At 72.2% G+C, this 55981-nt stretch carries 52 protein-coding genes; 22 read left to right on the top strand and 30 right to left on the bottom strand.

What is annotated here, in order from left to right; translation table 11 throughout:
* Positions 1 to 69: 69 nt before the first annotated feature.
* Positions 70 to 390, bottom strand: coding sequence for a hypothetical protein (locus HJC40_RS27635; RefSeq protein ID WP_250005286.1), 321 nt, complete (start codon positions 388 to 390; stop codon positions 70 to 72).
* Positions 391 to 709: 319 nt separating this feature from the next.
* On the opposite strand from HJC40_RS27635, the gene HJC40_RS27630 reads away from it, so the two are divergent.
* Positions 710 to 2380 (top strand): acyltransferase family protein, encoded by a 1671-nt coding sequence (locus HJC40_RS27630; protein ID WP_250005284.1) that lies wholly within the window; start codon positions 710 to 712, stop codon positions 2378 to 2380.
* Between the two features lie 382 nt (positions 2381 to 2762).
* On the opposite strand, the gene HJC40_RS27625 is transcribed toward HJC40_RS27630, so the two are convergent.
* Positions 2763 to 3773, bottom strand: coding sequence for a hypothetical protein (locus HJC40_RS27625; RefSeq protein WP_250005282.1), 1011 nt, complete (start codon positions 3771 to 3773; stop codon positions 2763 to 2765).
* Positions 3774 to 3887: 114 nt separating this feature from the next.
* On the opposite strand from HJC40_RS27625, the gene HJC40_RS27620 reads away from it, so the two are divergent.
* Positions 3888 to 4892: a LacI family DNA-binding transcriptional regulator gene (locus tag HJC40_RS27620; RefSeq protein WP_250005280.1), complete on the top strand. Its 1005-nt coding sequence runs from the start codon at positions 3888 to 3890 to the stop codon at positions 4890 to 4892.
* A gap of 21 nt (positions 4893 to 4913) precedes the next feature.
* Here the strand turns inward: HJC40_RS27620 and HJC40_RS27615 are convergent, their stop codons facing one another.
* The 6 genes from HJC40_RS27615 to HJC40_RS27590 form a co-directional block, all read right to left on the bottom strand.
* Positions 4914 to 6206, bottom strand: coding sequence for a lactate racemase domain-containing protein (locus HJC40_RS27615; RefSeq protein ID WP_250005278.1), 1293 nt, complete (start codon positions 6204 to 6206; stop codon positions 4914 to 4916).
* The gene (locus tag HJC40_RS27610) at positions 6203 to 7072 is read right to left on the bottom strand and encodes a sugar phosphate isomerase/epimerase (protein ID WP_250005276.1); all 870 of its coding nucleotides are present in this window, start codon (positions 7070 to 7072) and stop codon (positions 6203 to 6205) included. The genes HJC40_RS27615 and HJC40_RS27610 overlap by 4 nt, the downstream gene beginning before the upstream one ends.
* A complete protein-coding gene (locus tag HJC40_RS27605; protein ID WP_250005275.1) occupies positions 7069 to 8124 on the bottom strand; it encodes a Gfo/Idh/MocA family protein in 1056 nt (351 codons plus the stop codon). Before HJC40_RS27605 ends, HJC40_RS27610 begins: the two co-directional genes overlap by 4 nt.
* A complete protein-coding gene (locus HJC40_RS27600; RefSeq protein ID WP_250005274.1) occupies positions 8121 to 8948 on the bottom strand; it encodes a sugar phosphate isomerase/epimerase in 828 nt (275 codons plus the stop codon). The genes HJC40_RS27605 and HJC40_RS27600 overlap by 4 nt, the downstream gene beginning before the upstream one ends.
* 12 nt (positions 8949 to 8960) lie before the next feature.
* On the bottom strand, positions 8961 to 9908 hold the full coding sequence (locus HJC40_RS27595) for a Gfo/Idh/MocA family protein (RefSeq protein WP_250005272.1): 948 nt from the start codon (positions 9906 to 9908) through the stop codon (positions 8961 to 8963).
* Between the two features lie 298 nt (positions 9909 to 10206).
* Entirely contained in the window at positions 10207 to 10968 is a 762-nt protein-coding gene (locus tag HJC40_RS27590; protein WP_250005270.1) for a carbohydrate ABC transporter permease, read from the bottom strand.
* On the opposite strand from HJC40_RS27590, the gene HJC40_RS27585 reads away from it, so the two are divergent.
* Positions 10952 to 11314 carry a hypothetical protein gene (locus HJC40_RS27585; protein ID WP_250005269.1) on the top strand — a complete coding sequence of 121 codons (363 nt, stop codon included), beginning with the start codon at positions 10952 to 10954 and terminating at the stop codon, positions 11312 to 11314. The two genes, HJC40_RS27590 and HJC40_RS27585, sit on opposite strands and share 17 nt — an antisense overlap.
* A gap of 81 nt (positions 11315 to 11395) precedes the next feature.
* Here HJC40_RS27585 and HJC40_RS27580 read toward each other — a convergent pair whose 3' ends face one another.
* Together HJC40_RS27580 and HJC40_RS27575 are read right to left on the bottom strand one after the other, a co-directional pair.
* Positions 11396 to 12337 carry a carbohydrate ABC transporter permease gene (locus HJC40_RS27580; protein WP_250005268.1) on the bottom strand — a complete coding sequence of 314 codons (942 nt, stop codon included), beginning with the start codon at positions 12335 to 12337 and terminating at the stop codon, positions 11396 to 11398.
* The gene (locus HJC40_RS27575) at positions 12338 to 13669 is read right to left on the bottom strand and encodes an extracellular solute-binding protein (RefSeq protein WP_250005266.1); all 1332 of its coding nucleotides are present in this window, start codon (positions 13667 to 13669) and stop codon (positions 12338 to 12340) included.
* Positions 13670 to 13832: 163 nt separating this feature from the next.
* Between HJC40_RS27575 and uxaC the strand changes: the two genes are divergently transcribed.
* Together uxaC and HJC40_RS27565 are read left to right on the top strand one after the other, a co-directional pair.
* Entirely contained in the window at positions 13833 to 15230 is a 1398-nt protein-coding gene (uxaC, locus tag HJC40_RS27570; protein WP_250005264.1) for a glucuronate isomerase, read from the top strand.
* The gene (locus HJC40_RS27565; protein ID WP_250005261.1) at positions 15227 to 16456 is read left to right on the top strand and encodes a mannitol dehydrogenase family protein; all 1230 of its coding nucleotides are present in this window, start codon (positions 15227 to 15229) and stop codon (positions 16454 to 16456) included. Before uxaC ends, HJC40_RS27565 begins: the two co-directional genes overlap by 4 nt.
* Before the next feature lie 257 nt (positions 16457 to 16713).
* On the opposite strand, the gene HJC40_RS27560 is transcribed toward HJC40_RS27565, so the two are convergent.
* The 5 genes from HJC40_RS27560 to HJC40_RS27540 all read right to left on the bottom strand — a co-directional run bounded on the left by HJC40_RS27560 (position 16714) and on the right by HJC40_RS27540 (position 22159).
* Entirely contained in the window at positions 16714 to 18219 is a 1506-nt protein-coding gene (locus tag HJC40_RS27560) for a LarC family nickel insertion protein (protein WP_250005258.1), read from the bottom strand.
* Entirely contained in the window at positions 18216 to 18950 is a 735-nt protein-coding gene (gene larB / locus HJC40_RS27555; protein WP_250005255.1) for a nickel pincer cofactor biosynthesis protein LarB, read from the bottom strand. Before larB ends, HJC40_RS27560 begins: the two co-directional genes overlap by 4 nt.
* A 15-nt stretch (positions 18951 to 18965) precedes the next feature.
* Positions 18966 to 19865 carry an asparagine synthase-related protein gene (locus HJC40_RS27550; RefSeq protein ID WP_250005252.1) on the bottom strand — a complete coding sequence of 300 codons (900 nt, stop codon included), beginning with the start codon at positions 19863 to 19865 and terminating at the stop codon, positions 18966 to 18968.
* 138 nt (positions 19866 to 20003) lie between these two features.
* Positions 20004 to 21653, bottom strand: a complete 1650-nt coding sequence (locus HJC40_RS27545) for a fatty acyl-AMP ligase (RefSeq protein ID WP_250005249.1) — start codon at positions 21651 to 21653, stop codon at positions 20004 to 20006.
* A 134-nt stretch (positions 21654 to 21787) separates the two neighbouring features.
* Entirely contained in the window at positions 21788 to 22159 is a 372-nt protein-coding gene (locus HJC40_RS27540; RefSeq protein ID WP_250005246.1) for a hypothetical protein, read from the bottom strand.
* A gap of 226 nt (positions 22160 to 22385) precedes the next feature.
* Between HJC40_RS27540 and HJC40_RS27535 the strand changes: the two genes are divergently transcribed.
* Together HJC40_RS27535 and HJC40_RS27530 are read left to right on the top strand one after the other, a co-directional pair.
* Positions 22386 to 22724 carry a helix-turn-helix transcriptional regulator gene (locus tag HJC40_RS27535; protein ID WP_250005243.1) on the top strand — a complete coding sequence of 113 codons (339 nt, stop codon included), beginning with the start codon at positions 22386 to 22388 and terminating at the stop codon, positions 22722 to 22724.
* Between the two features lie 61 nt (positions 22725 to 22785).
* Complete coding sequence (locus tag HJC40_RS27530) at positions 22786 to 23589, top strand: SDR family oxidoreductase (RefSeq protein ID WP_250005240.1); 804 nt, start codon at positions 22786 to 22788, stop codon at positions 23587 to 23589.
* A gap of 92 nt (positions 23590 to 23681) precedes the next feature.
* Here HJC40_RS27530 and HJC40_RS27525 read toward each other — a convergent pair whose 3' ends face one another.
* The 5 genes from HJC40_RS27525 to HJC40_RS27505 form a co-directional block, all read right to left on the bottom strand.
* On the bottom strand, positions 23682 to 24407 hold the full coding sequence (locus HJC40_RS27525) for a copper homeostasis protein CutC (protein WP_250005236.1): 726 nt from the start codon (positions 24405 to 24407) through the stop codon (positions 23682 to 23684).
* Between the two features lie 114 nt (positions 24408 to 24521).
* Positions 24522 to 26732 carry an FtsX-like permease family protein gene (locus HJC40_RS27520; protein WP_250005234.1) on the bottom strand — a complete coding sequence of 737 codons (2211 nt, stop codon included), beginning with the start codon at positions 26730 to 26732 and terminating at the stop codon, positions 24522 to 24524.
* Positions 26729 to 27409 carry an ABC transporter ATP-binding protein gene (locus HJC40_RS27515; RefSeq protein WP_250005231.1) on the bottom strand — a complete coding sequence of 227 codons (681 nt, stop codon included), beginning with the start codon at positions 27407 to 27409 and terminating at the stop codon, positions 26729 to 26731. Before HJC40_RS27515 ends, HJC40_RS27520 begins: the two co-directional genes overlap by 4 nt.
* Positions 27406 to 27930, bottom strand: a complete 525-nt coding sequence (locus HJC40_RS27510; protein WP_250005228.1) for a PadR family transcriptional regulator — start codon at positions 27928 to 27930, stop codon at positions 27406 to 27408. Before HJC40_RS27510 ends, HJC40_RS27515 begins: the two co-directional genes overlap by 4 nt.
* Before the next feature lie 49 nt (positions 27931 to 27979).
* Positions 27980 to 28621 carry a TOPRIM nucleotidyl transferase/hydrolase domain-containing protein gene (locus tag HJC40_RS27505; RefSeq protein ID WP_250005225.1) on the bottom strand — a complete coding sequence of 214 codons (642 nt, stop codon included), beginning with the start codon at positions 28619 to 28621 and terminating at the stop codon, positions 27980 to 27982.
* A gap of 199 nt (positions 28622 to 28820) precedes the next feature.
* Here HJC40_RS27505 and HJC40_RS27500 point away from each other — a divergent pair, with 199 nt between their 5' ends.
* Complete coding sequence (locus HJC40_RS27500) at positions 28821 to 30191, top strand: HNH endonuclease signature motif containing protein (RefSeq protein WP_250005222.1); 1371 nt, start codon at positions 28821 to 28823, stop codon at positions 30189 to 30191.
* A gap of 64 nt (positions 30192 to 30255) precedes the next feature.
* Here the strand turns inward: HJC40_RS27500 and HJC40_RS27495 are convergent, their stop codons facing one another.
* From HJC40_RS27495 to HJC40_RS27475, 5 genes are all read right to left on the bottom strand, one after another.
* Positions 30256 to 30570, bottom strand: a complete 315-nt coding sequence (locus tag HJC40_RS27495; RefSeq protein ID WP_250005219.1) for a hypothetical protein — start codon at positions 30568 to 30570, stop codon at positions 30256 to 30258.
* A gap of 1464 nt (positions 30571 to 32034) precedes the next feature.
* Positions 32035 to 32631, bottom strand: a complete 597-nt coding sequence (locus tag HJC40_RS27490; RefSeq protein ID WP_308200955.1) for an ATP-binding cassette domain-containing protein — start codon at positions 32629 to 32631, stop codon at positions 32035 to 32037.
* A 200-nt stretch (positions 32632 to 32831) separates the two neighbouring features.
* Positions 32832 to 33473 carry an ATP-binding cassette domain-containing protein gene (locus tag HJC40_RS27485; RefSeq protein WP_250005213.1) on the bottom strand — a complete coding sequence of 214 codons (642 nt, stop codon included), beginning with the start codon at positions 33471 to 33473 and terminating at the stop codon, positions 32832 to 32834.
* A 68-nt stretch (positions 33474 to 33541) separates the two neighbouring features.
* Positions 33542 to 34975: a PepSY domain-containing protein gene (locus tag HJC40_RS27480; protein ID WP_250005211.1), complete on the bottom strand. Its 1434-nt coding sequence runs from the start codon at positions 34973 to 34975 to the stop codon at positions 33542 to 33544.
* Between the two features lie 177 nt (positions 34976 to 35152).
* Positions 35153 to 35506 (bottom strand): hypothetical protein, encoded by a 354-nt coding sequence (locus tag HJC40_RS27475; protein WP_250005208.1) that lies wholly within the window; start codon positions 35504 to 35506, stop codon positions 35153 to 35155.
* 381 nt (positions 35507 to 35887) lie between these two features.
* Between HJC40_RS27475 and HJC40_RS27470 the strand changes: the two genes are divergently transcribed.
* The 3 genes from HJC40_RS27470 (at position 35888) to HJC40_RS27460 (ending at position 38972) form a co-directional block, all read left to right on the top strand.
* Positions 35888 to 36682: a (2Fe-2S)-binding protein gene (locus HJC40_RS27470; protein WP_250005206.1), complete on the top strand. Its 795-nt coding sequence runs from the start codon at positions 35888 to 35890 to the stop codon at positions 36680 to 36682.
* Positions 36683 to 37332: 650 nt separating this feature from the next.
* A complete protein-coding gene (locus tag HJC40_RS27465) occupies positions 37333 to 37965 on the top strand; it encodes an MBL fold metallo-hydrolase (protein ID WP_250005202.1) in 633 nt (210 codons plus the stop codon).
* Between the two features lie 266 nt (positions 37966 to 38231).
* Entirely contained in the window at positions 38232 to 38972 is a 741-nt protein-coding gene (locus tag HJC40_RS27460) for an SDR family oxidoreductase (RefSeq protein WP_250005199.1), read from the top strand.
* 213 nt (positions 38973 to 39185) lie between these two features.
* Here HJC40_RS27460 and HJC40_RS27455 read toward each other — a convergent pair whose 3' ends face one another.
* The gene (locus tag HJC40_RS27455) at positions 39186 to 40055 is read right to left on the bottom strand and encodes an RNA polymerase sigma-70 factor (protein ID WP_250005196.1); all 870 of its coding nucleotides are present in this window, start codon (positions 40053 to 40055) and stop codon (positions 39186 to 39188) included.
* 145 nt (positions 40056 to 40200) lie between these two features.
* On the opposite strand from HJC40_RS27455, the gene HJC40_RS27450 reads away from it, so the two are divergent.
* Positions 40201 to 40914: an alpha/beta fold hydrolase gene (locus HJC40_RS27450; protein WP_250005194.1), complete on the top strand. Its 714-nt coding sequence runs from the start codon at positions 40201 to 40203 to the stop codon at positions 40912 to 40914.
* Between the two features lie 20 nt (positions 40915 to 40934).
* Here HJC40_RS27450 and HJC40_RS27445 read toward each other — a convergent pair whose 3' ends face one another.
* Positions 40935 to 41738, bottom strand: coding sequence for an SDR family NAD(P)-dependent oxidoreductase (locus HJC40_RS27445; protein WP_250005192.1), 804 nt, complete (start codon positions 41736 to 41738; stop codon positions 40935 to 40937).
* Between the two features lie 50 nt (positions 41739 to 41788).
* Here HJC40_RS27445 and HJC40_RS27440 point away from each other — a divergent pair, with 50 nt between their 5' ends.
* Both HJC40_RS27440 and HJC40_RS27435 read left to right on the top strand, forming a co-directional pair.
* Positions 41789 to 42640, top strand: coding sequence for a shikimate dehydrogenase (locus tag HJC40_RS27440; RefSeq protein ID WP_250005189.1), 852 nt, complete (start codon positions 41789 to 41791; stop codon positions 42638 to 42640).
* Complete coding sequence (locus HJC40_RS27435; protein WP_250005187.1) at positions 42609 to 44009, top strand: Nramp family divalent metal transporter; 1401 nt, start codon at positions 42609 to 42611, stop codon at positions 44007 to 44009. The genes HJC40_RS27440 and HJC40_RS27435 overlap by 32 nt, the downstream gene beginning before the upstream one ends.
* Here the strand turns inward: HJC40_RS27435 and HJC40_RS27430 are convergent.
* Positions 43987 to 46275 carry a bifunctional diguanylate cyclase/phosphodiesterase gene (locus HJC40_RS27430; protein WP_250005184.1) on the bottom strand — a complete coding sequence of 763 codons (2289 nt, stop codon included), beginning with the start codon at positions 46273 to 46275 and terminating at the stop codon, positions 43987 to 43989. The genes HJC40_RS27435 and HJC40_RS27430 overlap by 23 nt on opposite strands.
* Before the next feature lie 197 nt (positions 46276 to 46472).
* Between HJC40_RS27430 and HJC40_RS27425 the strand changes: the two genes are divergently transcribed.
* The 3 genes from HJC40_RS27425 to HJC40_RS46270 all read left to right on the top strand — a co-directional run bounded on the left by HJC40_RS27425 (position 46473) and on the right by HJC40_RS46270 (position 49941).
* Positions 46473 to 47123, top strand: coding sequence for a TetR/AcrR family transcriptional regulator (locus tag HJC40_RS27425; RefSeq protein ID WP_250005181.1), 651 nt, complete (start codon positions 46473 to 46475; stop codon positions 47121 to 47123).
* A gap of 127 nt (positions 47124 to 47250) precedes the next feature.
* Positions 47251 to 47799, top strand: coding sequence for a snapalysin family zinc-dependent metalloprotease (locus HJC40_RS27420; RefSeq protein ID WP_250005178.1), 549 nt, complete (start codon positions 47251 to 47253; stop codon positions 47797 to 47799).
* Positions 47800 to 47874: 75 nt separating this feature from the next.
* Positions 47875 to 49941 (top strand): ATP-binding protein, encoded by a 2067-nt coding sequence (locus HJC40_RS46270; RefSeq protein WP_250005175.1) that lies wholly within the window; start codon positions 47875 to 47877, stop codon positions 49939 to 49941.
* Positions 49942 to 49961: 20 nt separating this feature from the next.
* Here HJC40_RS46270 and HJC40_RS27410 read toward each other — a convergent pair whose 3' ends face one another.
* A complete protein-coding gene (locus tag HJC40_RS27410; protein ID WP_250005172.1) occupies positions 49962 to 50894 on the bottom strand; it encodes a YafY family protein in 933 nt (310 codons plus the stop codon).
* A 62-nt stretch (positions 50895 to 50956) separates the two neighbouring features.
* Here HJC40_RS27410 and HJC40_RS27405 point away from each other — a divergent pair, with 62 nt between their 5' ends.
* The 5 genes from HJC40_RS27405 (at position 50957) to HJC40_RS27385 (ending at position 54608) form a co-directional block, all read left to right on the top strand.
* Positions 50957 to 51385, top strand: a complete 429-nt coding sequence (locus HJC40_RS27405) for a VOC family protein (protein ID WP_250005169.1) — start codon at positions 50957 to 50959, stop codon at positions 51383 to 51385.
* A gap of 441 nt (positions 51386 to 51826) precedes the next feature.
* On the top strand, positions 51827 to 52597 hold the full coding sequence (locus HJC40_RS27400; RefSeq protein WP_250005166.1) for a mechanosensitive ion channel family protein: 771 nt from the start codon (positions 51827 to 51829) through the stop codon (positions 52595 to 52597).
* Positions 52598 to 52628: 31 nt separating this feature from the next.
* Positions 52629 to 53009: a YccF domain-containing protein gene (locus tag HJC40_RS27395; protein WP_250005162.1), complete on the top strand. Its 381-nt coding sequence runs from the start codon at positions 52629 to 52631 to the stop codon at positions 53007 to 53009.
* A 28-nt stretch (positions 53010 to 53037) separates the two neighbouring features.
* Positions 53038 to 53577 carry a dihydrofolate reductase family protein gene (locus HJC40_RS27390; protein WP_250005160.1) on the top strand — a complete coding sequence of 180 codons (540 nt, stop codon included), beginning with the start codon at positions 53038 to 53040 and terminating at the stop codon, positions 53575 to 53577.
* A 365-nt stretch (positions 53578 to 53942) separates the two neighbouring features.
* Complete coding sequence (locus HJC40_RS27385) at positions 53943 to 54608, top strand: Bax inhibitor-1 family protein (protein WP_250005157.1); 666 nt, start codon at positions 53943 to 53945, stop codon at positions 54606 to 54608.
* Between the two features lie 469 nt (positions 54609 to 55077).
* Here the strand turns inward: HJC40_RS27385 and HJC40_RS27380 are convergent, their stop codons facing one another.
* Entirely contained in the window at positions 55078 to 55500 is a 423-nt protein-coding gene (locus HJC40_RS27380; protein WP_250005154.1) for a hypothetical protein, read from the bottom strand.
* Positions 55501 to 55981: the final 481 nt, after the last annotated feature.

Genomic DNA, 55981 nt, shown 5'->3' with positions numbered 1-55981 from the left:
GATCGGGTGAGACGGGCGCCATCATCCCCGTCGACGGCGGCATCGCCACCACCGCTTAGGGCGTGCCCGCTATGCCACCAGGGCCCAGCCGCGGCGGTGGCCCGGCCGGGCCGCATACAGCTCCTCGACCAGGCGGCGGGCCCAGCGCATGCGAGGGGCGGCGAGCTCGGGATGGTCGCCGTACTCCCCGGCGACGTCGGCCGCGCAACCGCGGACGCCCTGATGGTCACGCACCGCTATGCGGATGGCGTCGTCGACCACGTCGAACGAGGGTCGGCTGCCCGTGGCGATCGGGCTCGTGAACAGGGCTTCGGCGCGAGCGGCGGTCAGAAAGGACTTCATCGTGATCTCCTCCTCGACAGTGGGACCGATGGGACTGCCGTAACTCATCGTTGAACCTAGCCCGGGGGTACGACACTTTTTAGCTCGCAGCCGCGTACGACCTGAGCCCGGTCCGCCGGCGCCGGTGTCCAGCCCGGGCGGCCGTTGTGGTCACTGTCACAGTGCGTGATGGCGCTCTGCGGGTCGGCCGACGCCGGGTGGGGCAGCCGAGCTGGGTCGACAGCGGTGAAAACAGGCTACCGGTCGGCCATCCGAACCTGACCGGACGGACGGCTGCCCGGCCGCATCCGGTGGTTTCCGAGCAGGTCGCCGCCATGATCGAGTACGAGAGCTGTGTGATCACGACCCCGTGGCGGAGGCTCACCCCATGACTGCAAGTACCGCTACGGCCGTGCCCGCGACCGAGGCGCCACCGGCGCCCAGGCCGCCTCGCAACCGGTACATCGACACTCTCCGTGCACTCGCCATCGTGCGGGTCGTGGTCTATCACGCGTTCGGCTGGGCCTGGCTGACCTACGTGCTGCCGGCCATGGGCGTCATGTTCGCCATCGCCGGCTCGCTGATGGCCGCGTCGCTGTCCAAGGCCGGCGCGCGCAAGGCCGTCTGGTCGCGCATCCGCCGCCTGCTGCCCGCGCTGTGGACCTTCGCCGCGGTGGCCCTGCCGATCATGTTCTGGCACGGCTGGTCGACCACCGACCCCGACCACCCGCTGCACAAGCTCAACCTGATCTTCTGGCTGTTCCCGCTCGAGGACCCTCCGGGCAGCTCGTGGGGTGAGCCGTTCTGGGAGGTGCTCTGGTACCTCCGCGCGTACCTGATCTTCGTCCTGGTGTCGCCGCTCCTGTACTTCGCCTACAAGAAGCTCGGCTGGGCCATGGTGGTGCTGCCGCTGGCCGCGCTCGCGGCGCTGACCTTGACCGGGTTCCGCCTGCCCGACCCGATCGACGGCATCATGTGGGACTTCGTCACGTACGCGGCCTGCTGGATCGCCGGTTTCGCCCACCGCGACGGCCGCCTGCACCGGCTGCCGGCCGCCGCCTGGGTCGCGGTGGTGACCGCGGTCGGCGGCGTGGGCCTCTACTGGCTGTTCACCCACCGCTCCGACTGGGGCTTCGACCTGAACGAGGTGCCGATCGCCCGCACGCTGTGGTCGCTGGCGTTCGTCCTGATCGTGCTGCGCTTCCGCCCCACCCTGGCCGTCCTCGACCGGGCCAGCTGGAAGTGGGTGTCCGAGTCGGTCCGCGTGATCAACGCCCGGGCCATCACGATCTACCTGTGGCACTTCCCGCTCATCTCGGTGGGCGTGCTGGTGCTCGAGCACTACGAGGTGCCGTGGGCGACCTTCCAGTACGTGGTCTGGATGCTCGTGCTCGAGGCGGTCCTGGTGCTGGGCGCGGTGCTGCTCTTCGGCTGGGTCGAGGACGTCTCGGCCAAGCGCAAGGCCTCGTTCTGGCCCGCCGCCACGCCGGCCCTGGCCGGCGCCGGCGCCCCGGTCGCGGTGCTCGGCCCGGTCGCGGCCTCCCCGGGTACGCCGGTCAGCCCGGCCGCCGGCGCCTCGGCGCAGCCTGACTCCGCCGGCGTCGACCTTCCCGCGGCCGCATCGGCGCCGACGGAGCAGTTGCGGTCGGCCGGGCCCGCCTCGGGAATCGCGCCGGTGGCCGGCGCCGCTTCCGGCGTCGCCGCGGTTGGCGGCACCTACGGGGGCGCGGCGCCGGTGAGCGGCAGCGCGCCCGTCCACGTCGGCCCGCCGTCCCCGGCGGCCCGGGATTTCGCGCCGCCCGCGGGTAGTGCGGCGCCTGCCGCTCGGGGTAGCGCGGTTCCTTCCGCTCGGGGTAGCGCGGTGCCTCCCGCGCCGGGTAGCGCGGTGCCTCCCGCGCCGGGTAGCGCGGTGCCTCCCGCGCCGGGTAGCGCGGTGCCTCCCGCGCCGGGTAGCGCGGTGCCTCCCGCGCCGGGTAGCGCGGTGCCCCCCACGCCGGGCAGCGCGGTGCGCGGCGTCGCCCGCGTCCAAGGTCTTTCACCGGAGAATCCGCCCGTCTGAGACGGGTCGCGGCTGCCACCGGGCGACAGTCGTGGCAGCCGCCGACATCGTGGTCATGACCGGAATGTTGGCGGCTGCCAGCCGCTTCGCCGCGGCGTGGCTACTCCGACGCCTGCGGCCGGTGCTTGTGCCTGCGGGTGAAAACGTCTCGTCGCCAGCATGCTCAACCTAGCCTCCTAGGATGTTTTAGGCGGTGTGACGGGCGCAGCGGTGCGGCCGAGGCACAGCGATGCGGTCCGGCGGGGCACAGCGGGGCGCAGCGGTGTGGTTGGGCGCAGCGGTGCGGTGCGGCCAGGCGCAGCGGTGTGGCGGCGCCGTGGATGAGCGCCGGCAGCAAGCAGAAGCGATCGGCCAACAAGCAGCGGGACATCCAGCGCGGTCGTCATCCCCGCCGGCGGCGCCCGCGGACCAGGATCGCCGCGAGCGCCACCCCGATCACCACGACTGCCCCGGCGACAACGGCCAGGTAATTGAAGGACGACCTCCCCGCGACGGGCGATCCAGCCACCGCAGCCGACGGCGAACCCGCGGCCGGCGCGCTCGGCGGATCGACCGTCGGCGCAGACGGCGACCCGGCGGCCGGCGCCGAGCTCCCCGGTGCGGCGGCGGCCGGACGGTCGGGCAGGGGATAGCGGAGGATCACCGGCCGGGTCCCCGCCGGCTCGTCCGAGGTCTCCGACACGGTCAGCAGCGAGCGCCCGTCCGCGCTGTAGGTGACCGACTCGCCCTGCGGTTCGTCGGGCAGGGCGATCTGCCGCGGCCGGCCGCTCAGGGCTCCGGCCACGTCGCCGTCGGTCACGTCGTACTCGAAGGCGTCGGCGTAGGTGCGCAGCACCACGTGGCGGCCGTCGGGTGAGGTGGCCCCGCCGGTGACGACCGCCCGCCCGAGGAACGAGAACGGGTTGCTCGTGCTGGTCAGCGGCACCGTGACCTCGCCGGCCCGGCGCAGCGCGGCGGTCGACCCCGGTCGCAGCGGGCCGGGCACGACGTAGATCCCGGCCGTTCCGCCGCTCTTGGTGACGACGACGGGGTTGCCGGTCGGCGGCACCAACACGGCCTCGGCGTCGTGGGCGCCGTCGGGGTAGGCCAGGCGGTGCAGGACCGGGCGGGCGGCTCCCGGTGTCAGCTTCCACAGCGCGACCGTCGTACGGATGCCGCTGTTGTCGCCGATGTCGGCCACCCACAGGGTGCCGTCGGCCGCGCGGCCCAGATCTTCGGTGTCGCGGGGCCTTGAGGGGTAGCGCACTGTGCGCGTGACCCGGCACGAACCGTCCAGGAAGAAGATCCGGCGGCGGTCGGCGACGTCCGACCCGTCGTTCACGGCGACGTAGCCGCCGGCGGTGGCCACCAGGCCGGAGAGCTCGTCGAGTCGCTCGTCGCGGATGGCGCACACCCGGGCCGGTGCGGCCGAGGCGGAGGCGGCGGCCGGGGGCGCGAGGAGCAGCGCGGAGGTGGCCGCGACGGCGAGGGCTGTTGTGCGAACGATGACCGACTTAACATCCTGGTCATGAGTCGCCCGACGATCTACGACGTGGCGCGCGAGGCGGGGGTGGCGGCCTCGACCGTGTCGCGGGCCTACGCGCGTCCGGGGCGGGTCAACGCGGACACCGCTAAGCGCATCTTCGAGGCGGCGGAGAAGCTCGGCTACCGGTCGGCGATCGCCCTTCAGCCCCGGGGCGGCGCCGTGCAGCACGCGATCGCGCTGGTCGTCGCCGATGTCACTAACCCGTTCTACGGCGACATCATCAAGGGCGCGTACGAGGCCGCGCGGGAGGCGGGTTACCAGCTGATCTTGTCGCACACCAACGAGTCTCCCAAGGTCGAGCGACACACCATCGAGCAGGAGCTGGCTCAGGTGGACGGCGTGGTGATCGCGAGCTCGCGGATGACCGACTCGGCGCTGCGCATGGTGGCCAAGCAGAAGGCCGTCGTGCTGCTCAACCGGATCATCCCGGAGGCCAGCTGCGTGCTCAACGACGCCGAGCGGGGCATCCGCCGGGCCGTCGAGCACCTGGCGTCGCTCGGGCACGACCGGATCACGTACGTGGCCGGGCCGGAGACGAGCTGGTCGGACGGCGTACGGTGGCGGGCGTTGCGGCAGTCGACGGCCGATCTCGGCCTGGAGGCCCGGCGGCTGGGACCGTACGAGCCGACGGTGCTGGCCGGGTTGAGCGCCGCCCACCGCGTGGTCGAGAGCGACTCGACGGCCGTGCAGGCCTACAACGACCAGCTCGCGATCGGCATCGTCAAGGGCCTGAGCCGGCTCGGGGTGGCCGTTCCGGAGCAGGTCAGCGTCGTCGGCTTCGACAACATCATCTTCGACGAGCTGGTCGAGCCGCAGCTCACGACCATCGCGTCGCCGCTCTACCGGATGGGCTTCACCGGCATGCAGAACTGCATCGCCGTGGCCCAGGGAGCCAAGCCCAGCGGCCGTCCGCTCGTCCTTCCCGTACGCCTGGTGGTGCGCGACTCGACCGCCCGGGTCCGCCCGCCCGGCGCCCGGCCGCGCTGAAAGGCGCCAGGGTAAGGCCGCTCAGCGCAGCCGGAACAGCACCTCGCCGGCCCGGGGCACGACCATGGTCCCGGGGTCGGTCGTGAACGCGGCGAGGTCGATGGTCGCCGGGTCGCGGTAGCCGAGATTCACTGCGCGGCACACCTCCTCGGGGATGCCGGTGGCCAGGGTGACCTGCACCCGCAGCCGTTCCACACCGGTCTCGGCGTCGTAGGTGCCCGCTCCGCGCAGGTGGGTCGAGTGGGCCAGCACGCCCCAGTGGATGTGCCGGAAATGGTCCCACTGCTTCACGAAGTAGTCACGGCAGTGGTAGCCGATCTCGTGGATCTGCGGGTGGCTCGTCGCGATCTCGGTGATGTGCGGCGCGTACAGGATCACCTCGCCGCCGTCCGCGACCACCGGTTCGACCTTGTAGAAGCCCTTGGCCCCGGTCCAGATCTCGTCGTACATCGCCGGGACGATCGACAAGACCCGCCGCACGGGCCGGTCCAGATACGTCACGTGGGTCGCGGCGCTGATCTCGGCGGCGCTGGCCCACGACGCCACGCAGTCGCCGAACGAGATCGAGTGCAGCGCGCTGCTGCGGTCGCCCTCGGCCAGCCCGGGTACGTCGGGGTCGTCCGGCGTCTCGGCGGTGACGACACAGAAGGCGTACGTCTCGGCCGGGATCAGCGCCGCGCCGTCGTTGATCAGGGCGCGGACCGGGGTGAGCCCGGTCGTCCCGATGATTTCGGCCGACGTGATCAGCGCGCCCAGCCAGTGCGACACGTCGATGATCTGCTGGCCGGCGACGCCCGGGAAGAAGTACTTGTTGCCGCCGGACATGCCGACCACCTCGTGCGGCAGCACCGGGCCGACGACGATCGCGATGTCGTGCTCGACGACGGCCCGGTTGAGCAGGACCGGCACGTCGCCGCTCATCCGCCCGCCCGACAGCTCCTCGATCCGCGCGCTGGGGATCGTACCGAGGTCCGCGAAGGTGGCCGGGTCCCACCACTCGTGGTTGATCACCTCGGTGCCCGGGTGGACGCCGACGTGCGTGGCCAGCGCCTCGGCCGTCATCGCGCCGTGCGTCCCCAGGGCGACGAGCACGGTCAACCGGGACACCCGGCCGTGCAGCGCCTTGTGCACGGCCCCCACCAGCAGCGGCAACGGGCAGGTCCGGGTGGCGTCGGGCACGAGCACGCAGACGCTGCGCCCGTCGACGTCGAGCCCGGCCAGTCGCGCGCCGACGAACTCGCGTACCTCGGCCTCGGTGAGCACCTGGTCGGCGCCGCCCACCCGGGCGGCCCGCCCGATCACAGCGGAAGTCATTCCCTGATCCTGCCCGCCAGGGCCTTGCGCGCCCACTCGAACGACAGACGGTGCGACTCCAGCTTCGATTCCACCGACGGCTCGTCGACCTCGATCATGAAGTCGCCGTCGTAGGTGGCCGGGATGGCGTCGAGCACGGCGTCGAAGTCGACCACCCCGAGCCCGGGTTCGGCCCAGAGCCGCTTCGAGGCCGTCTTCTCCCGGTACGAGCCGCTGCCCGCGCCGTCGGCCAGGTGATCAGGGAAGACGTCCTTGATGTGGATGCCGCCGAGCCGGTCGGCGTAGCGGCGGATGAACGGCGCCGGGTCGATGCCGGCCCAGCGCAGATGACCGGTGTCCGGGCCGAAGCCGATCACGTCCGGCCCGAGGTCGTCGAGCAGCCGGGTGATCTCGTCCTCGGTCTCGAAGACCCCGCCGACGTGCGAGTGGTGCAGCGGCCGCAGTCCCTCTTCGGCCAGTGCCCGGCACACCGCGCCGCACAGGTCCACGGCCCGGCTCAGCCGCCCCTCGTCGAAGCCGGCGCCGACCGCCGGTCGCTCGATCCGGGCCGGTACGGCCATCGACGAGACCATCGTGCGGTCCAGGCCGAGCGCGACCTGCGTGGCCGCGAACCGCCGGGCCTTCTCAACCTCGCCCGCCTCGGTGACAGTGTCGTCGAAGGGGGAGTTGAACAGGCTCAGCGACGGCGCCAGCCCGTACCCGCCGATCCAGGCCCGGTACTGCTCGGCGGTCATGTCGTCGGGCACGTCGGCCTTGACCGCGGTGAAGCCGATGGCGTGGAAGTCCGCGAACGCCTCGTCGAACACCTCCCGGGTCTTGCCGGCCGTGGCCCAGTACGGGATGGGGTTGGCCGCGATCCGGTTCATCCGAGCCTCACCGGCTTCCCGGTGCGGGCCGACTCGTACGCCCCGGTGATGACCGCGATCGACTGCCGGTTGGTCTCGAGGTCGACCCGCAGCTCGGCCCGGCCGGCCAGGGCGTCCAGGAAGTTGAGGTACTGACTGCGGTGCGCGTCGGACAGCTGCCCCGGGTTGCTGCCGGCCGTGTCGCCGCTGCCGCCGCCCGAGGTGACCCGGGTGGTGCCCATCAGCCGCTCCTCGATGTCCTGGCCGACCGGCGTGGCGTGGAAGAACGCGAGCTGGTCGTTGTCGATGACCGCCGAGCCGCGGTCCCCGTGCACCTGCAGACGGGCACTGAGCCCCGGGTACGCCGAGGTGGTCGCGTGCAGCACGCCGAGCGCTCCCGACGCGAACCGCACCACGCCGGTCGCCACGTCCTCCACCTCGATCCGCTCGTGCGCCAGGGTGCCCGTGTACGCGAAGACCTCCACCGGGCGGCCGAGAGCGGCCACGAGCAGGTCGACGGTGTGCACCCCCTGGTTCATGAGCGCGCCCCCGCCGTCGAGCTCCCAGGTGCCCCGCCAGTCGCCCGAGTCGTAGTAGCTCTGCCCGCGCCACCAGTCGATGGCCGCGATGCCCGAGCTGACCCGCCCGAACTCGCCCGCCGCGATGGCCGCGAGGGTCTTCTCGGTGGACGGGTCGAAGCGGTGCTGGGAGATGACCGTGACCAGCGTGCCGGCCTTGTCCCGAGCCCGGATGATCTCGTCGGTCCTGGCCACCGTGACCTCGGCCGGCTTTTCGATGATCACGTGCTTGCCGGCGTCCAGGGCCTCGATCGCGACGGTGCCGTGCAGCCCGGTCGGCGTGCACACCACCACCACGTCGATCTCCTCGGCCGCGAGGGCCTCGGTCAGCGACGCGTACGGGCGGCCGCCCCGCTCGGCGGTCAGGGCGGCGGCGCGGTCGGGGACGACGTCGGCCACCGCGACCAGTTCCAGCCGGTCGGTGAGCTGGCTCGTGACCAGCCCGTGCTGACGCCCGATCACCCCGGCGCCGACGATGGCGAACTTCGGATTCATGCGTACTCGATCCCCTCGGTCGTGAGCAGGCCGGTGAAGGCCCGCCAGGCGGTGCGGAAAAGGTCGGGCCCGGAGAACCCGCCGGTGGCGTGCCCGGCGGCCAGGTGCGGCTCCAGCGAGAAGAACCCGTCGAAGCCGTCGTGGCGCAGCGCCCGGATCGTCTCGGCCACCTCGCCGTCACCCTGCCCGGCCGGCACGACGGTGCCGTCGGCCCGATGCGCGTCCTTGATCTGCACATAGGCCACGTGCGGGCGAAGCTGCGCGTACCCGTCGGTGTAGGGACGCACCCCCACCTGCACGAAGTTGGCCGGGTCCCAGGCCAGCCGCAGGTAGGGCGAGCCCACCGAGCGGATCAGGTCGAGGCAGCGGCTCGGCACGTCGCCGTAGATCTCCTTCTCGTTCTCGTGCAGCAGGATCAGGTCGGCGTCCTCGGCGACGCGGGTGAGGGCGCGCATCCGCTCTATCACTTCGCCCCGGTGCGCGGCCGGGTCGTCGCCGGCCGGGAGGAAGAACGAGAAGATCCGGATGTACGGGGCGTCGAGCAGGCGCGCGACCTCGGCCGCGTGCTTCATGCGGTCCAGGTGCGGCGCGAAGTCGTCGGTGATGGCGATCTTCCCGATCGGCGACCCGATCGAGGACACCTTGAGGTCGTACGCGGCCAGGGTCTTCTTCACCGTGCCGAGCTGGTCGGGGGACAGGTCCAGGACGTTGACGTCCCAGGCGCTGCGCACCTCCACGTGCGTCATGCCCAGGCCGGTGACGACCTCGCACTGCTCGGTGAAGTCGGGGGAGATCTCGTCGGAGAAACCGGAGAGAGTCCACATCGGCGGTGCCCTTCAGCTGGTGGTTCGATAGATCTCGGCGATCAGTCGCTGCGACGCCAGGGCCTCCCGCGGCCCGATCCAGAACGGTTCCGGGTCGGTCAGCGAGCGGTAGAAGTCGGCGATCAGCAGTTCGTGCGAGGCGCCCCAGTAGGAACGCCCGGTGCCGCCCGGGGCGAGCTCGGCCACGGTCTCCACCCGACCGTCGGCGTACGCCACGGTCAGGTCGCCGCGCAGCAGCAGCGTGCCGTGCTCGGCGACGACCTCGAGGGCGACCGGCGAGTCGGTGGCGTTGGTGACGGTCGCGAAGAAGACGCTGCGCGCCCCGCCGTCGTGGTCGAGCACCACGTGGGCGGTGTCCTCGACGTCGCCCGGCAGCCCGCCGTAGCGGCCGGCGTGCCCGCGCAGCGCGGTGACGTCGCCGACCAGCCACTGCAAGAGGTCGAGGGTGTGGATGGCCTGGTTGATCAGAACGCCACCGCCGGCACGCGCCCGAACCGAACGCCACGGGCGCGCGTCGTAGTAGGCGGCGTCGCGGTGCCACAACACGGTCGCCGACGCGCCGACGACCCGGCCCAGCTCGCCGCCGTCCAGGAGCTTCCGGGCCGCCTGCGACGTCAGGTTGTAGCGGTTCTGCAGACAGACGCCCAGCTTCACCTGTGGATGGTCGCCGGCCGCGGCGACCAAGAGCTCGGCCTGGTCGATGGTGTGCGCGACCGGCTTCTCGAGCAGCACATGAATGCCACGCTCCAACGCGTCCGCGGCTATGTGTACATGTTGATCGTGTGGAGTACATATATGGACGACGTCAGGTCGAGTCTCGTCAAGAAACGCACGATGGTCCCGCGACGAGTCACACACCCCGACGAGCTCGGCTCCCAGCTTCTCGATCGCCGCCAGGTGCACGACCGACACAGTCCCCGGCCCGATGAGAGCCACCCGCGGCGCCCTCACTGCGGGCATCCCGTCAGTCCGTGCGCGACCCGCCTGACGGGCTGAGCATGCCCGCTGGACCGAGCGTGTGCGGTGGGCTGAGTGTGCCCGCTGAGCTGAGCATGTGCGGTGGGCTGAGTGTGCCAGCTGGGCTGGGGATGCCGAGGGCGAGCGTGCTGAGGGTGCTCATCGTGCCGGGGCGTCCGGGGGTGTCCGGCGCGCCGGGCGTGGCGACCGTTCCCGGCGAGCCCCGCCTGCTCAAGGTGGCCGGCACGCCGGCTTGGCTTTTCGCGGCGCGCCGTGATGAGAGGAGCGCCGCCGGTCACGCTCACTTGACGCCGCCCGCGGTCAGGCCGCCCACGAGGTAGCGCTGGAAGGCCAGGTAGAGCAGCACCACGGGAGCCGCGCAGATCAGGGCGGCCGCCATCATCTGTGAGTAGACCGGCAGCGCGCCGCCCTCCTGCTGCGACCCGAAGATCTGCAGGGCGACCGCGGCGGTGTGCGTTTCCGGCCGGGTGAGCACCGACGCGAACAACACGTCGTTCCAGCCGAGCAGGAAGGCGAAGATCCCGGACACGACGATCGCCGGCAGGCTCAGCGGGAAGATGATTTTCCACAGGATGACCACGGTGGACGCGCCCTCGGTCCGGGCCGCCTCCTCCAGCTCCCGGGGCAGCCCGCGCAGATAGGTCACCATCACCCAGGTCGAGAACGGCAGGGCGAAGGTCAGGTACGCGACGAACAGCCCCCACCGCGTGCCGATCACGGTCAGGCCGAGATAGTTGCCGGCCGACGAGAACAGCACGAACACCGGCAGCAGCATCAACGTGCCCGGGATGCTCTGCAGTCCGACCAGGCCGCGCAGGATCGTCAGCCGGCCCAGGAACGAATAGCGCACCAGCACGTAGGCAGTGGTCGTCCCCAGCAGCGACGACGCCACGGCGGTGAACGCGCACACGATGAGGCTGTTCACGATGCCTGTGGACAAGTCCGCGGTGGTCCAGATGCGGGTGTAGCTGTCGAGACTGAACGAGCTGGGCCAATACTCGCCCGACGCCACGCCCACATCGCTGTTGAGCGACGCCAGCACGATGTACAGGACAGGAATCAACACCATCAACACGAGCAATGCCGTCAACACGACAAGCAACCATCGCGGCAACAGCCGGTTGGCCTCGGCCGAAGCGGAAACGCTCATCGCGCACCCCCCGACCGGCTCATGCGCGCCCATCCGCTCACCGACACAGATCGGCTCGCCCGTGCGCATCCGCTCACTGACGCGGATCGGCTCGCCCGTGCGCATCCGCTCACTGACGCGGATCGGCTCGCCCGTGCGCATCCGCTCACTGACGCGGATCGGCTCGCCCGTGCGCATCCGCTCACTGACGCGGATCGGCTCGCCCGCCCACATCCGCTCACCGGTGTGTATCGGCTAATCCGTGCACGTCCACTCACCGACGCGGATCGGCTCGCCCGCGCGCATCCGTTCCGTGCGGCGTGGTTCGATATGCGGTCGTTCATCGCCGGCCTCCTTCGTCGTGGACGTCCAGGCGTACGGCCCGCAGGTAGACGAACAACGGAATCGCGATCAGCACCAGCGACAGCACCGCCATGGCCGCGCTCAAGCCGAAGCGCAAGCTCTGGAAGCTGGTCACGTACACGAGCATCGGCATCACGTTCACGTCCTCCGGAGCGGGCGCCCCGAACAGCACGAACGGCAACGTGAAGTTGTTGATGTGGTTGAGCGTGGCCAGCAGACAGGCCAGCAGCACCGGCCCGCGCAGGTAGGGCAGGATCACCCGGCGCAGCTTGGGCCACCACGGCGCCCCGTCCACAGCCGACGCCTCGTGCACTTCGTTGTCCACAGACTGCAGCGCGGCCAGCGCCATCAGGTAGATGAACGGCCAGGCGGCCCAGATCTCGACCAGGATCAGCGCCCAGTACGAGCGGGGCCCGGTCAGCCACAGCCCGCCCTCGATGCCGACCCTGGACAGCCACGCGTTGACGACCCCGTCCGGCTGCAGCATCGTGCGCCACACCGTGGCGACCACGAACGACGGCAACACGTACGGGATGAGGAACACCGCCCGCACCAGCGCGCGACCCTTGTACTTGTTCTGGGTGACCAGCGCGGCCGCGATGCCGATGGGCACGGTCGCGATCGTGGACAGCACCGCGAACGAGACGCTGATCCAGATCGAGTTGAGCAGGCCCGAGCTGAACGACTCGACGAAGTTGTCCAGCCCGATGAACGGCGCCTCGACCCAGCGCCGCAGGCTGTACTGGTCCAGGTCGATCAGCGAGATCCACAGCGCGACGGCCAGGGGGATCAGCACGATCAGGACCAGCAGGAGCCCGCCCGGCGTGAGCAGCCACAGCGGACGCTGCCGCTCGGTCACGCCGCGGCGCCGCGGTTCCTTGGGGGCCGCCGTCTCGGGCGGCCGGACTAGGGTCGTCATCTACTTGGCCCGGTCCAGCGCCGTCTGCGCGGACTTCTGCGCGTCGGCGATCCGGGCGTCGATCTGCTGCGTGCTGATCGAACCCTTGCCCAGGTCGGGCAGCGACTGCACGGCCACGTTGGTCAGCGCGAGCTGGATGTCGCCCCAGGCGCCGGTGAACGGGGTCGCGACCGACTTCTTGGCCGCCTCGGTCACCGGGGCCAGCTGCTGGTCGGACGCCAGCGTCTGCAGCGCGGCCGCGTTGGCCGGCAGGTTGCCGAACTTCTTGTAGTAGTCGAGCTGCGTGTCCTGGTCGGTGACCAGCTTGACGTACTCGAAGGCCAGGTCCTTGTTCTTCGAGTAGTCCGCGATCAGCAGGTTGTCACCGGAGAGGATGCTGGCCGCCTCGACCCCGTTCGTGGGCCGGCTCGTCGCGCCCGGCGGCACGGTCGGCAGTACGGCGAACTTCCACTTGCCCTTCACCGCGCCCTGCTCCAGCGAGTTGATAGCGGTCGGCGTGGTCAGCATGAAGTAGCCGGTCTTGCCCTTGGCGAACGCGGCCACGGCCTGCGGGTTGGTCCAGCCGACGGCGGCCGGGTCGACCACCTTGTCGCGGGTGAGCCAGCCGAAGTACGTGTCGTAGGCCTTCTGTACGGTCGGGTCCTGCAGCCTCGCGGTCTTGCCGTCCACCAGCGGGTTGCCGGCCTGCACGGACATGCCCCAGACGAACTTCCACGGGTCGAAGTTGTCCTTGTAAGCGATCGCCAGTCCGTACTGGTCGCCCTTGGTCATCTGTTTGGCCTGCTGGGCCAGCTCGTCCCAGGTCGTCGCCGGCTTGTCGATGCCGGCCGCCTGGAGCATCTCGGTGTTGTAGGCCATGACGAACGGCCGGCTGACCCACGGGATGCCGACCTGGTTCTGCTCGTCCGGCCCCGAGATGCCCAGCGTGGCCGGGGTGAACTTCTCCTTGCCGCCGACCTTCTTCCACTCCTCGTCGCCCAGCTTCACGAACGCGCCGGTGGAGTAGGCGGTGGGGGTGAACGTGGTGCCGACCGCGTAGACGTCGGGCCCGGAGCCCGACACCACCGACGTCTGGATCTTCGTCAGCTCGTCGTTGGCGCTGGCGAACGTCTCGAACTTGACCTCGGCGCCGGTCTGGGCCTTGAACTTCGTGCTGATGTCCTTCTGCCAGGCCGCGAACTCGTCGGGGTACTGGGTGTTGGCCGCGATCAGCACGTTGAGGGTCTTGCCGTCGCCGCCCTCGCCGCCACCTTCGTCGCCGCCGCCACAGGCGGCCAGTGCGAGCGCCAGAACCGCCGTGCCGGCCAGCGCCGTGAGCTTGTTTGCCATCATGGAAAGGGGTCTCCTCTGAGCTACTAGCCGGAGGGAGTGATGGGGGTCACTGTGAGACGCCCGTTAACCTGCGCGCAACAAGTTGCCAGTTGTTGCCCGCACGCTGAGGCAACAACTGGCAACTGATTGCCATCACTGCGCTCAGCCGATGAGGCTCGGGCGCATGGCTGCCCTCACAGTGCACCCCGACCGGCTGTTGCCCGCCGATCCCGGCGTACGGTCGATCGCCCGCCGCCTCTACCAGGAGGTCCGCGATCTGCCGATCATCAGTCCGCACGGGCACGTGGATCCGCGGCTCATCCTGGACGACACCCCGTTCGTCGACCCGACCTCGCTGTTCATCCAGCCCGATCACTACGTGACGCGGCTGCTGCACGCCGGCGGGATCCCGCTGACCGACCTCGGGGTGGGCGAGGGGCCGCTGCCCGAGACCCGCGCGCGCGAGGCCTGGCGGCTGTTCTGCGCGAACTGGCCGCTGCTGCGCGGGACGCCCGTACGGTATTGGTTCGAGTCGTCGCTGACCGAGGTCTTCGGGGTCACCGAGCGGCCGTCGGCGACCACCGCGGACGCCCTCTACGACCAGATCGCCGAGCAGCTGGTCCGGGACAGCCACCGGCCCCGCGCGCTGCTGTCCCGCTTCGACATCGCGTTCCTGGCCACCACCGACGATCCGGCCGACGACCTGGCCGCGCACCGGGCGCTGCGCGACGACGAGTCGATCCCGACCCGGATCGCGCCGACCTTCCGCCCCGACCGCTACCTCGAGGTCGGCCGCCCCGGCTGGCCCGCGATCGTCAAGGAGCTGGGCGGCGACGTGGGCGACTACGCGGGCTACCTCGCGGCCCTGGAGGAGCGGCGGCGCTACTTCATCTCGCTCGGCGCGGTATCGGCCGATCACGGTCACTTCGACGCCGGCACCGAACCGCTGGAGACCCGGGAGGCCGAGCGCATCTACAGCTCCGCGCTGGCCGGCACGGTCACCCCGCGCGAGGCGGTCGCCTTCCGCCGGCACATGACCTTCGAGATGGCCCGCATGTCGTGCGACGACGGCCTCGTGATGACCCTGCACCCGGGCATCTGGCGCAACCACCACCCGGCCACCCTGGCCGCGCACGGCCCCGACACCGGGCACGACATCCCGGTCGCCCTGGAGCTGACCGCCGCGCTGCGCCCGCTGCTCGAACGGTTCGGCACCCACCCGAACCTGCACCTGGTGCTGTTCACCGTGGATCCCGACGTCTACAGCCGGGAGATCGCCCCGCTGGCCGGCTTCTACCCCGCCGTGTACGCCGGGGCGCCCTGGTGGTTCCTCGACAACCCCAGCGAGATCCGGCACTACCAGCACGCCGTGACCGAGATCGCCGGGTTCAGCCGGATGTCCGGCTTCATCGACGACACCCGCGCGTTCTGCTCGATCCCGGCTCGCCACGACATGTCCCGCCGCCTGGACGCCGGCTTCCTGGCCACCCTCGTCGCCGAGCACCGCCTCGACGAGGACGAGGCCCTGGACACGCTGACCGCCCTGGTGGCCACCCAGCCCCGAGAGGTGTTCAAGCTATGAGGCCGGTCCGCGTCGTCCACCTCGGGCTGGGCGGCTTCTTCCGCGCCCATCAGGCCTGGTACACCGGCTTCGACGAGGAGTGGGGGATCGCCGCGTTCACCGGGCGGTCGGCCGCGCTGGCCGAGGATCTGACCCGCCAGCAGGGCCGATACACCCTCGTCGTACGGGGTCCGTCCACCGACGACCTGCAGGTGCAGACGTCCGTGGTGGCCGCCCACCCGGGCAGCGACGCCACCACCTGGCGGGCCCTGGTCGCCGACCCGGCGGTCGCCGTTCTGACGATCACCATGACCGAGGCCGCCTACGCGAGCGGGGGCGTGGTCGCCGACCGCCTCGTCACCGGCCTGTCCGCGCGGCGCCTGGCCGGCTCCGGGCCGATCGCCGTCGTCTCCTGCGACAACCTGCCCGGCAACGGCGAGGTCACCGCCCACGCCGTGCACGAGCTGGCCGCCCGCCTCGATCCCGCTCTCGACGAGTGGATCACCGCGAACGTCTCGTTCGTGACCACGATGGTCGACCGCATCACCCCCCGGACCACCCCGGCCGACATCCGCGACGTGGCCGAGGCCGGCGGCTGGCCCGACGCCGCGCCGGTGATCACCGAGCCCTACACCGAGTGGATCCTCAGCGGCGAGTTCCCCGCCGGCCGTCCCGCCTGGGAGCGAGGCGGCGCCCGCTTCGTCGACGACGTCGTCCCCCACGAGACCCGCAAGCTCCTGCTGCTCAACGGCGGGCATTCCCTTCTGGCGTACGCCGGGAGCGCGCTCGGCCACGAGACGGTCGCCGCAGCCGTGGCCGACCCGACCTGCCGCGCCTGGCTCGACCAGTGGTGGGACGAGGCCTGCCGGCACGTGCCGCTGCCCGCGGACGAGCTGACCGCCTATCGCGCGGCCCTGATGGACCGCTTCGCCAACCCGCGCATCCGCCACACCCTGGCCCAGATCGCCGCCGACGGCTCCCAGAAGATGCGCATCCGCGTCGTCCCGGTCCTGCGCGGCGAGCGGGCGGCCGACCGGATGCCGGTCGGCGCCGCCCGCGTCCTGGCCGCGTGGATCGACCACCTGCGCGGCGCCGGCGCCCCGGTCACCGACGCGGGCGCCGGTCCGTACGCCGAGCGTGCCCACTCGGTCGGCGAGGTCCTCGCCCTGCTCGCGCCCGATCTGGCCGGCGACACCGACTTGATCGCCGCCACGGAGGCTTTGAGCGGCTCGGAGGTTCGCCGGTAGCGGGTCTACGACGCCTGATTGCCGCGACGGAGCTTCGAGCGGCTTGGAGGTTCGCCGGCAGCGGGTCTCCGACGGCTGGTTGCCGCGACGGCGGCTCTGAGTGGCTCGCAGGTTCGGCGGCGGCGGGTCTGAGCGGCTCGGGAGGTTCGGCGGCGGTGGGTTGCCGGGACGGCGGCTCTGAGCGGCTCGGAGGTTCGGCGGAGGCGGCTACGAGCAGCTTGGAGGTTTGCCGGCGGTGGCCTGCCCCTACGGCGGCGCTAAGCGGGTCGGAGGTTGGCGGGTAGCGTTTCTCCGACGATCAAGCCCGCGGCCATGGCGGCGGCGAGGGCGTCCTGCAGTACAAGCCGTTCCGGCCTGCCCTGGTGGCGGGCCAGCGCGGCGACGTCCTCGAACTCGGGCATGACCTGCAGCATGATGCCGTCACGATGAGCCACCTTCACCGCGATGCGGGTGTCGCCCACGGTGACGTCGGCGAAGGCCCGCTCCAGCGCCACCTTGTCCCGCCGGCTGTGCCGGACCCCCAGCGTGCTGGTGTCGCGGAAGATCCGCTCGCGCAGCGCCCCGGCCAGTCCCGGCGGGCACAGCACGCTGAGCGTGTGCGCCGGGCGGCCCTTCTTCATCACGATCGGCACCAGCCAAGCGTCGGACGCGCCCTGGCGCATCAGCCCGGCCAGGATCTCGGGCCACAGGCGGGGATCGAGGTCGTCCACGTTGGCCTCCAGCAGCACAGCTCCCTCGGCCACTTCGCCCCAGCTCGCGTCCGGCCGCTCCTCGGCCCCGACCTTCTTCCCGGTCCCGGCTTTGTCGACGGTCCCGGCTTTGTCTCCAGCCTCGGCCCCGGCCGCAGCCTCGGCTCTGTCCCCGGCCCCGGCCGCAGCCTCGGCTTTGTCCCGGGCCCCGGCCCTGGCCTCGGCTTTGTCCCCGGCCCCGGCCCCAGCCTCGGCTCTGTCCCCGGCTCCGTACCCGGCCCCGGCTCCGTACCCGGCCCCGGCTCCGTACCCGGCCCCGGCTCCGTACCCGGCCCCGGCTCCGTACCCGGCCCCGGCTTCGTCCGCGACCCCGATGAGGACGCGGACGACGTTGGCGTGCCCGGCCGGGTCCCGGGTGCCCGCCCCGACCCCCACGGCGTCGAGCAGCATCGGCGGCAGCCGCTCGCAGGTCTGTGCGAAGGCCCGCAGCAACGCCAGCCCGGTCGGCGTGGCCAGCTCGCCGTCCCCGCCGCCGGACACCCGCCAGCCCCGGGCCAGCTCGGCCACCGCGGGCGCCGGCACCGGCAGCCGGCCGTGCCGGGCGCGCACGCTGCCCGATCCCAGCGCCACCGGCCCGGCCGACACGCTCGTGACGCCCAGGTCGGCCAGCGCCGCGCAGCAACCCACGACGTCGGCGATCGCGTCCAGCGCCCCGACCTCGTGGAAGTGGACGTCGTCGGCCGCGATCCCGTGCACCCGGGCCTCCGCCTCGGCCAGCAGCCGGAAGACACCGGCCGCGTCGTCCGCCGCCGCGCCGGCCCGCTCGAGCAGCTCCCGCACGTCCCGCCAGGTGCGGTGGGGCGGATCGGCGGCCGTCGGCTCGACCTCGGCCTTGAGCGCCCGCAACCCGTTGCGGGTCACTTCCCGGGTGGAGATCCGCACGGTGCCGTCCGAGACGGCGTCCACCGCCGCCCGCACCACGTCGAGCGACGCGCCGGCGTCCAGCAGCGCCCCGAGCAGCATGTCCCCGGCGATGCCGGCCGAGGCGTCGATCCAGGCGTGCCGTCCCGTCACGCGACCCCCGACGCCGGACCGCCGTCGCCCTCGCTGCCGGGGGGAGCGGCGATCTGCGCCGCGAGGTGGCCCGCCCCGTAACCGTTGTCGATGTTGACCACGGCCACCCCCGGAGCGCAGGCGTTGAGCATGGTCAGCAGCGCGGCCAGGCCCTCGAACGCGGCGCCGTAGCCCACCGAGGTCGGCACCGCGACCACCGGCGCCGCGATCAGCCCGGCCACGACGCCCGGCAGCGCGCCGTCCATCCCGGCCACGACCACGACCGCCCGGGCCCGCCGCAGCACCTCGACGTGCGACAGCACCCGGTGCAACCCGGCTACGCCGACGTCGACGATCAGCTCGGTCGCCCGGCCGAGATACTGCGCGGTCACGGCCGCTTCGCGGGCCACCGGCAGGTCGGACGTGCCCGCGGCGACCACGACCACCCGCCCGCCGCTCGGCCCGGGCGGCTGCGGCGGCCACGCGAGCAGCCCGGCCACCGGGTCGTGGAAGGCGTCCGGCAGCGCGCCGAGCACCGCCGCCGCGTGTTCCGGGCCGGCCCGGGTGAAGAGCGTGACGACCTCGGACCGCTCGCGCATCGCCGCCGCTATCCCCGCCACCTGCTCCGGCGTCTTGCCCGCGCAGTAGACGGCTTCGGGATATCCGCGGCGCCGCATCCGATCCAGATCGAGATCCGCGTACGTCTCCAGACCCGCCGCCCCGATCGGGTCGCCGGCATGAGGAGGGGTCATCGAGTGGTCCAGCTTTCAGCCTCGGCCATCGGACGGTCCTTCGTCTCCTGGCCGGCCGGGCGCCGGATCTCGAGCGTCCGGGCCGACGAAGGCGCCGGTGAACGCCCCGGACTGGATGCCGGCCAGGTCGAGCGTGACGAAGCGGAAGCCCGCCCCGGTGACCGCCCGGTGCACCTGCTCGCGCAGCGGCTCACCGGCCGCCCGCACCAGGTCCTCGGCCGGGAGCTCGATGCGGGCGATGTCGCCGTGGTGACGCACCCGCAGGTCACCGAACCCGAGCCCGCGCAGCGCCGCCTCGGCCTTCTCCACCTGGCTGAGCTTACGAGGGCTGACGATCTGGAAGTGCGGAATGCGCGAGGCCAGGCACGGCGCGGCCGGCTTGTCGGCGCACGGCAGCTCGAAGGCGTGCGCTATCCGGCGTACGGCGGCCTTGTCGAGACCCGCGGCGGCCAGCGGGCTCAGCACGCGGTGGGCCGCGGCCGCCCTCGCTCCGGGCCGGTCGAGCCGCCGGACGTCGTCGGCGTTCTCGCCGTAGGCCACCGCGTCGAGCCGGTGCGCGGCCACGACCTCGTCGCCGATCCGCGTGAACAGCTCGTCCTTGCAGTGGAAGCACCGGTCGGGCCCGTTGGCCCGGTAGGCCTCGCGTTCGCCCTCGTGGGTCTCGACCTCGACGACCGGCGCCCCGATCCGCTCGGCCACCCGGTGGGCGGCGGTCCGCTCGTCGGCGGCCAGGCTCGGCGACACCCCGAGGATCGCCACCACCCGTCCGGCCCCGAGCGCCCGCACGGCCAGCGCCAGCAGCACCGACGAGTCGACCCCGCCCGAATAGGCCACCCCGAGCCGCTGGACCCCGCGAAGCTGCTCCGCGACCTGGGCCGTTGCCCGTCCGGCCTCGTCCGTGCCCGGTGATGTCATCCCGTCATTGCACGCCGCCGCCCCCGGCGGCTGGCAAGCGGTTGCCATTTGTTGCGGTGATCGCCGAACCGGGTGCGGGTCCGCCCGCTCACCCCACCGCCGGACCGGCCTCAAACCGCCGGCCCGCGGCGCCGGCGGTCAGCCATCGGAGGGCTCCAGCAGCTGCCGGGCCGCGGCGCGGCGCAGCTTGCCGGACGGCGTCTTGGGCAGCGAGCCGGGCGGCACGACACGCACGACGCTGGGGCGGGCGTCGATCTCCGCCACCACGCGGCTGGTGACCTCGCGGGCTATCCGGGCCGCGGCGGCCTCGTCGGCGGCCTGGCGCGACTCGGCCAGCACCGCGAACGACTCCCGGGCCACCCCCTCGCCGGCCAGCAGCCGGACGGCGACCACGTTGCCCTCGCGCACCCCGTCCACGGCGCCGGCGGCCCGCTCGATGTCGGTCGGATAGATGTTGCGCCCGCCCATGATGATGACGTCCTTGCGACGGCCGCAGACGACGATCTGGTCGTCGGCCACATAACCCTCGTCGCCGATGTCGAGCCAGCCGTCGGCGTCGCGGGCCGGCTCCCAGCCCTCGGGGGTCAGGTAGCCGTCGGTCACCGACTCGCCGCGCAGCTGGAGCCGGCCCACCTCACGCTCGCCGAGCGGCTTGCCGTCGTCGTCGACGACCCGCACCTCGACGCTGGGGAAGGGGCGGCCCAGCATCGGGATCTCGCGCTCGGCCGAGGCCGTCGCGCCGGCCGGGACGGCCCGGTTGTCCCGCTCGAGGGCGGCCGCGTCGACCCGGTCGAGCATCATCGGGTCGGCCAGCCCGGACAACGAGATGACCAGGGTGCTCTCGGCCGCGCCGTAGCAGCAGTTGACCGCGCCCGGGTCGAACCCGAACCGCGAGGCCACCTCGACGAACGCGCGCATCGTGGCCGGGTCGATCGGCTCGGCGCCGTTGCAGGCGACCCGCAGGGTCGACAGGTCGAGCCGGCCGGGCTCCACCCGGGCGAGCTGACGGGTGAGCACGGCCCAGGCGAAGTTGGGCGCGGTGGTGATCGTGCCGCCGTAGCGGCTGATCAGGTCGGCCCAGAGCAGCGGCCGGCCCAGGAAGTCGGCCGGGGTCACGCTGACCAGCTCGAGCCCGCTGAGCATGGGCAGCGCCAGGCAGCCGATCATGCCCATGTCGTGGAACATCGGCAGCCACGACACCATCACCCCGTCCTCGCCGCAGCGCAGATGCTCACTGGCGTCGCGCAGGTTGGCCCACAGGTTGCGGTGGGTGATCCGCACGGCCTTGGGGTCGGCCGTGGACCCGCTGGTCAGCTGGAGCAGCGCCGGACTGTCCTCGCCGGCGTCGACCGGGTCGGCCTCGGGACTCTGGCCGAGCTGGGCGGGGGAGTGGTGCCGGATGCCGTACGCGTCGAGGGCCGGCGCCATCTGCTCGAACGGCGCGCCGACGACCACCGACTGAGCGTCGATCATCCGCAGCACCCGCAGGGTGTCGTCGCGCCAGACCCCGAGATCGGTGCGCGGCGTGGGCTGGTGCAGCATCGTGACGCTGCCGCCGGCCAGCCACACCCCCTGCGCCACCGGGGCGATCTCGGCCGGCGTCCCGGCCAGCACGGCCACCGCCTGACCGGGCCGCAGCCCCGCGGCGACCAGCCCGCCGGCGATGCGGCGGGCCTGACCGTGCACCTCGGTCCACGGACGACGGACGGCCGGCCCGGGCTCGCCGGTCACCATGCCGGTGCGGGCTCGGGCGGCGTTGGCGATCACACCATCGACGAAGCGGCTCACGGGAAGCACGCTACGCGAGCGCGCTCAAGATCGTGCCGGTCGACGCCGGCCCTGTGGACAGACGCGATCGCCTCTGCGGCGTCCTGGGGACACGCCGGCGTACAGGCCTCGGCAAAGCCCGCGGCCCGGCCGGTTCAGATCTCCAGCTGCTGCTCGATGAGCCGCAACCGGTGCCGCGCCATCGCCAGGTTGGCGCGCTCCCGGTGCAGGGCCAGATAAAGGAAGAGGCCATGACCGTCCGGGGCGGTGATCGGGCGGATCAGGTGATATTGCGATTCGAGGGTCACCAGGATGTCCTCGACGTTCTCGCCGAGGTCCAGCATTTCCAGCGTGCGGTATTTCGCGCGCAGCACCTCCGTGTTCGCGGCCGCCGCGACGGCGATGTCGAACCCGAAGCCGCCGCCCGCCGTGCCGAGGGCCATTCCGCTGGTCCAGTCCACGATCGCCACCGCCAGCGCGCCGTCCAGCTGCAGCGCGTCCTTGAGTGCCACGTCCATCTCGGCCATTCCCCGTCTGCTCCTTCCGTGGGCCTGCAACCAGCATGGCCCGGAACGGCGGTCGTCGATCGGACACGTTGTCCGTCACGCGCGCCCGATCCGGTTCGACGATTCTGAGGTCTGGGCCGCGAATTGAAGAATTCTGCAATTCGGCAGCTCGGGAATTGCGCATTGGTGCGGATGGTCACGTGCCCCCTAAGGTTGTCGGCACGCATTTCAGGTGGGGGAGATGTCGATGTCGGTGCCGCTTTACCAGGCCAAGGCCGAGATGTTCCGCACGCTGGGCCACCCGGTGCGCATCCGCGTGCTCGAACTGCTGCAGGCCGGTCCGCGCCCGGTCCGCGATCTGCTCGCCGAGATCGACGTCGAACCGTCCAACCTGTCCCAGCAGCTCGCCGTCCTCCGGCGTACCGGGGTCGTGGTCTCCTTCCGCGACGGCGGCTCGGTCATGTACGCCCTGAGCACGCCCGACGTGGCTGACCTGCTTGCCGCCGGCCGCCGCATCCTGGGTGCCGTCCTCACCGACCGCGACGGCCTCCTGGCCGAGCTGCGGGCCCACTCACCCGCCGACTGACCGCCGATCGTCGCCGCGAGTCGATCACCGGGAGCGCCGGGCCGACCGATAGGGTGCGTCGATGGATCGCACTGCGCTGGTCACCGGCGCCTCGTCCGGCATCGGCCTGGCCACGGCCACCGCGCTCGCCGCCCGCGGCTACCGGGTCCTGGGGACGAGCCGGCACCCCGAGGACCTCACCCCGGAGCAGAGGGCGCCCGGCGTCGACTATCTGCCGCTCGATCTGACCGAGCCCGGCTCGGTCGAAGCCCTGGCCGAGCCGCTGCGGACCGTCGACATCCTGGTCAACAACGCCGGCGAGAGCCACAGCGGGCCGTTCGAGGAACTGCCCGGCGAGGTGCTGCGCCGGCTGTTCCAGGTCAACGTGCTGGGACCCGTACGGCTGACGCAGTTGGCCCTGCCCGGGATGCGGGAGCGGGGCTACGGGCGGGTGGTGATGGTCGGCTCCATGCTGGCGTCGTTCCCGTTGGCCTACCGGTCGTCGTATGTCGCCACCAAAGCCGCCCTGAAGGGCTTCAGCAACGGCGCCCGGCACGAGCTCTCGCCGTACGGTGTCTGGCTGACCACGGTCGAGCCGGGCTCGATCAACACGGGTCTGAGCGCCCGCCGCACCAGCTCCATCGAGCCCGATTCACCGCACCGCCCCGACTACGAGCGGATGGTGGCCGCCCTCGACCGTAACGAGGCGGCCGGCATCCCACCCGAGCGGGTCGCCGCCACCATCGTCACCGCCATCGAGAAGGACCGGCCCCGTCAGCGGTACGCCGTCGGCAGCAACGCCGCGCTGGTGTTCCCGGCCCGGCGCCTGGCACCCGTCTGGCTGGCCGAGAAGCTCACCCACCGCCGGCACGGCTTGGCCCGCTGAGCTGCCCATGGGGGCGACCAGGTCGTCGTCCCGCACGTCGTGGCGCCGCAGCAGCCCGGCCGCCGTCGCCTCGCATGGAGCCCGCCGCGCGGTCAGACCGCCGGGCCGCCGCGCAGAGCCTCGATGATGCGCCGGGCCTCGGCCTCGTCGGTGGTCTCGCGCCCGGCGCCGTCGGCCGTGCCCAGCGAGACTCCCGCCGCGTCGTGCACGACGTGCTTGGCCGACGCGTGCACGGCCGGGACGCCGGTCTCCACGATCTTCCCGACGACGCCGGGCCGTACCCCGCCGCCGGCCATGATCTCGATGCGGCCGGCGGCCGCCTCGACGAGCCGGGCCAGCGCCGGCAACGCGTCGGCGACGTTCGCGGCCCCGGCCGACGTCAGGATCCGCCGCACGCCGAGCCCCACGAGCGCGTCGATGGCCGCGTACGGGTCCTCGGCGTTGTCGAAGGCCCGGTGGAACGTCACGTCGGCGCCGGCGGCCGCCTCGATCACCCGCTCGACCAGGGAGGCGTCGACCCGGCCGCCGCGCAGGCCCCCGACGACCACCCCGGCGGCCCCGGCGGCCCGGGCGTGGCGGACGTCGGCGACGATCACCGCCACCTCGGCCGGCTCGTACTCGAAACCGCCGGGCCGCGGCCGCACCAGCACGTGCACCGGTGGGATGCCCGCCGTGCCGGTCGCCGCCTCGACGAACCCGAGCGACGGCGTCACCCCGCCCAGCGGCAGCGCCGAGCACAGCTCGATGCGGTCGACCGTGAGCCGCGCGGCGACGTCCAGCCCGTGCGCGTCCTGAACAGCCAGCTCAAAGGCAACCATCAGGCGGCGCTCTCCCGTGTCTCTCAGCGGTTCGGGCCTCAGCGGATCTGGACCCTGGGAAGTATCCCATCGAAGCCGGCCCGGCTGCGCGGTGGCCGCCGCCCGGCCAGCCGGTCACTCGTTGCGGGCGGCCTCGGGGCCGGTGATCTGGCGCAGCAGGGGCAGCGTCAGGCTGATGACGCCCAGCGACGCCGCCACGCCGCCGAGGACGATCGCGTAGAACGACAGGCCCGGCGGTTGCAGCGAGATCTCCATCTGCGCCCGCAGGAACAGATGGGCGGCCAGCAACCCGGCCCCGAGCGCCACCACGGCGGCGGCCAGCAGCGGGGTCACGCTTTCCAGGGCCACCACCCGCCGCAGGGTCCGCAGCGGGACGCCGGCCAGGCGCAGCATGCTGAACGGGCGCTTGCGTTCGCTCAGGCCGCCCGCGACGCCCACCGCCAGGCTGCACCCGGCGATGGCCAGGCTGATCAGCACGACCACCTCGGCCAGGCGCTGCCAGCCCTCGAAGACCCGGGCCGTCTCCGCGTTCCACCCGGCTTCGGTGAACGGGGCGTACATCATGGGGTGGGCGTTGGTGAGGGTCGTCCGGGCCCCCTCGACGGCGGCCCGCGAGCCGTCGGTGAAGGTGACGATCGTGTCGGCCGGCAACGTGCTCAGACGGGTGGCGGAGATGTCGGCGGCGGGCCAGACGCCGCTCCAGCCCTCGGGATCCTCCAGGGTGCTGAAGACCCAGGCCGCCTCGGCGCCCGGGGCACACCGGCCCTTCGAGGGCGTACGGGCCAGGTCGGCGCAAGACACGAGCGAGGACGGCCAGAGCTGGCCGCCGACGGTGATGCGCGGGGCGGGCAGATCGGCCGGGGGGCGGCGGGTGACGGCGACGTACCGGACGCCCGGCTGGTCGTTCAGCGCGGCCGGCACCGGATCGCCGGTCGGGGCGGTCGGTCCGTCGCGGAAGATGGCGAACAGGACCGAGTTGTCGGCGGTGGCCGCCCCGACCGTGTCGGCCGACCGGTCGGCCGCGATCGAGCCGATGATGCCGACCGACACCGTGGTGACGAACAGCGCGATCACCAGGCCGCTGACCGACCGGAAGCCGGCCTTCGGGTCGGCCGCCAGCCGGCGGGCCGCGATCAGCCCGGCCGTGCCGCCGGCGCGCCGGGCGGCGACGCGGGCGACCGCCATCGTCAGCCACGGGCCGGCCACGACCAGGCCGATCATCACGAGGAAGATGCCGGACAGGTAGGCCAGGATCTGACCGTCGGTGGTGGACGGGCGGCGGCCGATGAAGAACGCGAGTTCCCCGAGGCCGGCGAGCAGCGGCACGAGCCGCCAGGCCCGTGGGGGCCGGGCGGCGGCGCGCCGGGCGATGCCGAGCGGCGACACCCGTACGCGCCGGAGCGAGACCAGGGCCGCGGCGGCGGCCAGCAGCGGGACGCCGAGGGCGACGCCGGCGACCAGCGGAAGGCTCAGCGCGAGGTCGGCCGGGAACATGGGAGCGCCGGTGAACGGGACCGCGGCGAGGGTGTCGCGGGCCAGGAGGAACAGCCCGAAGCCGGCCACGGTGCCCGCGATCGCCGACACCGTCGCCTCGACGGCCGACACGATAGCCACCTGGCGAGGGGTCGCGCCGACCAGGTGCATCGCGGCGAAACGCTGCTCGCGGCGGGTCGCGGCCAGCCGGGTGGTGGTGCCGACCAGGATGACCAGGGGCAGGATCAGCGCGACGGCGACCACGCCCAGGATCAGCTGCAGCCCGGCGGTGGGAATGCCGGACCAACAGCCGTCGGGGCAGGCGGTGGGCGCGGACGTCGTGATCGTGCCGACCCGCCGGACGCCGGGGCGTTGCGAGAGCTCGCCGGGCGCGTAGCCGACGACGGCGACCAGCGAGTCAGGGGAGGGCAGGGCCTCGTCGCCGACCGTGCCGGCCAGCCGTCCGGGGAAGCGGCCGGCCAGTTCGGCGGCGGGCGTGGCGGCGATCAGGGTGGCCAGGGCCGGGGACGCGAAGTATTCGCCTGGCCCGGGCAGGCGCGGCAGACCGGGCGGCACGGGCGAGCGCGGCCCGGTGGCGGCCAGGTCGACCCGGCCGATGCTTCTCGTGTCGAACTCGTCGATCCGCAACTGCCACCACAACGGATCGGGCCCGGCGCTGCCGGCCGAGTTGGCCCAGCCGTAGCGGTCGTTCTGCTGGGAGACGCCGCCCAGCCCGGCCAGCGCGGCGATCAGCAGACCCACCCCGAACGCCATCGCGACCGCGATGACGACCAGCCGCACGGCTGCCTCACGACCCCCCGCCAGCGTGAGACGCAGACCGAAGCGGATCACGCGACGGCCTCGGCCGTCAGCGCCAGGACCTTGCCGTCACGCACGACGACTTCCCGATCCGCGTACGCGGCCACTCGCGGCTCATGCGTGACCAGCACAACCGTGGTGCCCTCGTCGCGGGCCGAACCGACCAGCAGATCCATGACGTGCTCCCCGGTGAGCGAGTCGAGCGCGCCGGTCGGCTCGTCGGCGAACAGCACCCGCGGCCGGGCGACGAGCGCGCGGGCCAGCGCGACCCGCTGGGCCTGACCGCCGGAGAGCTCGCCCGACGTGCGGCGTTCGAGTCCGTCGAGGCCGAGCCGGCCCAGCCAGACCCGGGCCTCGGCGGTCGCCTTGGCCCGGCGTACGCCCGAAAGCAACAGGGGCAGCGCGACGTTCTCCTCGGCGGTCAGCTCGGGCACCAGCTGTCCGAATTGGAACACGAAGCCGAACCGGTCGCGCCGCAGGGCGCTGCGGCCGGTCTCACCCAGCCGGTCGATGCGCCGGCCGTCGAAGTGGATCTCACCCGAGCCCGGTACGAGGATGCCGGCCAGACAGTGCAGCAGCGTCGACTTGCCGGACCCGCTCGGGCCCATCACGGCCAGGACCTCGCCCTCGGCCACCCGGAGCTCGGCGCCGCGCAGGGCGGGTGTGCGGCCGAACGACAAGTGCACATCGCGCGCCTCGAGGACAGTCATCGCCCGACCTCCCGGGCCAGCGCGTCGAGCCGGGCCGCGGTCAGCTCGATCCAGCGCAGGTCGGCCTCGATGTGGAACAGGGCGTGGTCGGCGAGCAGCGAGTCGACGAGGCTGCCGGACCGCTTGACCGTGGTCAGCTCGCGCATGCGCTGCATGTGGGCGGCGCGCTGGGTGTCGAGATACTGCTCGGCCGGCCGGTTCAGCAGCAGCGACAGCGTCACCTTGGCGAACAGCACGGTCTGCAGGTGCGGCTCGGGCGCGACCGGCTCGGTCAGCCAGCTGTCGACCTCGGTCGCGCCCGAATCGGTGATGACGTAACGCTTGCGGTCGGGCCCGGCGCCCGGCTCGGGGTCGCTGATGACCACCTTGCCGTCGCGCGCGAGCCGGCTCAGCGTCGAGTAGACCTGGCCGAAGGAGAGCGGCTTGTCCCGCCCGAACAGGGCGTCGTAGTCGCGTTTGAGGTCGTACCCATGGCTGGGTTCACGTTCCAGAAGTCCGAGCAGAGTCAGCGGCACCGTCATGCTCGAGACTATACGCCGAGAGTATACGTTCAGAAAAGACCCGGATCGCTCACAGCGCCTCGAGAAGGGCGCCGAGAGGCCGCGGCAGCACGTCCCGAGCCAGAGCGTCCTCGACGAGCACCCGGGCGTAGCGGGATTTACGCCGGGAGCCACTGCCGAAGAAACGCCGGATCTGCGCCGCCAGGTCGCGATCGCGCCACGCCGGCTGACCCCGCAGCGTCCGGAACGACCCGGCCTCACCCTGCGCGTCGATGAGCGCCTCGACCCGCGCGGCGCCGAGCGCCCGGATCAACTCGTCCTCCAGGTCCCGCGAACACACGAACAGCTGGGCGTGCGGTGCGGTGCCCAGCCCGCGCCGGACCAGTTCTTCCTCCCGTACGTCGCAGAGCGAGAGCAGCCTCAGGCGGCCGGCCGAGGTCCCCAGCCCGGTCAGGAAGCGCGCAGTGGCGTGCGCCCCGCCGATCGGCACGACGACGACCCGCTCCGCCTCGAGATCGCGGCCCCGCCCCGCCGCGGCCGTCTCGACGGCGATCTGGTCGCTCACGCCCTCGACCAGGACCAGCGTGGCCGCGTCGCCGATCTTCCCCAGCTGGCGGGCGGTGGCCCGCAGCGGCGCGTCGGGCCCGTGGTCGTACCCGGTCAGCGCCGTCTCCGAGATCTGGCGGCGGCGAACGCGGCGGCTGGTGGCCATGCCGCACATCCTCCGGGGCGAGCCTGCCCGTGGCCAGATAATTACTCCGATGCCCGGCGGTGACCCGGGCGCCGGGGACGAGTGCCGTTCCGATGGTCGGGGCGGCCTGATGATCGCCTTCACATGGTGAATGTCGATCTTCTCGGCGGTCTGCGAAGGCCGGAAAGTGTCGTACGCCTGCTCGAGCATGGTCCCCGTGATGGCGGACGTGCGACAGCTCAGTGAGGACGCGGCGAAGCTCGCCGCAGCCCCGTTGTGGCCGCTGGCCGACGACGAGCTCACCGTCGGCCTGAAGGCTGCGCATCGTCTCGAGCAATGCGCCGCGGCGCTGCAGGCACGGCTGGTGCAGCAGGCCGTCACCCGTGGTGTGCCCTCAGCGCAGGGCCACCGCAGCACGGCCGGTTGGCTCCGCGCCCTGCTGCTGCTCGATCCGCAACCGGCCCGCGAGCTGGCCGGCCAGGCCGCCGCGCTGAGCCGGCACCCGGCAGTCGAACAGGCTGTCCTGGACGGCCACCTCAACCTGCGCCAGTCCACCGTGATCGCCGAAACGCTCGACGCCCTACCCGACGACCTCGTCCACCACGTCGACGGCCACGGTGGCGACGGCAACGGCGAGGGCCATGGCAGACATCCCGACTCGGCCGAAGTGTCGCGGCTCACCGAGCTGGCGCAGACCACGATGATCGGGATGGCTGGGCGGTTGCCGGCCTACCAGCTACGTCGGGTGGGTGAGCGGATCCTGGCCCACGTCGCTCCGGAGATTGCCGAGCGGGCCGACGAGGCAGCCTTGGCGCGTCAGGAAGCCCGCGCTCACGAGCGGCGCGGTCTGACCCTGTCGTTGCCGGTCGATGGGCTGGTCCGCATCTCCGGACTGCTCGGCGCCGAAGACGCCACCATCGTCCAAGCCGCTCTGCACCCGCTGTGCACCCCGGCCCCAGGTGACGACCGGACGGCAGCGCACCGCCGCGCCGACGCCCTGATCGACATCTGCCGGCTTGCCCTGCGCACCAGCGAGCTGCCCAGCGACGGCGGCGAACCGCCCCAGCTGGCTGTCACCGTCGCCTACGACCCGCTCACCCGCACTCTGAGCACCGGCACCACCGACACCGGCCGGCGCCTGTCAGCCGGCACGATCCGCCGCCTCGCGTGTGACGCCCGCATCCTGCCATTCGTCCTCGGCGGCGCCGGCCAGATCCTCGACACCGGCCGCGCCCGCCGGCTCGCCACCGGCCCCCTACGCCGCGCCCTGCACATCCGCGATCAAGGCTGCGCGTTCCCCGACTGCGACCGCCCACCACGCTGGACCGACGCCCACCACCTCACCGCCTGGACCAACGGCGGCCCCACCACCCTGAACAACCTGGTCCTGCTCTGCCGCCACCACCACCGACTCATCCACCACCCGGGCGGCGGCTGGCAGATCCGCCTCGGCCCCGACCAGCACCCCGACTTCTACCCACCACCGTCCATCGACCCGCTACGACGACCACGCCGCAACCTCTACCACCGACGCCGAGCGCACCCTGAGCGGTCGCAGGCGGCGGCCGACGGGATCGAACGAGACCGGTAGTCAGGCACTCGACTTGCGGCGCTGAGACCTGGCGGGACGGATCGACGCCTTGGCTGTCGCGCGGTCAATCCTGGCGTACTGCGTACCAGACGAGAGACGACAGACCGGCGACACCGGCCAATGCGAACATCACGGTGTCCAGGCCGTTGGGGGGATCCACGATGTCGGCCGTGGTCAGCAGCACGGAAGCCGCGCCGAAGAGGAGCCAGAATCCGCCGAACCTGACGGGGTGGCCGGCACCCGCTTTTCCCCTGAGCCGGAGGAGGGCCTTCGGGATGCGCCGGGTCGTCAACGTCCAGATGCCCAACGTCACCAGACCGAGGGCCGCGATCAGCCCCAGCACGGTCAGTACGTGGTCGAGCGAGATCTGTCCCAGCACGAGCGAAGGATCTCATGATCCGATTCCAGGCGTGGTCCGGGGTTCACGTGCCTCCGGGGCTGGGGAACGGCTCGCCGGCCCGGCTGCGTCACCCCGGGGTGCCGTGCCTGCCCGAGCGCCCATGGTCACCGATTACCGTCCGGTCGTCGTCGTCGTCGTCGTCGTCGTCGTCGACGGCGCTTCGCCGCGCGACGCTCATCGGGTACGCATTCGGCTGCTCGTCGTCGTGGCCCCGGCGACGGCTGACCTGCCGGTCAGGAGTAGCTGTCGCGGCCGGTCTGCCCGCAGGCGTCCGAGGACGATCTTCGGCTTGCCGCTGAGGATCGATCCCGGTCGACCGGAGGTCCTAGGCTTCTGCCATGAAGCCGGTCCTGGGCCTCCTTCATGGGTTGGCTCAGTGCCGGCAGGCGTGGGCGCCGCAGTTGTCCGCGCCGGAAGCCGACTACGAGGTGATCGCGCCGGACTTGCCGGGCACAGGTATGACGCCGGGGCCGTTCCGGTTCGGCCCGGCTCGCCGTCCGTCAGCCGCGACGAGTCGCCAGCCTCATGCTGTCGGGCGTGCAGCTGCGGCCGCCTCGGTTGCTCCTGGCAGTGCAGGACGTGGTGATGGGCGTGATTCCAGCGAGTCGTTTCAGCGCCGACGACCCTGCTGTGACCAAGCGGAGCGTGCTGCAGACCATGCGGGAACTGGGCCGGGTGGACCTGCGCGACAGTCTCCGGTCGGTGCGGGCGCCCACCTTGGTGGTCTGCGGCGACCGGGATCTCGATTCAATCTCCGCGCGGCCCGACGAACGGCGCAAGGGATACCGGGCGCCAGGCTTCGCCTCGTCGCAGGAGCCGGCCACGCGTGGAATGAGACGCACCCACACACGTTCCGCGAGGTGCTGAACCAGTGGGTTCGCGATCCCAGCCACCATCGACGGCGGCGAATCGGACGACCCGCCAGGCGCGGTGGAACATCGGCGGGTGCGTCGGGCGCCTCTCTGTCTCTCTCGCTGGTCGGCCGACATCACGACCCGGCGTCCGCCACTGCGGTTCAGCGCCCGCCATGACAGCCCGCGTAGTTCCGCGGCCATGCCCATGCCACCACGCCCATGCCGCCTCGGCCGGTCCTGCATCGCTGTTGCGGTGCGGGTGGTCCCTGCGGTCACACCCGTGCCGGCTCGATTGGTCTGGCGTTGCTGTGGCGATCCAGCGTCTGCCTTGACGGTGGGGGTGGTCCTGCGGTCATGCCTGTGCTGTCTCGATTGGTCTGGCGTTGCTGTGGCGATCCAGCGTCTGCCTTGACGGTGGGGGTGGTCCTGCGGTCATGCCTGTGCTGTCTCGATCGACCCGGCGTTGCCGTTGCGATCCAGCGTCCGACTCTGCGGCGTCGGGTGACCCTGCGGCCACGCCCGTGCCGGCTCTATTGATCCGGCGCCCGCGGTGACGATCCAGCGTCCGCCAGCTGCGGAGCCCGTCCGCTTATACAGCGGTCGCCGGGATCGGCTCTGGGGTTCGGGGGTGCACGACTTGGTGGTACTGGGCGTCGTGTCGGCCGATCACGGTGATGCGGTCAGCGGCCAGGCGGACGATCTGATCGGCGAACTGGCCCGGCCTGTCTGTGGCGGCCAGCACCGTGATTGTCGTTTCCGCGAGGTTCTGGAGAAGCTGTCGTTCGACGTCCGGCTCGAGTTCTGCGGTGGCGTCGTCGAGCACGAGCAGGCGGGGCCGCCGCAGGACGGCGCGGGCTGTGGCGACCTGCACGCGGTGGTCGGCGGGGTCAGCCGATTCGCGGAGGGCGGCGATCCGTAGCGCCTCCGTCAGTTCCGCGTCGGTGCAGGCGGCTCCCAGGGTTACGTTCTCGGCGATCGACCCGGGCACCAGGAACGGGCGCCGCGTCACCACGGCCACGCCGGCCGCGAGGCGATCGCCGTCGAGCCGGCGCACGTCGATTCCGTCGAAACGCACCGTGCCCTCGGTCGGCGCGAGTCCGGCGACCAGGTCGAACAGCGCGGTTCCGCCCGTGCCGCCCGTGCCGCCCGTGCCGGTCACGACCGTCAGCGTTCCCGGGCTCAGCACCAGATCGGCCCCGGTGAGGAGCCGGCGGCCGTTTCGGAGCACTCCGGCTCCGCGCAGTTCCACCCGCAGCACGTGGCTCACTTCCCGTCCCTAAGACCTACGATGTCTATCAACCTAGTAGGTCTTAGGGGCACTGTCCATCGGCCGGATCGGCCAACTGCGCGGGCGGAAGTCGCCATGCCCCCGGCGGCGCCGGGGGATCAGCCGGCCGGACGCTCCTCGAGCAGACGGCCCGACCGCAGCGGCAACAGGTCGTCGGCCAGGTCGATGATGCGCTGGTCGTGGGTGGCGACCAGTACGAGGGTCCCGCCGGCCACGGCGGCGGTCAGTGCGGCCAGCACCATTGCGACATGCTCGTCGTCCTGGTGAGCGGTGGGCTCGTCGAGCAGGGCCACCGCGGGACTGAGCACGAGGGTGCGGGCCAGGGCCGTACGCTGCTGCTCGCCGAGCGACGTGTCGTGAGCGGGCCGCGTGGCCAGGGTGTCGAGGCCCAGCCGGGGCAGCAGTTCGGGGTCGGGGTCGCGCCCGCGCAGGCGGGCCGGCAGGTGCGCGTTCTGTGCGACGGTCAACTCGGGGGCCAGGGCCGGTCGCTGGGGGAGCAGAGACACAGTCGCCCAGTCGTGCACCGAGGCGGCCGGGCGGCCCGCCACCGTCACCGCGCCCCGGGACGGCACGAGGATGCCGGCCACCAGGTGCAGCAGCGTCGACTTGCCCGAGCCGGACCGCCCGGCCAGCACGGCCAGCCGGGCGGACGACAGGCTCAGGCTGACGTCGCTCAGCACGGCCGTCGAGCCGCGCAGGTGGGTCACCGTCTCCAGCCGTACGAGATCTGCCGTCGTCACACCACCCATCCTGCCCGACCGAGCCCGTCGGCACCCGCCCCGATCCAGGTAGGCGGCGGGCGCGGTGGTCAGCTGCCGGCCGGTGGGGGCGAGACGGGGATGGGCGGGGTGCGGCGGCGGGAGCGGAGCGCTCCGAGGGCGATGTCGACGAGCAGGAACGCCGCCAAGGGGATGCCCAGGAGCGGGACGACCCAGCCGACGGCGATCACGATCGGGACGCCGAGGACGATGGCCCACGGGGGCAGTTGCTGCCAGGCGCCTCGGCGGACCGGGGGAGCTCCCACGAGCGCGCGGCCCGTGGTCCGGGTGGGGCGGCGTTGCCACCACATGCGGTAGCCCCAGACGATGACGCACAGGAGCCCGATCGCCAGCAACGCCAGCACGATCTGGTTGGCCAGGCCGAACAGCATGCCCATGTGGGCGCTCGTGCCCAGACTGGTCGCCTTGGCCAGCAGGGGATAGTCGGCGAAGTCGCTGCGGTCGACCACGGCGCCGCTCGTCGCATCGACGGCGATGCTGTCCTTGCGTACGGGGAACTCGGAATCGATCTGGGCGACCGTCCACGCGCTCGTGGCGTCGGCGGGGGCGCCCAGTTCCACGGGCCCGTCCAGTCCTTCGGTGCGGGCCACGCCGGCTACGACGTCCACTGTGGCCGGATCGAAGGCTGCGGCCCCGCCGGAGGAACCGTGGTGGCCGCCGCCGGTTGCCGCGACTCCGGTCTCCAAGGACGGCGTACGCGCGTCGAGGGCATCGAGGGCGGCGCTGAAGTTCTCGCCCGCGTAGCGTGACCAGGTCAGCCCGGTGGCCGAGAGGAACAGCAGACCCACGGTCAGCCAGACGCCCGTCGCTGCGTGGAAGCTCCGCGTCCGGCGCACCCCTTTGCGGGCGGAAAGTTCAGGGGCGAGCAGCTTCTTCGCCGTACGGTTGCCGCGCCGGCGCCGCCACCAGAGCGCGAGCCCACCGAGCGCGATGATCGCCAGCCAGCTCGCGGCGAACTCCGAATAGTGCCGCCCGAGGTCGCCCAACTGCAGGTTGCGGTGGAAGTCGTCGAGCCAGGTCTTCAGCGGCGTGTACGAGAACCAGGTGGTCAGTTGTCCCTTGACTTCGGCGGTGTACGGGTCGACGTAGACCGTGTGCAACCGGTCATCGGTCAGCTCGGGCAGGCTGAAGTCGACCTGGGTGGTGCCGCTGCCCACGCCGGGCCGGATGGTGGCGATCGTGCCGTCCGGTTGCGCGGCTCGCGCGGCGGTGACCTGGTCGGCCAGCGGGCGTGGCGTGCCTTCGGTGCTCGCCACGGTCAGCTCGTCGCTGTAGACGAGCTGGTCGAGTTGCGGGGTGAGCGTGTAGGCCAGGCCGGTCAGCGCGGCCACGAACAGGAACGGCGCCACGAAGATGCCGGCGTAGAAGTGCAGGCGCAACAGCAGCGCGCCGAAGCCGCTGGACTTCCTCGGGGCCGCGGGGGGCGCGGCCGGCTTGACCTGAGTCTCGGGGACGACTGACATGGGCTCCTCGTTCCGGGGGTCCACGACGACATGGGGGATGCTGCGACCAGGTGATGCGGCGATGCTGTGATTCGGGAAAGCCGCGGCGGGGGATGCCGCCGTTTGCTTGGTCGCTCGCTGGAGTTGATTAGTTCCCAGCCGGTTCCCAGGGCGCCGTGACGGGCCCGCGATGGCCGCTCAGCGCGTGCCGGCTCGCGCGGTGAAGGTGAGCGGGCTGCCGGTCCTTGGAGCGACGACGACGGTGACCGTGGTGGTCCCGCCTGCGGGCAGCGGCACGGCCGTCACGGCCACGTCTTCGGCGACCGGCTGCACCGCGATCGGGCCACCGGCCGCGTCGCGGACCGACCAGGAGCGCATCGGCCGGTCGGAGCACAGATGCAGCAGCACGGTTGATCCGCCGGCCGAACCGGTCCGCACCAGCAGCCGTCGTTCGCCCGCGTACGCGGCGACCGACACCCGTTCGGGGCACGGGCCCGCCGCCCGTCCCAGCAGGGGACCACTCAGTAACAGGACGAGTGCCCCGGCCAGCACGGCGATCCCCGCTGTAACGAAGGCGAAGGCAGAGGCAGGAAAAGTCCGTCCGGTACGCACGGACACGCGAGGCCGCACCAGCAGGAGACCGTGGGGACCGTGGCGCACGGTGGGGCCGCCGGGCGGGACAGCCCCGCGCCGGCGGATCGCCCGGCACCCACCCGCCCCGGTTGTCCCATGCACCGGGCCGTGATCCCCCAACTCCATGCCCGGTAGTCGCCCGCCACCCCCGGATGGTTCCCGGCTTCGCCTGCCGACACCTCCGGATCGTCCCCGGGGTTGGCCTGCCGTATCCCCGGATGGGTCTCGGGTCCGCCGATTGACCCCCGCTAGATGGGTCCGGCCCGCTGACGCGCCCGATGCGGTCGTAGAGTGGGCGCCGTGCCGGGCTCCGAGGTCGACGCCGGGCCCGCGCTCGAGGCTGCCGCCCGGCTCGGGCCCTATTTCGCCTGGCTGCCGAACGCGCTGGGGCCCTCGGACGGCTGGCGTCCGATGGCGGACCTCTTGGACCCTGCGGTGGTCGCCGAGCGGGTGGACGCAGGGCGTCGGGTGCTGTGCCGCATGTCCGGCCTGAGCAGCGACGAGATCGAGGAACGAGCGGTCGCATCGACCATCTTCCTGGGCCTGGCGTCCCGGCTGTTGTCGCCGGTCCTCGCCGCGGCCACGGTTGCGGGCGTGCTGCCGCTGGCCGAGTCGGCCCGGCTGTGGTGGCGACCAGTCGAGGGCGGCCCGATGCCGATCGCCTTCGCCGGTCTACCGGCTGTCGATTGCGCGGAGTGGGACGCCGTCGGCGTCGCGGGGGCCTTCACCCGTACGGCGATCCGCTCGCTGGTCGAGCCGGTGCTCGACGTCTTCGGCGAGCGGTTCGCGCTGTCGTCGCAGGTGCTGTGGGGCAACGTGGCTTCGGCGCTGGGCGGCGCGGCCGGCATGATCGCCGGTCACTCGCCGCACCTGGCCGGACGCAGCGCGGCGATCGTGGGGGCGGTGCTGGCCACACCGCCGTTGACGGGCATGGCCGAGCTGGTCCGCCCCGATCCGGACCGGGCGCGCTGGTTCCTGGTGCGGCGCAACTGCTGCCTCTACTACCGCATCCCCGGCGGCGGCACCTGCGGCGACTGCGTGCTGACCCCGGAGGACGAGCGCCGTCGCCACTGGCGTTCGGTGCTGAGCCGTTGACCAGGAACGGTGGAGCCCGAGGCTGAACAGCTGGCCCCGGGCCGCCGGAACCGCTGGGCGAGCTCGCGGGCCGGCGCCGTCGTGGGGCCCGCCGATCGCCCGAGTCGCGACGCGTCGCGTCGGCCGTCTCACGCGGCCTTTGGACACCGGGCGCGGCCGTCGATCATCGGGCCCGGCTTTCGGCCACCGCCCGGCTTTCGGCCACCGCGCCCGGCCTTCGATCACCGCGCCCGGCCTTCGATCACCGCGCCGCCTTCGACCGCCGGACGCGGCGTTGACCCCCGCGCGCAGCCTTCGATCACCGCGCGCCTCGACGGCGTGCGGTGCGCCGGCGGGTCTTCGGGCTCCTGTCCTCCGACGAATCGCCTGTTGGCCGTTGCTTCAAGTCTCGCGGCGGTGCTTTGCCCGACGGCGGTCCTTCCCCGTCACCGCTGCGGGACAGTGCGGGATGCCCAACGGATTCCGTATGCCTCGGCGGCCGCAGGGCGACGACCGAATCAGGTGCGGGCTCGGCCCATATGTGGGCACGGACGCCCCTGCGCGACACCAGATGCTGTGCCGGGCGGGTCGGGGCACCGGGCTACCCCGGGCGGCGTCGCGCGGGCTGCCTCTGGTGCACTGGTGGCCGGCCTCACGAAGGGAACCACGCCATGCGGCAGGAAACAGCGGCGCGCGTCGACCACGGCGTTGTCAGCGGCACGTTCAGCCTTGACGGGCAGACGTACGACGTCGACAACAACATCTGGGTGGTCGGCGACGACACCGAGTGCGTGGTGATCGACGCGCCGCACGACGTCGACGCGATCCTGGCCGTGACCGGCGGGCGCACCGTGCGGGCGATCGTCTGCACCCACGCCCACGACGATCACGTACGGGTGGCGCCCGCGCTGCGGGAACGCACGGGCGCCCCGATCCTGCTGCACCCGGACGACCGCCCGCTGTGGGAGCTGACTCACGGCACCGAGGTCGCCTGGGACGCCGACCTCACCGACGGCGGGACGATCGAGGTGGGCGGCACGGTGCTGACCGTCCTGCACACCCCGGGGCACGCGCCCGGCGCCGTCTGCCTGTACGCCCCCGCGCTCGGCTGTGTGTTCACCGGCGACACCCTGTTCCAGGGCGGTCCGGGCGCCACCGGTCGCTCGTACTCGGACGCCGGCCTCATCGTCGACTCGATCCGGGCGAAGCTGTTCGCGCTGCCCGGCGACACGGTGGTGCACACCGGCCACGGCGACGACACGACGATCGGGCAGGAGCGGGCCGCCCTTGGGTCTGTTTCGTAGCCGGGGCGGGGCTGCGGCGAGGCCCAGATCCCGCCTGGCGGCGTCCCGCGAAAGCCCGATTCCAACACCGGGAGCCGGGCTTCCACGGGCCACCACCAGACGAAATCTGGACCGCGCCTCGCTCCCACCCCAGCTACGAAACAGACCCTCGGCGACGCCTGAGCCGCGGCGGGGGACGCGGGACGCGCGTCGCCGCCTGTCACAGCCTGAGGAGCTGTCCGGTCGAAGCTGACGACGGAACAGCAGACACGAAGGATGTGACGGAAATGAAGATCGCCGTACTGGGTGGGACCGGGCTCATCGGCTCCCAGGTGGTCCGGATCCTGGAGGCCGACGGGCACGACGTGGCGTCGCTGTCCCCGGAGAGCGGCGTCGACCTGATCACCGGCGACGGGCTCGACCAGGGCTTCAAGGGCGTCGACGTCGTCATCAACCTGACGAACTCGCGCACCTTCGACGAGGCGTCGATCGGCTGGTTCAGGACGTCGATGGACAACATGGTCGAGGCGGCCGCGCGCGAGGGTGTCGGCCACGCCGTGATCCTGTCGATCATCGGCGTCGACCAGGTGCCGGGCCTCGACTACTACCGGGCCAAGGTGCTGCAGGAGGACATCCTCAAGGCCGGTGCGGTGCCGTGGTCGATCGTCCGCGCCGGGCAGTTCTTCGAGTTCGTCAAGTCGGTGCTGGCGATGACCACCGAGGGCGACACGGTCCGCCTGCCGGCCACGCCGGTGCAGCCGCTCGCGTCGGCCGACATCGCTCGGGCGGTGGCCGAGGTCGCCGTGGGGCGGCCCCTGATGGGGGTCCGCAACGTTGCCGGCCCCGAGGTCTTTGCGCTCGACGAGCTCGGCCGGATGGCTCTGGCCGGCACGGGGGACCCGCGTACGGTCGTCACCGACCCGGCGGCCGGCATGTTCGCCGCGGTCCCGGGTCGCGTGCTCACCGCCCCGGAGGGCGCCACCCTGGCGACGACCACCTTCCGGGAGTGGCTGGCCCGCCAGAAGTAGGCATCGCCTTCCGCTGGAACACCCGGGAGGACGCCGGGCACCGAGAGCCCAGCTCTTCGGCGCCCGGCGTCGTGGCGCGAAGGCTGACTGCTGTGGGGTCGACCAAGCGCCGGCAGCTCAGCCCGATCGAACGCGAGCCTGTGAACCCACCGGCGGCACCGGCTGTGCGCCGGTCCCGAGTGGACACGGCGTCACCGACGGGTGGCAGTTCGATCAGCCGATGGCGCCCAGCTTTTCCGGGTTCATCATCCAGAGGAGCTGCTCGATCCCCTCCTCGGACGCGTCGATCGCGAGCACCGCGAGGGTTTCGCCGCCCCGGTGCAGCACGACGCCGGCCTGACCGTTGGGCGTGACGAACCGGACCTCCACCCCGGCCCACCACCAGTCCGCGAACGCCGCGATGTACTTGGCCACGCGGGCCGCGCCGACGACCGCCCGGCGCGAGACCTGCCGGGCCCCGTTGCCGTCGGAGATGCTGGCCACCTCGGCGGCGAAGAGCTTCTCGAGCGCGGCCAGGTCACCGGACCGGGCCGCCGTGATGAACGTGGTGAGCAACTCGCGCTGAGCGGCCGTGGAGACGGGCGCCTTGCGCTCGCCCGCGACGTGCTTGCGGCCCCGGCTCACGAGCTGACGGACGGCCGGTTCGGTGCTCCCGAGGATGTCGGCGATCTGGCCGTACGGGTAGTCGAACGCCTCACGAAGCACATAGGCGGCCCGCTCGTGCGGCGTCAGCCTCTCCAGCAGCATCAGGACGGCGAACTCGAGCGCGTTGCCCGTCTCGGCGCCCAGGTAGGGGTCGGCGCTCGTGTCGACCGGCTCGGGCAGCCACGGGCCGATGTACGTCTCGCGGCGCACCCGGGCCGACCGGAGGGTGTTGATCGCGAGCCGGGTCGTGGTCGTGGCCAGGAACGCGGCCGGGTTGTCGACCCTGTCCCGATCGTACGTCTGCCAGCGCAACCAGACGTCCTGGACCAGATCCTCGGACTCGGTGGCGCTGCCGAGCATGCGATAGGCGATGCCGAACAGGCGGGGCCGCACCCCGGTGAACACCGTCGTCGCCTCGTCCAGATCGCCCAGACCCATGCTGGCCCCCTCCCGGCACCTCATCCTCGCCCGGTGACCGGCTGCGAAGCCAGGGCCGGCCGCGTGACGATCGCCTCGGTCACAGATCCGGCGGCTGTCCGGTCACGGCTGCTGAACAGCATCCGTCGTACCGAAGGAGAAAACCATGTCCGGCACCAAGCCCACCGTCCTGCTCGTGCACGGCGCGTTCGCCGGATCCGCCAGTTGGAACGGCGTGATCGAGCATCTGTCCGGCGAGTCGCTCGACGTCGTCGCCGTCGCGAATCCCTTGCGCAGCCTGGCCGGCGACGCGCAGTACCTCAGTGACGTCCTCGGCGGCGTCGGCGGCCCGGTCGTGCTGGTCGCCCATTCGTACGGCGGCATGGTGGTGACCGAGGCCGCGGCCGGGAACGACGACGTGAAGGCGCTCGTCTACGTCGACGCGTTCGCCCCTGCGACCGGGGAGTCGGCGTTCGCCCTGTCCACGAAGTTCCCCGGCAGCACCCTCGGCGGGGCGCTCGCCGCCTACCCGGTCTCGACCGGCGGCAACGAACTCACCATCCGGCCCGACGTCTTCCACCACCAGTTCTGTGCCGACGTGCCCGCGGACCAGGCCGCCCTGATGGCCGCGACGCAGCGCCCGGTCACCGAGGCGGCGCTCTCCACCGGTCTGGCCGCGGACGAGCCGGCGTGGCGCGCCGTCCCGTCGTGGTTCGTCTACAGCGACGCGGACCTCAACATCCCGGTCGAACTGCACCGCTGGATGGCCGGCCGGGCCGGCGCCAAGGCGGCCCACGAGATCGCCGGCGCCTCGCACGCCCTGAGCGTCTCGCAGCCCCGGGCCGTGGCCCGGACGATCCTCGAGGCCGTCGCCGGCTGACCCCGGACGAGCGGGCTGCCTCATCGGAAGCCTTGATCGCCGGCGGGGCGGCCCGGCGCCATGACCTCGGCGTAATAGCGGGCGAAGTCGGGGCGTGTCCCGTCGACGCCGGTGACGCCGTATTCGGCGGCGAGGTCGGCGCTCGAGAGGGTGCGGCCGGAGAAGCGGGCGGCCTCCGCGTCGGCGACCAGCGCGGCGACACCCCGGCCGACGTAATGCGGGGACTCGGTGATGCAAAAGTGCGGATCCCGGGCGACGCCGTCCCGCCAGGTCGGCTCGGTCACCCCGTAGGCGTCGAGCATGCGCTCCGATCGCAGCCAGCCCGGCGTCACCGCCACGGCCGCCCCACGGTGAGGACGAAGCTCGGACGCCTGCGCCTGGGCCAGCCGGATCACCGAGACCTTGACCAGGTCGTAGAACACCGACTCGCGGTAGTCGCCGTCGATCGCCTTGCCGTCGGTCATCTCGACGACCAGGCCGCCCGGCCGCCGGATCATCAGGGGCAGGGCGTGATGGCTGGTGATGAGGTGGGTGTCGACGCCCTGGTGGAGCAGGCGCAGACCGCGATCGAGCGAATGCTCCCACAGCGTCCGGCCCCACTCGGTGAACATGTCGCCACCCCAGACGTTGTTGACCAGCACGTCGAGACGGCCATGGGCGGCGTCGATCCGCTCGACGAGCGCGGCGACCTCATCCGCGACGCTGTGATCAGAGCGATCGGGCCGGCTCGGCCGGCCGGCGGTGAGTCGTGGGCGGGGACTGTCATGCCGAGGATCGTCCCAGTGAGGTACGACAATTTCGGTCTTGACAGTGGGCCCGGTCACAGCGGATAACTAACGTACTAGTTCGTACATTGAGGGAGCGGGGCCGGCGGATGCGGTGTGGCTTGATCGGGGCCGGCATCGGCACCTCGCTGTCCCCGGCGCTGCACGAGGCCGAGGCCCGGGGCCACGGCCTCGACCTCACCTACGAGTTGTTCGAGGCGGAGACCCCGGCCGCCCTCGGCGCCCTGCTCAGCCGCGCGCAGGAGAGCGGCTACGCCGGGCTCAACATCACCCATCCCTTCAAGCAGCAGGTGATCGGGTTCCTCGACCACCTGTCCCCGCAGGCCGGCGCGATCGGCGCGGTCAACACCGTCGTCTTCCGCGACGGGCAGCGGGTCGGGCACAACACCGACGCGTACGGCTTCACCGAGGCCTACCGCGGTCTCGTGCGCGGCCGGGTCGTGCAGACGGGCGCAGGCGGCGCCGGCGCCGCCTGCGCTTATGCCCAGCTCACCATGGGCGTCGAGCACCTGACCGTCGTCGACCCGGACGCCGGCCGGCGCGAGCAGCTCGCCGCCCGCTACGACGATCCCCGCCTCTCGGTCGCCGCTCCGCGGGATCTGCCCGCGGCGATCGCCGACGCCGGCGGGCTGGTCAACGCCAGCCCGGCCGGCATGCGTGCCCACCCGGGACTGCCGCTGCCCACCGAGCTGCTCCACCGTGGCCTGTGGGTGGCCGACATCGTCTACATGCCGGTCGAGACGCCGCTGCTGCGCGCGGCCCGCGACGCCGGACTGCGGGCGGTCGGCGGGACGGCGATGTGCGCCTACCAGGCCGCCGCCGCCTTCGAGCTGTTCACCGGGCGAACCCCCGACACCGCACGGATGCTGCGCCACCTCGACGCCGTACTCCTCGAAGACGGAGCCCGCCATGAATCCCTCCCAGACCCAAGCGCCCGCTGAGACCCGTGACCTCCCCGAACCGCTCTCCCTGCGCCGCATGGTCGGCCCCGGTGTCGTCGCCGTGGGCATCGGCATGGCCGCCGGCGAGATCATCCTATGGCCCTACCTGACCGCGATCGGCGGCCTCGGCCTGCTCTGGCTGGCCTTCTGCACGCTCGCCGTCCAGTTCGTGATCAACATGGAGATCGAGCGTTACACCCTGGCCACCGGGCAGACCGTGGTGGCCGGCTTCTCTCGCTGGTGGCGGGGGTGGGGCATCATCATCTGCCTGGCCGGGGCGTTCCAGTACGTCTGGCCGGGCTGGGCCACCAGCGGCAGCACGGTCCTGACCTACCTGGTCGGCGGGGGCGACCCGGTCTGGATCACCGTGGGCACCCTGGTCGTCATCGGCGTGCTGCTGTCGGTGTCCAAAGTGGTCTACAACACCGTCGAGCGGGTCGAGCTCGTCAAGGTGGGCCTCACGATCTTCTTCCTGATCGTGGTGGTCATCTTCGTGATCTCGCTGGGCACGTGGGGCGACGGCGCCCGGGCCACGGTCACGGAGTTCGGGCAGATCCCCGACGGCATCACGTTCACCCTGCTGCTGAGCGCGATCGGGGCGGCCGGCGCGGGCGGCGTCCACAACCTGGTCCTGAGCAACTGGATCCGCGACAAGCGCTACGGCATGGGCGCGCACGTCCCGCGGCTCGTCTCGCCGATCACCGGCCGGGAGGAGGCGGCGGGCACCGACCGGTACGCCTTCCCGGCCGACGAGGCCAACCTGGCGCGCTGGCAGGTGTGGTGGAAGCGGGCCAACGCCGAGCACCTGGCCACCTTCGTGGCGGTCTGCTTCGTGACCATCACGGTCATGTGCCTGCTGGCCTACCAGTTGCTGTTCGGCCGGGACGACGTCAAGAACGACACCTCGTTCCTGCGCATCGAGGCCGACCTCCTCTCGGCCGCGGTCGGCGGCTGGCTCAAGGTGCTGTTCCTCGCGGTCGCGGTGGTGTCGCTCTGGGCCGCGGCGATGGGCCTGCTCGACATCATCGGCCGGGTCGTCTCGGACTTCCTGCGCCGCACCTATCTCACCGCCTCGGCCCGCTGGACCGAGCCCCGGCTCTACCTGACCGTGGTCTGGGCCGAGATCGTGCTGGGGTCGGCGATCCTGCTGGCCGGCTTCAGCCAGCCGCTGGGCCTGCTCATCGTGTCGACCTGTGCGGCGTCGGTGGTCACCCTGCTCTATTCGATCCTTCTGGTCCGCCTGAACACGCGCGACCTGGCGGCCGAGGTGCGGCTGCGGGGCTGGCGGCTCGGCGGGATGCTCGTGGCCATCGCGTTCTACGGCTTCTTCGCCGTCGCCATGGTCGTCACGCAGCTGCAGCGCCTGTAGTCACGCGGTTCGCGAAGAGCTCCTCGAGGGCGGCCGCGTCCATCGGCCGCCCGAAGAGGTAGCCCTGCGCGAACTGGTATCCGGCCTCGTGCAGCCGGGCCGCCTGACCCGTCGTCTCGACGCCCTCGGCGACCGCGTCGATGCCGAAGTCGTCGGTGAAGCCGATCAGGTTGCGCACGATGATCGCGCCGGCCCGGCCCGCGGTGGTGCCGCTGACGAACGACTTGTCCACCTTGAGCACGTCGACCGGGCAGTCGAGCAGCAGGCTGAGCGAGGAGTGCCCGGTGCCGAAGTCGTCCAGGGCGATCCGCACCCCGAGGGCCTTGAGGCGGTGCAGCTGCTCGGTCGCCAGGTCCGCGGCCAGCACGGCCGTCTCGGTCACCTCGAGCATCAGCCGCGCCGGCTCGAGGCCGCTGGCGGTCAGCAGCTCCGCGACCCGGTCGACGAAGCGCGGGTCGGCGAGCTGACGGGCCGAGACGTTGACGCTGATCCGCTCGGGGGCCCGGTCGCCCAGGCGCTGCTGCCACCGGACGGCCTGCTGCACGGCCTCCCGCAGCACCCAGTCGCCGAGCTCGACGACGGACCCGTTGCGCTCGGCCAGCGGGATGAACGCGTCCGGCCCGAGCAGCCCGCGGACCGGGTGCTGCCAGCGCACCAGCACCTCCGCCCCGACCGGATCGCCGCCGGGCAGGCTCACGATGGGCTGGTAGAGCGCGACCAGCTGCCCGTCGGCCGGGGCGCGGCGCAGCTCGGCGGCCAGGCGCGCGTCGGCGTCGGCGGCCTGGTCCATGGCCGCGTCGAACCAGTGCCACCCGTCGCCGCCGGCGGTCTTGGCCGCGTACATCGCGACGTCGGCCCGCCGCAGCACCTCGGCCGGGTCGTCGCCGGGACGGGCCGTCGTGAGCCCCACGCTGGCCGCGGTGATCACGGTGTGCCCAGCTAGCTCGGCCGGCGCGCCGACCGCCTCGATCACCTCTCGCACCAGCGCCTCGGCGTCACAGCCGGCCGGGATGACCAGCGTGAACTCGTCGCCGCCGAGCCGCGCGACCAGGCCCCGGTCGCCGACGACGTGGGCCAGCCGGCGGCTGGTGACCCCGATCAGCTGGTCGCCGACGTGGTGGCCGAGCCGGTCGTTGACGGTCTTGAAGTCGTCCAGGTCGAGCAGGGCCACGTGGAACCGGCTGCCCCCGGCGATCAGCCGGTCGACGTGCTGCTCCATCAGGGCGCGGTTGGCGATCCCGGTCAGGCTGTCGTGGGTGGCCTGGTGGGTGAGGCGCTTCTGGTAGCCGCGCAACTCGTCGACCAGCTTCTGGTTGTCGCGCAGAGCCAGGATCTGCCGCACCACGACCAGCGCGGTGAGGACGACGGCGACGGTCTGCATGGCAGTCGTCTCGGCGGCGTCGCCGGTGCCGGTCGAGAGCAGCAGCACGTCGGTCACAGCCACCGCGAAATACGGCAGCAGGCTGATCTTCCGCGACGCCGTGCGGGTGCCGGGCGTACGGTCGCCGTTGAACCGCTGGCGGGCGGCGGCGAGATTGATGGCCAGTGCGGCCACCGGCACGGCGACCAGGCTCGTCGACAGGTAGGGCCGCTCGCTGAAGAAGGGCGACATGCCGCCGAGCGAGGCGGCGATGGCGGCGCCCACCGCAAGCACGTGGATGGCCTGCCGGTCGAGCCGCCCGGCCCCGGCGAAGCCGACCTTGACGAACGTCGCGACGCCGACGAAGGCCGACAGCATGATGGCCAGCATGGGGCCGGCCGAGCCGGTCTGGGCCATCCAGCGCTCGTGGTCCCGCAGGGACAGGTGCCAGACCAGGGCGCCCACCGTGACCAGCACCATGCAGGCGTCCAGCGCGAACCGGATCCAGTCGGCCCGGCTGCGCTGCCACGAGGGCAGTCGCAGCAGCGCCCAGATGACGATCCCGAGGACGGCCAGATAGAAGGCGACGGTGACCGGGCCGACCTGCTGGGACGGCACCGGCCCGCCGACCGCGTCGAAGGCGTTGCTGACGGTCCCGCCGGTGAAGAAGACGCCGGCCAGGGTCAGGTGCCACCAGAAACGCCGTGTGCCCGGGTCGAGGCGGTCGTCCCGGGCGGCCCGCGCGCAGGCGATCGCCGCGAGGGCGGTGCCGACGGGCAGCGGCAGCCAGCCGATGACCGGATGCGCGTACACGTGCGACAACCCGGCGACGAGCCAGATCGCGCCCAGCGCGACCAGCAGCGCGCCGGCGAGTTCCTGTGCGTGGACGCGGCACCAACGAGGCATGACTTCCCATCTCCTACGAGGTTCGACTACCTCCTTCGGCCGGGGCCCGGCGGATCTGAAAGCTCCGTCCCCGCGGCTTTGATCGTCACCTGCTCAAGATCGCGCGGGGCCGGCCGCCGTCGAGGGCCGTCGTGCCGCCCGGGTGCGGCGGGTCGCCCGCGGTTAGAGTCGACGGTGAGCCGGGTGGAGGGAAACGCATGGCAGCGGGAGCGGCGACGCCCGGTGAGCGGGTGCGGGATGCCGAGCGCACCCGGGCCGAGATCATCGACGTCGCGACGCACGAGTTCGCCGACCAGGGGTACGCCGGCGCGCGGGTCGACGAGATCGCGGCCAAGACGCGCACCACCAAGCGGATGATCTACTACTACTTCGGTGGTAAGGAAGGGCTGTACCTCGCCGTTCTGGAACAGGCCTACCAGCGCATCCGGCTGCTCGAGCAGAAACTCGACGTCGACCACCTCGAGCCGGTCGAGGCGCTGCGCAAGCTGGCCGAGCTCACCTTCGACCACCACGAGGAGCACCAGGACTTCGTCCGGCTGGTGGCCATCGAGAACATCCACTACGCCCAGCACCTGCTGAAATCGCGCGCCCGCGACGGTCTGGCGGCCCCCGCCCTCGACGTCCTGACCCGCATCATGGCGCGCGGCGTGGCCGCCGGCCTGTTCCGCGACGATCTCGACGCCCTCGACGTTCACATGATCATCAGCGCGTTCTGCATCTTCCGGGGAGCCAACCGCTACACGTTCCAGGCCATCTTCGACCGCGACCTGCTCGACCCGCGCCTGCGGGCCCACCTGCGTCGGATGATCGGCGACCTGGTCGTGGCCCACGTGACCGCCACCGCCTGACTACCGCTCGCGGGCCGATCGCACCGGGGGTAGGAGGGAATCGGTATGCCCGGAAAGCATCGACCTTCATCTGTGGGTGGCTAGGGTCGGGGCCAGGACACCCCCACATCCCCCGCAGGAGGGTCTGATGCTTCTTCGACGGTTGGCGGCCGCGCTGTTCTCGGCTGTCGCGTTCGCCGGTGTGCTGGTCGCCGGCGCCGCTCCCGCTTCCGCCGCGCCCCGCGTGCTCTACTACGACGCCGGCCAGGCGCAGGAGTTCGTGGCCGTGGTCAACCAGGGCGCCCAGATCTGGAACAGCCGATCCACCAACGTGCGCCTCGAACCGGTCCCGGCCGGCCGCACGCCCAACATCCGCATCTACGCCGACAACGGCTGGCCCCGCGCGCAGACGACCTCGCTCGGCAACGGCCGCGTCTGGATGGGCCGCCAGGCCGTCAACGAGGGCTACCACCCGCCCCGGATCGCCGCCCACGAGCTGGGGCACATCCTCGGCCTGCCCGACCGCCGCACGGGCCTGTGCGCCGACCTGATGTCGGGCAGCAGCGCCCCGGTCTCCTGCACCAACTCCTACCCCAACTCGCGCGAGCTGGCCCAGGTCGACGCGAACTTCCGCTCGTCGGCCGTCGCCCGGACGACCCCCCGGACGTACGTCTGGCAGCCCGCGCTCGCGGGCTGAGGCCCAGCCCGGACCCGCGCGCCGGTCCGGGCCGCTCAGCAAGTCGGCCCGGCTGCCGACCGGAGGGTTGTGCGTGTGCCGCGCGTGGTCAACCGTTGGGGGCGCCCGGCCGCGGCGCCCCTGGCGGTGTGGCTGGCGCTGGTGATGCTGGGCGCCGCGGTGCTGCTGTGGCAGCAGGAACGCAGCCGCGACGCGGTGGCCGGGCGCTTCGACCACGGCGTCGCCACCCTGGGCGACTTCATGACCGGCGTCGCGACCGACGTGCTGGTCCGGCAACGTGTCCAGGCGCGGGCCTCGCTGTCCGACCCGGTCGTGCAGAGCCGGGACTTCACCCGCGCGGTCGCCGGCTTCGGCTACCCGTCGGCTGTGCTGCTCGACGCCCGGGGCCGAGTCCTGCAGACCTACCCGGCCGACCCGGGGATGATCGGCCAGGACCTCGGAGCCCGGTACGAGCATCTTCGCTCGGCCTTGCGCGGGCAACCGGCGGTGTCCGGGGTGGTGCCCAACGCTGCGGATTCCGTGCCGTCCGTCGCGTTCGCGGTGCCGTTCGAGACGACCTCGGGCCGGCGCGTCTTCTCCGGCGCCATCCCGATCCGCGCGAGCCCGCTGGCGTCGTACTTCACCAGCGCCCTGTCGCTCGACGGCGCCCGGGTCCGGCTGGACGACCCGAGCGGCAAGATCGTGGCCACGACCGAGCAGTTCACGACCGGCGCACCGACGTTGGCCGGCCAGGACGCACCCCTCGCGGCGGCCCTGCGCCACCATCCGGACGGCCGTTACCGGGCCGGCGACGGGTGGTGGCGATACGCGTCCGTCGCGGTACAAGGCACGCCGTGGCGGATGTCGGCCACCGTGCGCGAGGACGTGCTGTTCGCCTCCCTGCGCGACAACGAGCTGGCCGGGCGGGCCGCCCTGGGCGGTGCCGCGATCGTCGGCCTCGCGGTGGTGGCGGCGGCCGGCCGGGCCCGGGCCGGCCGCCGCGACCTACTCCTCAGCGAGCGCCGCTTCCGCAAGGTCTTCGACGGCTCGCGCATCGGCATGGTGCTCGCCGACCTGAACGGCCGCTGTGTGCGCGTCAACCCGGCAGCCGGCCAGCTCTTCGGCGCGGCCGGGGAGGACCTGCTCGGCCGCAGCCTCGAGGACTTCACCCACCCCGACGACGCCGGTCTGACCCCGTCCCGGATGCGGGCCTGCCTGACCGGGCGGCTGGACGGCTTCGACGTCGACAAGCGGTACGTCCGGACGGACGGGGAGGTCGTCGAGGCGTCGATCACCAGCGCGCTGCTGCGGGACGAGGACGACCGCCCGCTGTACTTCGCCACCCAGATCATCGACGTCTCGGAACGCAACGCCCTCGAGCGCGAGCGCGACCGCAACGAGGCCGAGCTGGCCCAGCGCGCCGAGCAGCTGCAGGAGGCCAACACCCACCTGGCCGACGTGATGGCGATGCTCAGCCACGACGTCCGCCAGCCGCTGGCCAAGATCGTCGGGCTGGGGGAGTTGCTGCTCGAGGAGTGGGCCGGCCTGCCCGAGCACGCCCGGACCCACGACGTCCGCCGGATGACCGTCGCCGGCCACCGGGCCAACGACCTGGTCACCGACATCCTGATGCTGGCCCAGTTCGACGCCGGGGTGATGCTCGCCCGGCCGGTCCGGCTCGACGTCTCGCACGCCGCGCGGGAGGCGGTCGCGGCCCACCACATCAGCGCGGGCAGCCCGGTCTCGGTCATCGCTCCCGACGAGACCACCGGCCTGGCCGACCCGGGCCAGCTGCAGCTGATCCTGGGCAACCTGCTCACCAACGCGTCGAAGTACGGCCGCCCGCCGATCGAGGTGACCGTGACGAACACCGGCGACATGGTGGCCATCCGGGTGGCCGACCACGGCGAGGGCGTGCCGCCGGAGTTCGTGCCGCATCTGTTCGACCGGTTCACCCGGGCCGGCTCCGGCGTCGCGACCACCACGGCGGGCACCGGTCTCGGCCTCTACCTGGTGCGTCAGCTCGCGCAGGCCGGCGGTCTCGATGTCGCGTACGAGCCGAACCACCCGCACGGCGCGGTCTTCACGCTGACCGTCCCGCGCGCCTCGCCCGGCTCCCGGCTGCGCGCCCCCGAGCCGGACAAGGTGTCGCCGAGGGGTTGAGGCCCCTAGGACGGCGCGGCTCAGCGGTCGGCGTAGAGCGACGTGAGCTCGGCGCCGATGCGGGCCAGCTCCGACCGTACGGCGGCCGGGCCGACCACCTCGACGGCCGAGCCCCAGCCGGAGAGCGTGCGAGCGAGGTCGCGCGCGGTCGGGGCGCCCACCCGGACCCGGACGCGGCCGTCACCGAGCGCGTCGCCGGGGTGGCAGTGGCGTCCGAAGTGGTCCCGCAGCACCCACAGGAAGCGCTCGGGGATCAGGACGGTGGCCCACGTGCGGGACCGGCGTTCCTCCATCGCGCCGACCACCTGATCCCACGCCGCGTCGAGGGTGAAGTCGTCGGGGCGTTCGAAGGTCTCGCCGGTCACCTCGAGGTCGGCGGCCCGGTCGAGCCGGAACGTGCGCTGCCCGCGGTCGGTGCCGGCGATCAGATACCAGACGCCGTCCTTGTCGATCAGCCCCCACGGGTCGGCCTCGCGCTGGACGTCCTTGTAGCGGAACCGGATCCGGCGCCGGCGGACGACGGCTTCCTGGACCCGCCGCACCTCGTCCGGGCGGTCGCGGACGTTCTCACCCCAGCGCGACGGGTCGATCAGCGTGGCGTCGGCGGCCGCCTGCGCCTCGGTCCGGTACGTCTCGGGCAGCGCCCGCATCAGCTTGCGCAGGGCCGCCTTGACCTCGTCGGACGTCGCGGCGGCCGGGCCGGCCAGCAGGAACAGGGCCCGGGCCTCGGACGCGGTCAGGCCGCTGAGGTCGGTGCGCGCCCCGCCGATTAGCTGCCAGCCGCCGTGCCGGCCGGGTTGCGGATAGACCGGGATGCCGGCCGCGGACAGCGCCTCGAGGTCCCGGCGGGCGGTGGCCACCGAGATCTCCAGCTCGGTCGCCAGTTCGGCGGCGGTGACGCGGCCGCGGGCCTGCATCAGCAGGAGGGCCGCGACGAGACGGTCGGCGCGCATGCCCGGAATTCTGCCTCGTAAAGTGCTCAGAAGGTGAGCACTTTACGCCGGAGGATGAGCTCATGACTTCTTCAGCAGCGCTTCGCGGGCTCACCACCGTCACCGTCTTCGCCGACGACCTCGACGCGGCCCGGGCCTGGTACACCGGCGTGTTCGAGGCGGAGCCGTACTTCGTCCGCGAGGGCGCCTACCTGGAATGGCGGATCGGCGACTACCAGCACGAGTTCGGGCTGCTGAACAGCAAGTTCGCCCCGCACCCGCACGCCGGGCAGCCGGCCGGCGTGATCGTGTACTGGGCGGTCGACGACGTCGAGGCGGCCTACCGGCGGTTGCTCTCGCTCGGGGCGACCCGGCACGAGGAGCCGACCGAGCGCGGCCCGGGTTACGTGACGGCGTCGGTCCTCGACCCGTACGGCAACATCCTCGGCGTCATGCGCAACCAGCACTACGACGACGTGCTCGCGACCCGGGGCCCGACGGAAGAACGATGATCGCAGCCGGCCGGCCGGCCGGCGGGTGCGGCGCGCGACGACGCCGGCGAGGCGGATTCGGTGGCCAAGGGTGGCGGCCACCGCAGGCCGGCGTCGTCGCGGCGGCTACCGGAACCGTGGGGACGGCGCCGGGGGGAGCGGGTCGTCCGGGTGACCCGCATCGGCGGAAGTAGAGCTCCGTCGATGTCGTCAGTATTGTTGCGGAGCATCCGGGGTGTCAACAACTTCCGGAAAGACAACGGTAACAACGGCCCGCCCGTACGCGGCAAGCCACAGCTCACCAGCCGCGGAGCCCCGAAGATATCGAGGACTGCCAGGAATCCGTACGGTGCGGGGTCGGCGATTCTCCGGAAGTTTCGGCCGGAGAGGGAGTGGTCGGGGGAACGGAGGTGCTGGTCACCGCGACACCGATAGGATCCGGTCGCCGCGGAAGGGGGCACCATGATCAGCAGGACGCGACGGCAGGGCGATTCGTGGACGGTGCTCGAGCAGCACGTCCGCCCCGACTTCCGCAAGGCGGTGGTGTTCGGCCTGCTCGCGCTGGCCGCCCTGATCGTGGGCACCCAGGTCGGTGACATCGACTCGCCGGCGCTGCGGGACAGGCTGGTCGCCTGGGGCTGCGCCGTGCTGGTCGCCGTGGCCGGCATCCTCTCCACCCGGACCGCCTCCCGCGAGGTACACCGCATCACCCAGGCACGCGCCGGGGAGGTCGCCGCCACCCCGCTGCGCCTGCTGGTCCAGCTGGCCGGCTATCTGATCACCGTCTTCGTCGTCTGTGATCTGCTCGGCGTCGGCCTGCGCAACGTGCTGGTCGGCGGCGCGGTCACCGGGGTCATCCTGGGCCTGGCCGCCCAGCCGGTGCTGAGCAACCTGTTCGCCGGTCTCGTCCTGCTGTTCGCCCGCCCCTACCTGCCGGGCCAGCGGGTGCGCGTGCTGTCCGGCGCGATCATCGGCCCGCTCTACGGCACGGTCGTCTCCGCGGGACTGCTCTACACGGTGCTGGAGACCGCCGAGGGCCCGCTCAACATCCCGAACTCGGCGCTGCTGGCCGCCGCGGTCGGCCCCTCCGACGGCGAGCCCGAGCCCGAGCCCCAGCCCGACCCGGTTGGCCCGCCCGGCGCCCCCGAGCCGGTCGACGTCGCCCCGGCGGCCACTACCGCGGCCGCCCCCGGGCTCACCGACGAGCCCGGCCGGAAGCGCGACGAAGGCTGAGGCGGTGGCGCGGGCCGGTCATGCTTGATCTGTGCGATTGATCCTGAACGTCCTGTGGTTCATCTTCGGCAGCGGCTTCGTGCTCGCGATCGGCTACGGCGTGGCCGCCCTCATCTGCTTCGCGCTGATCGTGACGATCCCCTTCGGCATCGCCTCGCTGCGGCTCGCGGTCTACTCGCTGTGGCCCTTCGGCCGTACGGTGGTCAGCCGCCCCACCGCGGGCGTGGCCTCCGGCGTCGCCAACATCGTCTGGGTGGTCGTCGCGGGCTGGTGGCTGGCGCTCACCCACATCGTCGCCGGCATCGCCCAGTGCGTCACCATCATCGGCATCCCGTTCGGCATCGCGAACTTCAAGCTGGTGCCGGTGGCGTTCTGGCCCCTCGGCCGCGAGATCGTCGACCTGACCGATTAGTTCGGCCCGGCCGGCCGGTCTGACCGGCATGCGCACCGTGGTTCTCTACTCCCTGATGTCCCTGGACGGCGTGGCGGAAAGCCCCGAGACGTTCGCCGCCGAGTTCGACGAGACGATGGACGCCAACCTACGCGACCTGATCGGCCGGCAGGACACCGTTCTGCTGGGCCGGCAGATGTACGACGAATGGGCGTCCTACTGGCCGAGCGCGGGCTACCCCGTGTTCGCCGACTTCATCAACAACGTCGAGAAGTACGTCTTCACGTCCACCCGGCCACCGGTCGACTGGACCGGCACGACTGTCGTGACGAGCGACGCGCTCGACGTCGTCCGTGATCTCAAGACCCGGCCCGGCGGTGACATCGGCGTCCACGGCAGCCTGCGCCTGACCCGCTCGCTGCTCGCCGCCGGCCTGATCGACCGGATGCGGCTCGTCGTCTTCCCGGCGCTGGCCGGCGGCGGCCGCAAGCTCTTCGACGAGACCGTCGCGGGCCGGGTGAGTCTGCGACAGTCCACCTCGACGCCGTCCGGCGGCGTGCTGCTCGACTACGACGTGCACCCGCTGTAGGGCGCGACTGGTGGATCAGGCGGGGCTCCGGCGTGGCCCAGGCCGCGCCTGACGGCGTCCGCAGAACGGCTCGATACAACCCGGTATTGGTCCGCCATGCGGACGCCGTCAGCCTCGACCTGGACCTCTCACCCACGTGATCCACCAGGCGCGTCGTGACGTGACGCGCAGCGCAGCAGGCGGTGCCGGCAGAGTGGCGACCTGCGGAAACGTGCCGCCCCCGCGGTCGTGACCGGCGACACCACGCCGGTCCCCGCTGCGCGGGCGGGGGCTCGGGTACCCACGCGCTCGACACCCCCGGGGCCGGTGACGACCAGGGACCTTCCCTGGCTCGGTTCCCCTGGGGAGAGGGCCAGAGTGAAGCCATGGACGACTCCATCGCGTACCGCCCGGCGGGCATCGCCACCCGGGACCAGAGCCACCTCCTGTTCGCCCGGACGATGGCCTTCGTCGCGGGCACCGCCGCCTTGTTCGCGCTCGGCGCGTACCTCGGCCGCGACCTCGGTGGAGGCGCGGGCATCATCGCCTTCGTGGCCGCGTTCGCCGCGCTCATCGGCATGCAGTTCGCGTCCCGCCGCTCGCGCGAGCTGACCGTCGGCCTGCTCGCCGCGTTCGGCCTGTTCATCGGTCTGGCCGTGGCCCCCACGCTGTCCTATTACGCCGGTCAGGACCCGCAGGCGCTGTGGCAGTCGGGCGGGGCGACGGCGCTGTTCATCGCCGGCTTCGGCGCCGCCGGCTACGCCACCCGCCGCGACCTGTCGGCGCTGGCCCGGTACGCCTTCTGGGCGTTGGTGGCGCTGATCATTTTCGGCCTCGTGCTCGTCTTCGTGAGCATCCCGAACGGCGCGCTGGTCTACGCCGTGCTCGGGCTGGTGATCTTCGCCGCCCTCACAATGATCAACTTCCAGCGCCTGCGCCGGAACACCGACCTCGCCTCGGCCCCGCTCATCGCCGCGTCGATCTTCCTCGACATCCTCAACGTCTTCCTGTTCTTCCTCCAGATCATCGGCGGCCGCTCCAACGACCGGTGATGACTCCTGGTCGGCCTCGACAGTGCCTGGTGGACGCTTCAACGGCGGGTGACGACTGTTGGCCCGGCCCGATAGCCCGCGGTGGGCGTTCCAACGGCGGGTGACCACTTCTGGTCGGGCTCGACAGTGCCTGGTGGGAGTTCCAGCGGCGGGTGACGGCTCAGGACCGGGTCCGACAGCGTGCGGTGGGTGCTGCGATGTCTGGGGATAACTTCTGGCCCGGCTCCGACAGTGCCAGGCGGGCGCGCTTCAACAGCAGGTGACGGTTCATCACCGGTCCCCATGGTCTGCGACAGCGCGCGGTGAGCGGTCCAACGGCTGGTGATGACTTCTGACCCGGCTCTGAAAGTCCGAGGTGGGCGCCCCAACGGCTGGTGACAACTCCTGACAGTTCCCGATGGCGTGCGACAGCGCCTGGAGGCTGGTCCATCGTGAACGGCCGGTGCCCTGCCCGGAAGTGGGCGGTCGATCAGGCGCGGCGGCGGGCCAGCGAGCGCACTGTGGGGACGGCGCTCGTCACGACGAGGGCCCAGACAACGAGCAGCGGCTGGAAGAGCAACCGGACTGCGCGGGCGGCGTCGGTGTCGAGGCCGAAGGCGTCGCGGTGCTCGGTGAACTGGGCGATGTTGCCGGGCAGGATCGCCACGAAGAACGCCGCCGTGACCGCGCCGACGATGCCGCGGCGAGGTTGCTTCCAGGTGGTGAGCAGGGCCACCGCGAGACAGAGCTCGACGACGCCCGACGCGACGACCACGACGTTCTCGTCGATCGGCAGCCACGACGGCACCTGCGCCTGGAACTCCGCCCGCGCGAAGGTCAGGTGAGCGGTGCCGGTGAACAGCAGCAGCGCACCCAGGATGATCTGACCCGTCGTGCCGACCGCCCGCGGCATGCTGCCTCTTCTCTCCGGACTGGAGGCCGGCTGAAGGCCATCCGGAAAGGGCCACGTTACGCGATCCCATCTCACCCGCGCGGACGCCTGATCAGCCGGGCAAGCCGACGTCAGAGGGGGCCGCGTCCGGGCTGGGCGGACTCCCCGGATGGAGGGCTGGGCCTGTTTGGGGTGGGTGTCGAACGGCTTCCGGCTATCGGATGGAGGGCTGGGCCTGTTTGGGGTGGGTGTCGAACGGCGCCCGGCTATCGGATGGACGGCCGGGGCTGGTTGGAGTGGGTGTCGGCCTGACCCTGGCCGCAGGGGCGGCTTGCGCTTTACCGTCCGGTGGCGTCGGCGCCGGTGGTCTAGATGCAACGCCGTTCAGTTAGGCGGTGCGGGCGGTCGTCAAGGTGTGTCGTAGGCATGAAAACAGCGGAGCTCCTGTATAGAGGGTGGTCACTCTAAGACGCCCTTGACACCGGGAGCTCCGCTGCCTGAT

The organism is Actinoplanes sp. M2I2 (assembly GCF_023544445.1).
In the GTDB taxonomy this organism is placed as follows: Bacteria; Actinomycetota; Actinomycetes; order Mycobacteriales; family Micromonosporaceae; genus Actinoplanes.
The sequence above is the reverse complement of the archived record's forward strand: the minus strand, read 5'-3'. Positions and strand labels throughout refer to the sequence as shown.

What these genes read in the sequence shown, in the direction of transcription:
- HJC40_RS27525 (WP_250005236.1), bottom strand. Translation starts at nt 24,407, where the DNA reads ATGGTTGCCTTTGAGCTGGCTGTTCAGGACGCGCACGGGCTGGACGTC.
- HJC40_RS27620 (WP_250005280.1), top strand. Translation starts at nt 3,888, where the DNA reads ATGAGTCGCCCGACGATCTACGACGTGGCGCGCGAGGCGGGGGTGGCG.
- HJC40_RS27575 (WP_250005266.1), bottom strand. Translation starts at nt 13,669, where the DNA reads ATGATGGCAAACAAGCTCACGGCGCTGGCCGGCACGGCGGTTCTGGCG.
- HJC40_RS27380 (WP_250005154.1), bottom strand. Translation starts at nt 55,500, where the DNA reads ATGCCGCGGGCGGTCGGCACGACGGGTCAGATCATCCTGGGTGCGCTG.
- HJC40_RS27630 (WP_250005284.1), top strand. Translation starts at nt 710, where the DNA reads ATGACTGCAAGTACCGCTACGGCCGTGCCCGCGACCGAGGCGCCACCG.
- HJC40_RS27535 (WP_250005243.1), top strand. Translation starts at nt 22,386, where the DNA reads ATGTCGGTGCCGCTTTACCAGGCCAAGGCCGAGATGTTCCGCACGCTG.
- HJC40_RS27505 (WP_250005225.1), bottom strand. Translation starts at nt 28,621, where the DNA reads ATGGCCACCAGCCGCCGCGTTCGCCGCCGCCAGATCTCGGAGACGGCG.
- HJC40_RS27400 (WP_250005166.1), top strand. Translation starts at nt 51,827, where the DNA reads ATGATCAGCAGGACGCGACGGCAGGGCGATTCGTGGACGGTGCTCGAG.
- HJC40_RS27430 (WP_250005184.1), bottom strand. Translation starts at nt 46,275, where the DNA reads ATGCCTCGTTGGTGCCGCGTCCACGCACAGGAACTCGCCGGCGCGCTG.
- HJC40_RS27595 (WP_250005272.1), bottom strand. Translation starts at nt 9,908, where the DNA reads ATGCCCGCAGTGAGGGCGCCGCGGGTGGCTCTCATCGGGCCGGGGACT.
- HJC40_RS27530 (WP_250005240.1), top strand. Translation starts at nt 22,786, where the DNA reads ATGGATCGCACTGCGCTGGTCACCGGCGCCTCGTCCGGCATCGGCCTG.
- HJC40_RS27540 (WP_250005246.1), bottom strand. Translation starts at nt 22,159, where the DNA reads ATGGCCGAGATGGACGTGGCACTCAAGGACGCGCTGCAGCTGGACGGC.
- HJC40_RS27405 (WP_250005169.1), top strand. Translation starts at nt 50,957, where the DNA reads ATGACTTCTTCAGCAGCGCTTCGCGGGCTCACCACCGTCACCGTCTTC.
- HJC40_RS27635 (WP_250005286.1), bottom strand. Translation starts at nt 390, where the DNA reads ATGAGTTACGGCAGTCCCATCGGTCCCACTGTCGAGGAGGAGATCACG.
- HJC40_RS27460 (WP_250005199.1), top strand. Translation starts at nt 38,232, where the DNA reads ATGAAGATCGCCGTACTGGGTGGGACCGGGCTCATCGGCTCCCAGGTG.
- HJC40_RS27600 (WP_250005274.1), bottom strand. Translation starts at nt 8,948, where the DNA reads ATGTGGACTCTCTCCGGTTTCTCCGACGAGATCTCCCCCGACTTCACC.
- HJC40_RS27410 (WP_250005172.1), bottom strand. Translation starts at nt 50,894, where the DNA reads ATGCGCGCCGACCGTCTCGTCGCGGCCCTCCTGCTGATGCAGGCCCGC.
- uxaC (WP_250005264.1), top strand. Translation starts at nt 13,833, where the DNA reads ATGGCTGCCCTCACAGTGCACCCCGACCGGCTGTTGCCCGCCGATCCC.
- HJC40_RS27465 (WP_250005202.1), top strand. Translation starts at nt 37,333, where the DNA reads ATGCGGCAGGAAACAGCGGCGCGCGTCGACCACGGCGTTGTCAGCGGC.
- HJC40_RS27425 (WP_250005181.1), top strand. Translation starts at nt 46,473, where the DNA reads ATGGCAGCGGGAGCGGCGACGCCCGGTGAGCGGGTGCGGGATGCCGAG.
- HJC40_RS27480 (WP_250005211.1), bottom strand. Translation starts at nt 34,975, where the DNA reads ATGTCAGTCGTCCCCGAGACTCAGGTCAAGCCGGCCGCGCCCCCCGCG.
- HJC40_RS27510 (WP_250005228.1), bottom strand. Translation starts at nt 27,930, where the DNA reads ATGACGGTGCCGCTGACTCTGCTCGGACTTCTGGAACGTGAACCCAGC.
- HJC40_RS27580 (WP_250005268.1), bottom strand. Translation starts at nt 12,337, where the DNA reads ATGACGACCCTAGTCCGGCCGCCCGAGACGGCGGCCCCCAAGGAACCG.
- HJC40_RS27420 (WP_250005178.1), top strand. Translation starts at nt 47,251, where the DNA reads ATGCTTCTTCGACGGTTGGCGGCCGCGCTGTTCTCGGCTGTCGCGTTC.
- HJC40_RS27435 (WP_250005187.1), top strand. Translation starts at nt 42,609, where the DNA reads ATGAATCCCTCCCAGACCCAAGCGCCCGCTGAGACCCGTGACCTCCCC.
- HJC40_RS27550 (WP_250005252.1), bottom strand. Translation starts at nt 19,865, where the DNA reads ATGACATCACCGGGCACGGACGAGGCCGGACGGGCAACGGCCCAGGTC.
- HJC40_RS27515 (WP_250005231.1), bottom strand. Translation starts at nt 27,409, where the DNA reads ATGACTGTCCTCGAGGCGCGCGATGTGCACTTGTCGTTCGGCCGCACA.
- HJC40_RS27450 (WP_250005194.1), top strand. Translation starts at nt 40,201, where the DNA reads ATGTCCGGCACCAAGCCCACCGTCCTGCTCGTGCACGGCGCGTTCGCC.
- HJC40_RS27455 (WP_250005196.1), bottom strand. Translation starts at nt 40,055, where the DNA reads ATGGGTCTGGGCGATCTGGACGAGGCGACGACGGTGTTCACCGGGGTG.
- HJC40_RS27615 (WP_250005278.1), bottom strand. Translation starts at nt 6,206, where the DNA reads ATGACTTCCGCTGTGATCGGGCGGGCCGCCCGGGTGGGCGGCGCCGAC.
- HJC40_RS27605 (WP_250005275.1), bottom strand. Translation starts at nt 8,124, where the DNA reads ATGAATCCGAAGTTCGCCATCGTCGGCGCCGGGGTGATCGGGCGTCAG.
- HJC40_RS27610 (WP_250005276.1), bottom strand. Translation starts at nt 7,072, where the DNA reads ATGAACCGGATCGCGGCCAACCCCATCCCGTACTGGGCCACGGCCGGC.
- HJC40_RS27385 (WP_250005157.1), top strand. Translation starts at nt 53,943, where the DNA reads ATGGACGACTCCATCGCGTACCGCCCGGCGGGCATCGCCACCCGGGAC.
- larB (WP_250005255.1), bottom strand. Translation starts at nt 18,950, where the DNA reads ATGACCCCTCCTCATGCCGGCGACCCGATCGGGGCGGCGGGTCTGGAG.
- HJC40_RS27500 (WP_250005222.1), top strand. Translation starts at nt 28,821, where the DNA reads ATGGCGGACGTGCGACAGCTCAGTGAGGACGCGGCGAAGCTCGCCGCA.
- HJC40_RS27390 (WP_250005160.1), top strand. Translation starts at nt 53,038, where the DNA reads ATGCGCACCGTGGTTCTCTACTCCCTGATGTCCCTGGACGGCGTGGCG.
- HJC40_RS27565 (WP_250005261.1), top strand. Translation starts at nt 15,227, where the DNA reads ATGAGGCCGGTCCGCGTCGTCCACCTCGGGCTGGGCGGCTTCTTCCGC.
- HJC40_RS27440 (WP_250005189.1), top strand. Translation starts at nt 41,789, where the DNA reads ATGCGGTGTGGCTTGATCGGGGCCGGCATCGGCACCTCGCTGTCCCCG.